50 protein-coding genes, 1 other RNA gene and 1 pseudogene are annotated in these 55,678 nt (G+C 70.5%); 26 read left to right on the forward strand and 26 right to left on the reverse strand.

From position 1 onward, the window contains the following. Nucleotides 1-189, forward strand: a 189-nt coding sequence (locus FV230_RS02285; RefSeq protein ID WP_187275352.1) for an FAD-dependent oxidoreductase, incomplete at its 5' end; no start/stop codon positions are given. Between the two features lie 95 nt (nucleotides 190-284). Further along, entirely contained in the window at nucleotides 285-902 is a 618-nt protein-coding gene (locus tag FV230_RS02290) for a cyclic nucleotide-binding domain-containing protein (protein ID WP_147727710.1), read from the forward strand. 46 nt (nucleotides 903-948) lie between these two features. On the opposite strand, the gene FV230_RS02295 is transcribed toward FV230_RS02290, so the two are convergent. Both FV230_RS02295 and FV230_RS02300 read right to left on the reverse strand, forming a co-directional pair. Further along, the gene (locus tag FV230_RS02295; protein ID WP_147841080.1) at nucleotides 949-2,025 is read right to left on the reverse strand and encodes a hypothetical protein; all 1,077 of its coding nucleotides are present in this window, start codon (nucleotides 2,023-2,025) and stop codon (nucleotides 949-951) included. Nucleotides 2,026-2,107: 82 nt separating this feature from the next. Next, nucleotides 2,108-3,109, reverse strand: coding sequence for a D-glycerate dehydrogenase (locus FV230_RS02300; RefSeq protein ID WP_147841081.1), 1,002 nt, complete (start codon nucleotides 3,107-3,109; stop codon nucleotides 2,108-2,110). A 240-nt stretch (nucleotides 3,110-3,349) separates the two neighbouring features. On the opposite strand from FV230_RS02300, the gene FV230_RS02305 reads away from it, so the two are divergent. Beyond that, nucleotides 3,350-3,925: an SH3 domain-containing protein gene (locus FV230_RS02305; RefSeq protein WP_147727712.1), complete on the forward strand. Its 576-nt coding sequence runs from the start codon at nucleotides 3,350-3,352 to the stop codon at nucleotides 3,923-3,925. Between the two features lie 59 nt (nucleotides 3,926-3,984). Here FV230_RS02305 and irr read toward each other — a convergent pair whose 3' ends face one another. Further along, nucleotides 3,985-4,497 (reverse strand): Fur family transcriptional regulator Irr, encoded by a 513-nt coding sequence (gene irr, locus FV230_RS02310; protein ID WP_147727713.1) that lies wholly within the window; start codon nucleotides 4,495-4,497, stop codon nucleotides 3,985-3,987. 264 nt (nucleotides 4,498-4,761) lie between these two features. On the opposite strand from irr, the gene fabA reads away from it, so the two are divergent. The 3 genes from fabA (at nucleotide 4,762) to fabI (ending at nucleotide 7,907) form a co-directional block, all read left to right on the forward strand. After that, nucleotides 4,762-5,289 (forward strand): 3-hydroxyacyl-[acyl-carrier-protein] dehydratase FabA, encoded by a 528-nt coding sequence (gene fabA, locus FV230_RS02315; RefSeq protein WP_147727714.1) that lies wholly within the window; start codon nucleotides 4,762-4,764, stop codon nucleotides 5,287-5,289. 140 nt (nucleotides 5,290-5,429) lie between these two features. After that, a complete protein-coding gene (gene fabB / locus FV230_RS02320) occupies nucleotides 5,430-6,656 on the forward strand; it encodes a beta-ketoacyl-ACP synthase I (RefSeq protein WP_147727715.1) in 1,227 nt (408 codons plus the stop codon). A gap of 420 nt (nucleotides 6,657-7,076) precedes the next feature. Beyond that, the gene (gene fabI, locus FV230_RS02325) at nucleotides 7,077-7,907 is read left to right on the forward strand and encodes an enoyl-ACP reductase FabI (RefSeq protein WP_147841082.1); all 831 of its coding nucleotides are present in this window, start codon (nucleotides 7,077-7,079) and stop codon (nucleotides 7,905-7,907) included. A gap of 96 nt (nucleotides 7,908-8,003) precedes the next feature. On the opposite strand, the gene FV230_RS02330 is transcribed toward fabI, so the two are convergent. Continuing rightward, nucleotides 8,004-8,252: a hypothetical protein gene (locus FV230_RS02330; RefSeq protein ID WP_147841083.1), complete on the reverse strand. Its 249-nt coding sequence runs from the start codon at nucleotides 8,250-8,252 to the stop codon at nucleotides 8,004-8,006. Between the two features lie 68 nt (nucleotides 8,253-8,320). On the opposite strand from FV230_RS02330, the gene FV230_RS02335 reads away from it, so the two are divergent. From FV230_RS02335 to FV230_RS02345, 3 genes are all read left to right on the forward strand, one after another. Then, the gene (locus FV230_RS02335) at nucleotides 8,321-8,548 is read left to right on the forward strand and encodes a hypothetical protein (protein ID WP_147841084.1); all 228 of its coding nucleotides are present in this window, start codon (nucleotides 8,321-8,323) and stop codon (nucleotides 8,546-8,548) included. A 77-nt stretch (nucleotides 8,549-8,625) separates the two neighbouring features. Beyond that, on the forward strand, nucleotides 8,626-8,865 hold the full coding sequence (locus FV230_RS02340; protein WP_147726267.1) for a DUF2188 domain-containing protein: 240 nt from the start codon (nucleotides 8,626-8,628) through the stop codon (nucleotides 8,863-8,865). A 24-nt stretch (nucleotides 8,866-8,889) separates the two neighbouring features. Further along, complete coding sequence (locus FV230_RS02345; protein WP_246694693.1) at nucleotides 8,890-10,425, forward strand: DUF6880 family protein; 1,536 nt, start codon at nucleotides 8,890-8,892, stop codon at nucleotides 10,423-10,425. A gap of 7 nt (nucleotides 10,426-10,432) precedes the next feature. On the opposite strand, the gene FV230_RS02350 is transcribed toward FV230_RS02345, so the two are convergent. Then, entirely contained in the window at nucleotides 10,433-10,792 is a 360-nt protein-coding gene (locus tag FV230_RS02350; protein ID WP_147841085.1) for a DUF427 domain-containing protein, read from the reverse strand. Beyond that, on the reverse strand, nucleotides 10,789-11,688 hold the full coding sequence (locus FV230_RS02355; protein ID WP_147841086.1) for a methyltransferase domain-containing protein: 900 nt from the start codon (nucleotides 11,686-11,688) through the stop codon (nucleotides 10,789-10,791). Before FV230_RS02355 ends, FV230_RS02350 begins: the two co-directional genes overlap by 4 nt. 166 nt (nucleotides 11,689-11,854) lie before the next feature. On the opposite strand from FV230_RS02355, the gene FV230_RS02360 reads away from it, so the two are divergent. Then, nucleotides 11,855-12,079, forward strand: coding sequence for a hypothetical protein (locus FV230_RS02360; protein ID WP_147841087.1), 225 nt, complete (start codon nucleotides 11,855-11,857; stop codon nucleotides 12,077-12,079). Nucleotides 12,080-12,190: 111 nt separating this feature from the next. Next, nucleotides 12,191-12,922: a ComF family protein gene (locus FV230_RS02365; RefSeq protein WP_147841111.1), complete on the forward strand. Its 732-nt coding sequence runs from the start codon at nucleotides 12,191-12,193 to the stop codon at nucleotides 12,920-12,922. Nucleotides 12,923-12,940: 18 nt separating this feature from the next. Here FV230_RS02365 and FV230_RS02370 read toward each other — a convergent pair whose 3' ends face one another. Then, complete coding sequence (locus FV230_RS02370; RefSeq protein ID WP_147841088.1) at nucleotides 12,941-13,531, reverse strand: GNAT family N-acetyltransferase; 591 nt, start codon at nucleotides 13,529-13,531, stop codon at nucleotides 12,941-12,943. A 286-nt stretch (nucleotides 13,532-13,817) separates the two neighbouring features. Here FV230_RS02370 and zapE point away from each other — a divergent pair, with 286 nt between their 5' ends. Together zapE and FV230_RS02380 are read left to right on the forward strand one after the other, a co-directional pair. Beyond that, complete coding sequence (gene zapE, locus FV230_RS02375; protein WP_147841089.1) at nucleotides 13,818-15,047, forward strand: cell division protein ZapE; 1,230 nt, start codon at nucleotides 13,818-13,820, stop codon at nucleotides 15,045-15,047. 189 nt (nucleotides 15,048-15,236) lie between these two features. Next, entirely contained in the window at nucleotides 15,237-18,173 is a 2,937-nt protein-coding gene (locus FV230_RS02380; RefSeq protein ID WP_246694694.1) for a response regulator, read from the forward strand. A 201-nt stretch (nucleotides 18,174-18,374) separates the two neighbouring features. Here the strand turns inward: FV230_RS02380 and FV230_RS02385 are convergent, their stop codons facing one another. The 7 genes from FV230_RS02385 to ileS all read right to left on the reverse strand — a co-directional run bounded on the left by FV230_RS02385 (nucleotide 18,375) and on the right by ileS (nucleotide 27,904). Beyond that, a complete protein-coding gene (locus FV230_RS02385; RefSeq protein WP_147726273.1) occupies nucleotides 18,375-19,148 on the reverse strand; it encodes a ferredoxin--NADP reductase in 774 nt (257 codons plus the stop codon). Between the two features lie 137 nt (nucleotides 19,149-19,285). Then, nucleotides 19,286-20,218 carry a ring-cleaving dioxygenase gene (locus FV230_RS02390; protein WP_147841113.1) on the reverse strand — a complete coding sequence of 311 codons (933 nt, stop codon included), beginning with the start codon at nucleotides 20,216-20,218 and terminating at the stop codon, nucleotides 19,286-19,288. Between the two features lie 104 nt (nucleotides 20,219-20,322). Beyond that, a complete protein-coding gene (locus tag FV230_RS02395; RefSeq protein WP_147726274.1) occupies nucleotides 20,323-21,621 on the reverse strand; it encodes a pitrilysin family protein in 1,299 nt (432 codons plus the stop codon). Between the two features lie 60 nt (nucleotides 21,622-21,681). Further along, nucleotides 21,682-23,082 (reverse strand): pitrilysin family protein, encoded by a 1,401-nt coding sequence (locus FV230_RS02400; RefSeq protein WP_147841090.1) that lies wholly within the window; start codon nucleotides 23,080-23,082, stop codon nucleotides 21,682-21,684. Between the two features lie 178 nt (nucleotides 23,083-23,260). Further along, nucleotides 23,261-23,932: a hypothetical protein gene (locus FV230_RS02405; RefSeq protein ID WP_313898923.1), complete on the reverse strand. Its 672-nt coding sequence runs from the start codon at nucleotides 23,930-23,932 to the stop codon at nucleotides 23,261-23,263. A gap of 158 nt (nucleotides 23,933-24,090) precedes the next feature. Further along, complete coding sequence (gene lspA, locus FV230_RS02410) at nucleotides 24,091-24,591, reverse strand: signal peptidase II (RefSeq protein WP_147841091.1); 501 nt, start codon at nucleotides 24,589-24,591, stop codon at nucleotides 24,091-24,093. Between the two features lie 223 nt (nucleotides 24,592-24,814). After that, nucleotides 24,815-27,904, reverse strand: a complete 3,090-nt coding sequence (ileS, locus tag FV230_RS02415; protein ID WP_147841092.1) for an isoleucine--tRNA ligase — start codon at nucleotides 27,902-27,904, stop codon at nucleotides 24,815-24,817. 400 nt (nucleotides 27,905-28,304) lie between these two features. Between ileS and FV230_RS02420 the strand changes: the two genes are divergently transcribed. After that, complete coding sequence (locus FV230_RS02420; protein WP_147841093.1) at nucleotides 28,305-28,577, forward strand: hypothetical protein; 273 nt, start codon at nucleotides 28,305-28,307, stop codon at nucleotides 28,575-28,577. Nucleotides 28,578-28,783: 206 nt separating this feature from the next. Beyond that, entirely contained in the window at nucleotides 28,784-29,056 is a 273-nt protein-coding gene (locus FV230_RS02425; RefSeq protein WP_147841094.1) for a hypothetical protein, read from the forward strand. 32 nt (nucleotides 29,057-29,088) lie between these two features. Here the strand turns inward: FV230_RS02425 and FV230_RS02430 are convergent, their stop codons facing one another. From FV230_RS02430 to FV230_RS02440, 3 genes are all read right to left on the reverse strand, one after another. Then, nucleotides 29,089-30,045 (reverse strand): DMT family transporter, encoded by a 957-nt coding sequence (locus FV230_RS02430; protein WP_246694697.1) that lies wholly within the window; start codon nucleotides 30,043-30,045, stop codon nucleotides 29,089-29,091. Between the two features lie 128 nt (nucleotides 30,046-30,173). After that, nucleotides 30,174-30,395, reverse strand: a complete 222-nt coding sequence (locus FV230_RS02435) for a hypothetical protein (RefSeq protein ID WP_147841096.1) — start codon at nucleotides 30,393-30,395, stop codon at nucleotides 30,174-30,176. Between the two features lie 234 nt (nucleotides 30,396-30,629). Then, nucleotides 30,630-31,937, reverse strand: coding sequence for a L,D-transpeptidase family protein (locus FV230_RS02440; protein WP_147729137.1), 1,308 nt, complete (start codon nucleotides 31,935-31,937; stop codon nucleotides 30,630-30,632). A 232-nt stretch (nucleotides 31,938-32,169) separates the two neighbouring features. Between FV230_RS02440 and FV230_RS02445 the strand changes: the two genes are divergently transcribed. The 4 genes and pseudogenes from FV230_RS02445 (at nucleotide 32,170) to FV230_RS02460 (ending at nucleotide 36,573) form a co-directional block, all read left to right on the forward strand. Next, entirely contained in the window at nucleotides 32,170-32,538 is a 369-nt protein-coding gene (locus tag FV230_RS02445) for a hypothetical protein (RefSeq protein ID WP_246694695.1), read from the forward strand. A 43-nt stretch (nucleotides 32,539-32,581) separates the two neighbouring features. Beyond that, nucleotides 32,582-33,550: pseudogene (locus tag FV230_RS02450) on the forward strand (DUF1775 domain-containing protein). 118 nt (nucleotides 33,551-33,668) lie between these two features. Further along, nucleotides 33,669-35,771, forward strand: coding sequence for a TonB-dependent receptor (locus FV230_RS02455; RefSeq protein ID WP_147841097.1), 2,103 nt, complete (start codon nucleotides 33,669-33,671; stop codon nucleotides 35,769-35,771). Nucleotides 35,772-36,042: 271 nt separating this feature from the next. Further along, nucleotides 36,043-36,573, forward strand: a complete 531-nt coding sequence (locus FV230_RS02460) for a DUF1465 family protein (protein ID WP_147728573.1) — start codon at nucleotides 36,043-36,045, stop codon at nucleotides 36,571-36,573. 96 nt (nucleotides 36,574-36,669) lie between these two features. Here the strand turns inward: FV230_RS02460 and rpmE are convergent, their stop codons facing one another. Then, the gene (gene rpmE, locus FV230_RS02465) at nucleotides 36,670-36,921 is read right to left on the reverse strand and encodes a 50S ribosomal protein L31 (protein WP_147728574.1); all 252 of its coding nucleotides are present in this window, start codon (nucleotides 36,919-36,921) and stop codon (nucleotides 36,670-36,672) included. 261 nt (nucleotides 36,922-37,182) lie between these two features. Here rpmE and FV230_RS02470 point away from each other — a divergent pair, with 261 nt between their 5' ends. Together FV230_RS02470 and FV230_RS02475 are read left to right on the forward strand one after the other, a co-directional pair. Continuing rightward, complete coding sequence (locus FV230_RS02470; RefSeq protein WP_147841098.1) at nucleotides 37,183-39,027, forward strand: ABC transporter transmembrane domain-containing protein; 1,845 nt, start codon at nucleotides 37,183-37,185, stop codon at nucleotides 39,025-39,027. Between the two features lie 65 nt (nucleotides 39,028-39,092). Then, on the forward strand, nucleotides 39,093-40,118 hold the full coding sequence (locus tag FV230_RS02475) for a D-cysteine desulfhydrase family protein (RefSeq protein ID WP_147841099.1): 1,026 nt from the start codon (nucleotides 39,093-39,095) through the stop codon (nucleotides 40,116-40,118). A gap of 107 nt (nucleotides 40,119-40,225) precedes the next feature. Here FV230_RS02475 and FV230_RS02480 read toward each other — a convergent pair whose 3' ends face one another. The 6 genes from FV230_RS02480 to FV230_RS02505 form a co-directional block, all read right to left on the reverse strand. Next, a complete protein-coding gene (locus FV230_RS02480) occupies nucleotides 40,226-41,239 on the reverse strand; it encodes a peptidoglycan -binding protein (protein WP_147729081.1) in 1,014 nt (337 codons plus the stop codon). Continuing rightward, on the reverse strand, nucleotides 41,239-42,147 hold the full coding sequence (locus tag FV230_RS02485) for a MotA/TolQ/ExbB proton channel family protein (RefSeq protein WP_243946301.1): 909 nt from the start codon (nucleotides 42,145-42,147) through the stop codon (nucleotides 41,239-41,241). Before FV230_RS02485 ends, FV230_RS02480 begins: the two co-directional genes overlap by 1 nt. A 268-nt stretch (nucleotides 42,148-42,415) precedes the next feature. Continuing rightward, nucleotides 42,416-43,234 (reverse strand): TIGR00282 family metallophosphoesterase, encoded by an 819-nt coding sequence (locus FV230_RS02490; protein WP_147841101.1) that lies wholly within the window; start codon nucleotides 43,232-43,234, stop codon nucleotides 42,416-42,418. A 2-nt stretch (nucleotides 43,235-43,236) separates the two neighbouring features. Further along, the gene (locus tag FV230_RS02495; protein ID WP_147841102.1) at nucleotides 43,237-43,824 is read right to left on the reverse strand and encodes a 5-formyltetrahydrofolate cyclo-ligase; all 588 of its coding nucleotides are present in this window, start codon (nucleotides 43,822-43,824) and stop codon (nucleotides 43,237-43,239) included. Further along, nucleotides 43,814-43,970: non-coding RNA, 6S RNA (gene ssrS, locus FV230_RS02500), on the reverse strand. The genes FV230_RS02495 and ssrS overlap by 11 nt, the downstream gene beginning before the upstream one ends. Before the next feature lie 63 nt (nucleotides 43,971-44,033). After that, the gene (locus FV230_RS02505; protein ID WP_348642119.1) at nucleotides 44,034-45,509 is read right to left on the reverse strand and encodes a formyl transferase; all 1,476 of its coding nucleotides are present in this window, start codon (nucleotides 45,507-45,509) and stop codon (nucleotides 44,034-44,036) included. Between the two features lie 353 nt (nucleotides 45,510-45,862). On the opposite strand from FV230_RS02505, the gene FV230_RS02510 reads away from it, so the two are divergent. After that, nucleotides 45,863-47,965 carry an exopolysaccharide transport family protein gene (locus FV230_RS02510; protein ID WP_147841104.1) on the forward strand — a complete coding sequence of 701 codons (2,103 nt, stop codon included), beginning with the start codon at nucleotides 45,863-45,865 and terminating at the stop codon, nucleotides 47,963-47,965. 10 nt (nucleotides 47,966-47,975) lie between these two features. Beyond that, on the forward strand, nucleotides 47,976-49,310 hold the full coding sequence (locus tag FV230_RS02515; RefSeq protein WP_246694696.1) for a VpsF family polysaccharide biosynthesis protein: 1,335 nt from the start codon (nucleotides 47,976-47,978) through the stop codon (nucleotides 49,308-49,310). Here the strand turns inward: FV230_RS02515 and FV230_RS02520 are convergent. Further along, nucleotides 49,264-50,517 carry a cellulase family glycosylhydrolase gene (locus FV230_RS02520; protein WP_147841105.1) on the reverse strand — a complete coding sequence of 418 codons (1,254 nt, stop codon included), beginning with the start codon at nucleotides 50,515-50,517 and terminating at the stop codon, nucleotides 49,264-49,266. The genes FV230_RS02515 and FV230_RS02520 overlap by 47 nt on opposite strands. A 2-nt stretch (nucleotides 50,518-50,519) precedes the next feature. Further along, the gene (locus FV230_RS02525) at nucleotides 50,520-51,743 is read right to left on the reverse strand and encodes a DUF1972 domain-containing protein (protein ID WP_147841106.1); all 1,224 of its coding nucleotides are present in this window, start codon (nucleotides 51,741-51,743) and stop codon (nucleotides 50,520-50,522) included. 214 nt (nucleotides 51,744-51,957) lie between these two features. Between FV230_RS02525 and FV230_RS02530 the strand changes: the two genes are divergently transcribed. The 3 genes from FV230_RS02530 to FV230_RS02540 all read left to right on the forward strand — a co-directional run bounded on the left by FV230_RS02530 (nucleotide 51,958) and on the right by FV230_RS02540 (nucleotide 55,635). Then, nucleotides 51,958-53,127, forward strand: coding sequence for a glycosyltransferase (locus FV230_RS02530; RefSeq protein WP_246694698.1), 1,170 nt, complete (start codon nucleotides 51,958-51,960; stop codon nucleotides 53,125-53,127). A gap of 388 nt (nucleotides 53,128-53,515) precedes the next feature. After that, the gene (locus FV230_RS02535; RefSeq protein ID WP_147841108.1) at nucleotides 53,516-54,511 is read left to right on the forward strand and encodes a sterol desaturase family protein; all 996 of its coding nucleotides are present in this window, start codon (nucleotides 53,516-53,518) and stop codon (nucleotides 54,509-54,511) included. Beyond that, nucleotides 54,508-55,635 (forward strand): GNAT family N-acetyltransferase, encoded by a 1,128-nt coding sequence (locus FV230_RS02540; RefSeq protein WP_147841109.1) that lies wholly within the window; start codon nucleotides 54,508-54,510, stop codon nucleotides 55,633-55,635. The genes FV230_RS02535 and FV230_RS02540 overlap by 4 nt, the downstream gene beginning before the upstream one ends. The last annotated feature ends 43 nt before the right edge of the window (nucleotides 55,636-55,678 follow it).

Consider the following 55,678-nt stretch of genomic DNA (forward strand, 5'->3'; position numbering starts at 1 on the left):
CCACTGCTCGCGCGACAGCGCCACGCCGGCGCGCGCCGAACGCTGCACGCGGCGGTCGGCGAGCGGATCTGGTTCGCCGGCGAGGCGCTGTCGCGCGAGCAGTGGGGCACGACCGGGGGCGCCTATGCCGAGGGTGTGCGGGCGGCCGACGCCGTGGCGGAGCGTATCCGGATGGGCACAGCCGCGTGACGGGATGAGGCGGCGGCGCCGGATCGTCTTGCGGTCGAGCCTGAAACGCGATGCATCAGGGGACGGATGATCGCGATGCGGGAAGAGGCCGTCTGATGAACTGGGTCGAGGGCATCGGCTATCTCGGGACGGCGCTGACCATCTCGGCCTCGGCGATGAGCACGATGATCCCGCTGCGGATCATCTCGCTCGTGGCGAGCGCCGCGGTCATCACCTACGGCCTGCTGATCGGCAGCATGCCGGTGGTGCTGACGGAGGCGATCCAGATCCCGTTCAACGCCTGGCGGCTCTGGCAGATGGTCCGACTGGTGCGCGACGTGGAGAAGGCCGCCGACGGCGACCTCTCCCTCGACTGGCTGAAGCCCTACGGCACCGAGCGGGCGTTCGCGGCCGGGGCATCGCTGTTCGCCAAGGGCGAGGCGGCGACGACGATGTACTACGTCGAGGCCGGCTGCTTCCGCATCCCGGAATACGGGATCGAGGTGCGGGCCGGCGGCATCGTCGGCGAGCTCGGCCTGCTCTCGCCGGGCAACCGGCGCACGGCCTCCCTGGTCTGTACCGAGGCCGGTCGGGCGCTGGAAGTGCCCTATTCCGCGGTCAAGCAGCTCTACTACCAGAACCCGGAATTCGGCTTCAGCTTCCTGAAGCTCACCAGCGAAAGGCTGTTCCAGAGCGCCGATGCGCGGGTCGCGGTGAGCGGCGACGTGGCCTGATCCGCGTCCGACCTGAGCGATCTTCGAGGATTCCGCGAAGCCGCCTCTAGGTGCGTCGTCCGAGAAGGCCGTGCAGGACCGCCCGCACGGCCGATCCCGCGGGCGGCGGGGCGGCCCAATCGGGGACCGGCCCCTCGTGAAGGTGCCAGTCGCGGGACTGGAACCGGTCGCCGGCTCCTCCGATCAGGCCGAGCCCGACGCACGGACGATGCTGCCCGGTGCCGATGCGGCCGGCGGCCCAGACGCGCTGCCACCGATCGCGGACCGTCAGGTCGGCATCGCACCAGCCGAGGCGCTCGCGGCCCATCACGGCGAAGATGCGCTCGGGCGACGCCCCCGCCGGGATCCGGACCCAGGCGGAGAAAACGTAGGGTGTTGCCGGATCGAAGCGAGCGGGGTCGAGCAGCTTGGTGAAGGCGCTCAGGCCCGGTTCCCGATGGAGGCCCTTGTGCCGCGTCGTCCCACGCGGAAGCCGCATCGCATCGGCGGAGGGCGCGGGCGCGAGCCAGGCCAGCGGTACGCCGGCATGCTCGGCATAGGCGGCATCGCACAGGGCGACCCAGGATTCGAGGTCGACGTCCCAGGCCTGCTCCCCGGGCGCGAACCGCCGGACGCCGCCTTCCAGCACTCTCGGCCCGGTGCGCCTGAAAGGCGGCACCACCCCGTCGTCATCCGCCTCGTGCACACGAAGCAGCGTCGACGGCCCATGGCGCCACACAGCTTCAGCCAGCCGTGCGAAGGCGGAATCGGGCTCGCCCGGCTCGACCTTCCTCACGAGGATCTTCGCGCCGGTCGCCAGGTCGGCGAGCATCTTGGCCTTCAGGTGCGCCACCCGGCCGTATTCGCGCTCGAGCAGCGCGTCGTGATCAGTACCTTCGACCTGTCGTTGAGTGTTCGACCAGATGTTGTAGGTCTGGCTCCGGCAATAATACACGCCGGTCTCGGTCGCCTCCAGGATCAGGTCTCCGGGGGCGCCGTACCTCGAAAAATCGGTCGTCAGTGCCTCGATGAGGTCGTCGAGGGGCGTGTACGCGAAGCGCAACAGGCCCGACGGCTCGGCGCCGCCGTAGCGCTGCACGAAGCCGAACTCGCAATTGCCGCCGAGGCTGCGGAACGCGTGCATCCGACCGGCCAAAGGCGGAACCGGGGTCCCGGTCGCTTCCGTCGAGGCGCTCACCATCCCCATGCCGTGTCCCGATCCCGGCTCAGAGCATGCTGGGCAGGATCCGATCCGGCGGGCGGTGGCCGTCCATGAAGGTCTTGATGTTGATGATGACCTTCTCGCCCATGTCGATCCGGCTCTCGAACGTGGCCGAGCCCATATGCGGCAGCAGCACGACCTTGCCGGACTTGGCAAGCTTGATCAGGCGCGGGCTCACCGCGGGCTCCTGCTCGAACACGTCGAGGCCGGCCGCCGAGATCTCGCCGGCCTCGATCAGGCGGGCGAGCGCGTTCTCGTCGATCACCTCGCCGCGGGCGGTGTTCACGACGATCGCCTCGGGCTTGAGCAGCTTGAGGCGGCGGGCCGAAAGCAGATGGTAGGTGGCGGGCGTGTGCGGGCAGTTCACCGACACGATGTCGACGCGCGCCAGCATCTGGTCGAGCGATTCCCAGTAGGTCGCCTCCAGCCCGGCCTCGATCGCGGCCGGGACCCGGCGGCGGTTGTGGTAGTGGATCTGCAGGCCGAACGCCTTGGCGCGGCGGGCGAGCGCCTGCCCGATCCGGCCCATGCCGACGATGCCGAGGCGCTTGCCGGTGATGCGGCGCCCGAGCATCCAGGTCGGCGACCAGCCCGTGGTCCAGTCGTCGTCCGGAATGATGCGCGCGCCCTCGGGTACCCGCCGCGCGACGGCGAGGATCAGCGCCATGGTCATGTCGGCGGTGTCCTCGGTCAGGACGCCGGGCGTGTTGGTGACGGTGATGCTGCGCTCCAGCGCCCCGCCCACGTCGATGTGGTCGACGCCGTTGCCGAAATTGGCGATCAATCGCAGGTTCGGCCCGGCCTGGGCGAGGAGGCCAGCGTCGATCTTGTCGGTAACGGTCGGGACCAGCACGTCCGCCTCGCGCATCGCGGCGGCGATCCGATCGGACGAGAGCGGGGCGTCGTCGTGGTTCAGCCGCGCATCGAACAGCTCGCGCATCCGCGTCTCGACCGCGTCCGGCAGGCGTCGCGTCACGACGACGAGCGGCTTGCGCTTCAACGACATCTTCTCTCCCATCACCGGTTCGGGCAGGCCCGACACGAACGCCTCGCGCGGCGTCGACGCATCGTGGACCGGTCCCGTTCCCGGTTTCAAGCTCCGTTAACCGAGCTCCGCCAGACAGGAGCGGACGGCTTCCGGCCTCTCTACCAGAGGCAGGCCGGAACACAATCCGAAGTGCCGCGGCGGCACCAGCCCGCGGCGCGGGCGTTCTGTCGCCGACGCGCGAAGATCAGGAGATGGACGATGCGGCTGGCTCGGCTCTTCTTCGTGGGCGCCGCCCTCCTGGCGTCGCCCACCCTCACCCTGCCGGCTTCGATCGGGACGGCATCGGCCGCAGCGAGCGGCGGTCCCGAATCCGGAATCGGGCCCGTCACCAAGTTGCCGCTGCCGCGCTATGCCAGCCTGAAGACCGATCGCGTCAACCTGCGCGAGGGGCCCTCGAAGGATCACCGCACCCTGTGGGTGTTCCAGCGCGCCGGCATGCCGGTCGAGATCGTCGCCGAGTTCGAGACCTGGCGCCGCATCCGCGATTCGGAGGGGACCGAGGGTTGGGTCCTGCACTCGCTGCTCTCCGGCCGCCGGACCGCGATCGTCACCGCGTCCAAGGGCGCCGACAAGGCCGCGATCCCGCTGCGCGCGCGTGCCGACGACGGCGCCGAGGACGAGGCCCGCCTGGAGGCGGGCGTGATCGGCAGCGTGAAGACCTGCACCGGATCGTGGTGCCGCCTCGTCGTCGCCCTGCCCTCGAAGCACGACGTGGACGGCTACATCCACCAGGACCGCCTCTGGGGCGTCTACCCGAACGAGAAGGTCGACTAGAAAAAAGGGCCCGGTTCGCACCGGGCCCTTTTCTTGAGTCTAGAAGGTTCGGCGGCTGCTCAGCTCTGGCGGCGCGTGCCGGGCCGGCGGCGCAGGCGGACGATCACCTCGACGCCGGCGATCTCCATGCCTTCGGGCGCATCGGGCAGCGATTCGACGGTGATGCCGCAATCGGGCATGTCTAGCACCTGCCCCTCGTCCTCGAGGAAGAAGTGGTGGTGCTCCGACGGGTTGGTGTCGAAGTAGGCCTTCGACCCGTCGAGGGCGAGCTGGCGCAGCAGGCCGGCCTCGGTGAACTGGTGAAGGGTGTTGTAGACCGTCGCCAGCGACACCGGCACCTTGGCGCGCATCGCCTCGTCGTAGAGCATTTCCGCCGTCAGATGGCGGTCGCCGCGCCCGAATAGCAGCCAACCGAGCGACAGGCGCTGGCGCGTCGGGCGCAGGCCGGCGCGCCGCAGGCGGTCGCGCAGGTCCGAGAGCGGACAGCCACGGCGGGCGGCACCCGATGCATCCCCCGAGAGGGCCGGGATCCGGGCGTTGAGCGCGGCCTGTAGGGACAGCAGTTCGGACATCGGAGGGACTGAACGCTCGCGAGGGATGAAGAATTTCGCTTTCGTGTATATGGGAACGGTCGCCGGCTCGCAACACGCCGCGGTCGGCCCTCCCCCGCTCCGCGTGACGGCCGCATCGTTCGCGCCAGCTTGGAACCGGCTCCGCGCCTATGCTAACGAGGCCGCCGAGTGCGCGGTTCGCCCCGTGTACGGCACGCGTGCCGGCGCCGAAGCCGGCCCGGGCCCGCCGACCGAAGCTCGCGACACGAGGACCGACCCGCCTTCATGACGTCCGACACCGAACAGACCGCCCCCCGCGCCTCGCAGTATTCCTACGAGGACCTGCTCGCCTGCGGGCGCGGCGAACTCTTTGGCGCGGGCAACGCCCAGCTGCCGCTGCCGCCGATGCTGATGTTTGACCGCATCACCGAGATCGGTGCCGAGGGCGGCGCCCACGGCAAGGGCCTGGTGCGCGCCGAGTTCGACATCCGGCCCGACCTCTGGTTCTTCTCCTGCCACTTTAAGGGCGACCCGGTGATGCCGGGCTGCCTCGGGCTCGACGCCCTCTGGCAGCTCGTCGGCTTCCATCTCGGCTGGCTCGGTTCGCCCGGCCGCGGCCGGGCGCTCGGCGTCGGCGAGGTCAAGTTCACGGACCAGGTCCTGCCGACGGTCAAGCAGGTGGTCTACGGCGTCGACCTGCGTCGGGTCCGGACCGGCAAGCTCGTCCTCGGCATCGCCGACGGATGGCTGGAAGCCGACGGCAAGCGGATCTACGAGGCCAAGGACCTGCGCGTCGCGTTGTTCCAGAGCTGAGCGGCGGACCTGATTCCGACGCGTCTCGCGCAACGAGGCGCGTCCTCGCCGGTTGGAAACAGGCCGGCGGCATCCTAGCTGACGAGGAAGCGTGACGCTCGCCCCATCCGGGGGGCGTCGCCGTGGAGACGAGTTCTTTCATGCGCCGTGTCGTCGTCACCGGGATGGGCATCGTCTCATCCATCGGAAACAACACCCAGGAAGTGCTCGCCTCGCTCCGCGAAGGGCGGTCCGGGATCACGCGCGATGGGTCCCACGCCGAGCACGGCTTCCGCAGCCAGGTCTCCGGCCGGCCCGACCTCGACCCTGAGGGCATCGTCGACCGCCGCGCCATGCGCTTCCACGGCGGCGGCAGCGCGTGGAACCACGTCGCGATGGATCAGGCGATCCGCGATTCGGGTCTCGAAGCCGGCGACGTCTCGAACGAGCGTACCGGCATCATCATGGGCTCGGGCGGCCCCTCGACCCGCGTGATCGTCGAATCGGCGGCGATCGCCCGCGAGAAGGGCCCCAAGCGGGTCGGCCCGTTCGCGGTGCCGAAGGCGATGTCCTCGACCGCGTCGGCGACGCTGGCGACCTGGTTCAAGATCAAGGGCGTCAACTACTCGATCGCCTCCGCCTGCGCGACGTCGAACCATTGCATCGGCAACGCCGCCGAGATCATCCAGGGCGGCCGCCAGGACATCATCTTCGCCGGCGGCTGCGAGGATCTCGACTGGACGCTCTCCGTCCTGTTCGACGCGATGGGCGCGATGTCCTCGAAGTTCAACGCGACGCCCGAGCGGGCCTCGCGCGCCTACGACGCGAACCGCGACGGCTTCGTCATCGCGGGCGGCGCCGGCGTGCTCGTGCTCGAGGAATACGAGCACGCCAAGGCGCGCGGCGCGCGGATCTACGGCGAGATCGCCGGCTACGGCGCGACCTCGGACGGGTACGACATGGTGGCGCCGTCCGGCGAGGGCGCGGTGCGCTGCATGCGCCAGGCGATGGAAGGCTTGAAGGGCGCACGGATCGACTACATCAACCCGCACGCCACCTCGACGCCGGTGGGCGACGAGAAGGAGATCGAGGCGATCCGCGAGGTTTTCGGCCGCGGCGAGGCCTGCCCGCCGATCGCGGCGACGAAGTCCCTCACCGGCCACTCGCTCGGCGCCACCGGCGTCCAGGAAGCGATCTACGCCCTGCTGATGATGAACAACGGATTCATCAGCGCGAGCGCGCACATCGACGAGCTCGATCCCGCCTTCGCCGACATGCCGATCCTGCGCGAGCGCCGGGACGGGGCCAAGCTCGGGCACGTGCTGTCGAACTCGTTCGGTTTCGGCGGCACCAACGCGACCCTGGTGCTGAAGAACGTCGACGCCTGACGCGTCGAGCAAGACCTGCGATCCTCCCCCGGCGGCGACCGACACGGCATTCGGGAACGATCCGCGGCGAAAGGGATCGTTAACCACCGGAACCCATGCTTCCGGTTCCGGTTTCGTCGGAAAGCCATGCCTGGGAGCGGCGCGCGCATGACCTTCGTCCTGATCGGATTCGTGCTGGCTGCGGTGATCGTCGGCTCGGCCGGCATCTACGCCAAGCAGGCGCTGATCGACGACGCCAAGGCCCAGACGCGCGGCTACTTCTAGCGCGAACGCCCTCTTCGGCCGTCATCGAGCCCCGCCGGATGGCGGGGCTTTCGTTTTTTCCTCGTTGCCGATTGGACAGCGTCGTCCCCCGCGCCTAAGCGTCGGTCCCTGTCTACTGCGCCCGGAGAGGCGCATCGCTCGGGAGTGACGGATCGGATGACGGGTTTGATGGCGGGCAAGCGCGGCCTGATCATGGGCGTGGCCAACGACCACTCGATCGGCTGGGGCATCGCCAGAACCCTGCATCAGCACGGTGCGAAGCTTGCCTTCACCTATCAGGGCGATGCCCTCGGCAAGCGCGTCACGCCGCTCGCCGCCCGGCTCGATTCCGATATCGTCCTGCCCTGCGACGTGGAAGACCTCGCCTCCGTGGACTCGACCTTCGCGGCCCTGGACGAGCGCTTCGACGGCACCCTCGATTTCGTCGTCCACGCCATCGGCTTTTCCGACAAGGCGCAGCTCAAGGGTCGCTACGTCGACGTGACCACCCGCGAGAACTTCTCGCGGACCATGACGATCTCGTGCTTCTCGTTCACCGAGATCGCGCAGCGGGCGGCCAAGCGCATGCGCGAGGGCGGCTCGCTCCTGACGCTGACCTACGGCGGCTCCACCCGCGTGATGCCGAATTACAACGTGATGGGCGTGGCCAAGGCCGCGCTCGAGGCGTCCGTGCGTTATCTCGCCACCGATCTCGGCCCGGACGGCATCCGGGTGAACGCCCTGTCGGCCGGGCCGATGCGGACGCTGGCCGGCGCCGGAATCGCGGACGCGCGGCTGATGTTCAACCACCAGAGGGCACATGCGCCGCTGCGGCGCACCGTGACGCTCGACGATGTCGGCGGCTCGGCGCTCTACCTGCTGTCCGACCTCTCCGGCGGCGTCACCGGCGAGATCCACTTCGTCGATTCCGGCTACAACATCATCTCGATGCCGCGGCCCGACGTGCTGCAGGCGCAGGACGAGGCCGGCGTCGTCGGCGACGCCTGAGACGCCTTCGTCAGCACGTCACGGCGATCAGGCCGATCACCAGGCTCGCCAGCAGCAGGATCAGGTGGATTCCGACGCCGTCGCCGAGCCACGCGCTCATTCCGGGATACGGCCCGGGGGCAGCAACCCGGGCTCGCGCACGGGGCGGCGGACCGCGCGGCGCTCGCGCCGCTCGATGACCGCCCGCGGCGGCGGGGCGGACGGGTAGTTCGACGCGAACGGATTCGACGGGACGCCCGATCCGGTGAGCCCCAGCGTGCTTCCGGCGTAGCCCGTGCCCTGCGCCAGGGCCGGAAGCGAACCGGCCGCGAGGATCGCGGCGGCGAGCGTTGTGCGGTAGGGCATCGATATCCTTCGTCCTGTGGCTCTCGTCAGATAGGGCTGCGGCGGCGCGGGCGGAAACGGAAAACATCATGGAACCGCATCGGATCGAGCGCGACGGCACGACCTACGACGTCACCTTCGAGCGTGCGCCCGAAGGCTGGGTCGCCCGCATCCGCCGGACGAGCGACGGCGCGGTGCACGTCGTCGCCTTCGCCGACGGCGTGGGCTACGCGGCGGACGATCCACGCGGCTCGCTGATCGCCGGTTGCAAGGCGGCGATCGAACGGCTGCCGTGGGGCGTCCCGACCAGGCACTGATCGCCCGGCCGGCGGAACCTGCGCGTCGCCCCCGTGTTCGCGCTGGACAGATCCTCTTCTCAAGACCGGAGTTTTCGATGTCCGAAGTCACCTATCACGTCGTCGAGCACGATGGCGGATACGCCTACAAGGTCGGCGACGTCTTCTCGGAGACCTTTCCGAGCCGCGACGAGGCCCTCCAGGCGGCACAGGCCGCCGCGGCCGAGCAGCAGGTGCCGGGCTCGACCGAGGGCATCCGCTATCAGGACGGTGCCGGCGCGTGGCACGACGAGACCGCGCGCGGCGACGACCGCCCGACCGCGAAGGTCGCGGACTGATCGAGACCCGTCCCGCGTCGAACGATGGCACGCAAGGCGGCCTCGGTGCCGCGGAAGCCGAAGACCGAACCGGAACCGGACGTCGTGCCGGTTCTGGCGAAGCTGCCGAAGGGTGCACGCCGCACGACGCCGTCTCGTGAGACGCTCGCCGCCCTCGCCCCCGATCGGCTCATCGGCCTGATCCTCGCCGAGACTGCCCGCAACGCCGCGTTCAAGAAGCTCGTGAGCGCGGCGCTCGCCTCCCTGCAGGGGCCGGAAGCGGTCGCGGCGATCGTCGACCGGCGGCTGACCGCCCTGGAGGGCGCCCGCGGCTTCATCGACTGGCAGAAGCGCCGGGCGTTCACCACGGATCTCGGCGCGATGGTCACGGTGATCCTCACCGAGCTCGCGCCGCTCGATCGCATGGCGGCTCTCGAACGCCTGGTGCGCTTCCTCGGCGGCGCCGACGCGGTGCTTAACCGCGTGGACGACGGTTCGGGCGCGATCCAGGCGATCTACGAGCGCGCTTCGGATGCCGTGGTCGAGATTGCCGCAGAGCTCGAGCCGGACGAGGCCGGGCGGTTCGCGCTGACGCTGATCCCGCGCTTCGTCGCCGACCCCTACGGGCCGTTCGGCGTGCTGATCCGCGATCTGGTCCCGCGCCTCCCCGCTGCCGCCCTCGCCTCGCTCGATGCGAAGCTCGCCGAGGCGGCGGACACGAAGCATCGGGCCGCGGATGCACCGAACGGGCCCGCGGCCTCGCGAGCCGATCTCCGCCACGGGAACATCCTGCGCGTCCGTCAGGACATCGCCGACCGGCGCGGCGACGTCGCGGCCTACATCGCGCTCGAGCAAGCGATCATGCCCGGCCGTCCCGACGGGACCGAGATCGCAGGGCGCCTGCTCGCGGCCGGGCGGGCCGCCGAGGCGCTGGATTGGATCCGCCGCCCGAAATCATCGCGGAGCGGCGTGATCACCCGCGCGATGCTCGCGACCGGAGATGCGGCGCTCGACGGCCCGGACCGCGAGCGGATCGGGCTGGAGATCCGCATCCTCGATGCGCTCGACCGACGCGAGGAGGCTCAGGCTCTGCGCTGGCAGGGGTTCGAAGCGACGCTCGACGCCGACATGCTCCGCGCGCTCATCGCCAAGCTTCCAGATTTCGAGGACGAGGAGGTGCTGGAGCGCGCCCTCGACCACGTCGCCCGGCACGACGATGCCCATCGCGCGCTGGCCTTCCTGGTGGCGTGGCCGAGCCTCGACCGCGCGGCGCGCCTCGTCTTCGATCGCCGCGCGGAGTGGCGGAGCGAGGCCTATCGCCTTCTCGGTCTGGCGGCGGAGGCGCTGGAGCCCGATCATCCGGCCGCGGCGACGCTGCTGCTGCGCCGGATGATCGACGACATCCTCCGGGATGGACGCAGCAGCGCCTACCCCTATGCCGCCCGCCACCTCGCGGCCCTCGACGGGATGGCGCCGCGCCTGACGCCGGGATCGATCGATCCGTCGCCCGAGGCCTACCGCACCGGCCTGCGGACGGCGCATGGACGCAAGCACGGGTTCTGGTCGCTCGTGCCGGCGTGAGGCCGAATCACACCGTCTCGATCGCGTCGACGCGGTCCGGGTAGAAGGCGAGATGCCCGGCGATCTCGGCGACCGCCGGAAACGGCGCCTCGTAGCTCCAGACCGCGTCGGGGCGCGATGCGTCGCCGACCGCGAGGCTGAAGTAGCTCGCATCGCCCTTGTACGGGCAGTGGCTGGTCCGCGCCGACTTCTTGAAACGCGAGAGGTCGGCATCGCTGCGCGGAATGTAGAGCACCGGAGGGTACGACGCTTCCTTGAGGGAAAGTACCCGCTCGCTCTCGGCGACGGCGACGCCGTCGAGCATCACCCGGACGCGGCCCGGATGCGGCGTGATGGTGATCGGATGGTCGGGGCCAGGTTGCTTCATCGCGGAATCCTCTCGGTCGGGTTCAACTCGATGGTGCCGAGGGCGTCGGCGAGCCGTGCCTTCGCGCTGCCGGGCTTCAGCGGGACCTGCTGGCTCGCATGCGGCGCCCAGCCGGTGAGCCACAGGATCTCGAAGCTGGCGCGAAGCCGCCCGTCCGCGTCAGCGAAGCGCGACGCGTAGATGTCCGCCATCCGCATCAGCGTCGCCCGCCGCAGGGGCGTGCGGCGGCGCTCGACCAGCGCGTTGGTCAGGCCCATGGCGCGCAGGTCCCGCATCAGGGAAAACGGGTCTGCGTAGCGCACCGTCACGGTCTCGGTGTCGGCGACCGGCAGGGCGAAGCCGGCGCGCTGCAACAGGGCGCCGGCCTCGCGCACCTCGGCGAACGGCGCGACCCGCGGGCTGACGCCGCCCTCGACCTCGCTTTCGGCCTGGGCGAAGCTCGCCCGCAGCTCGTTCAGGGTGGCGCCGCCGAGCAGGCAGCCGAGGAACAGCCCGTCGGGGCGAAGCGAACGGCGGAGCTGCACCAGCGTTCCGGGAAGATCGTTGACGCCCTGGAGCGCCAGCAGCGACACGGCGAGGTCGAAACCCTCGGGCGCGGCCGGCAGCGCCTCGGGGTCGGCGACCGCTTGCCGGACGCCGGGCACGGCCCGGTCCAGGATCGGCGCGAGGCGTAGGACCGTCGCGTCGGGGTAACGCGCCGACAGGACGCGCGCGGCCGCCGCGGTCGGCGTCGCGAGATCGAGGCTTCGGGTGAAGTCGCGCAGCACCGCGCCGAGGCGATCGTCGAGATCCTCCGCGACACGGGCGATCAGGAAATCGGCAAAGCCCGCACGCTGCGCCCGCGCCAAGCGTCGGCGGGCGAGGACGGTGTCGAACAGGGGCGAAGGCGCTGTCATCTGCCCCATCACATGGCGCTCGGATCGCTGTCTTGCCAGCGGCGCGACCGACGGGTGGCGAGGGCCGGACGACGATCACACTTCTGAGAGGGTGGAACGGGAACGGGGCGTCGCCGTTCCTGGTCAGTTCCATCGGCCGCTCGGCCGCGTACCGGAGTCCCATCCCATGATCCGCTTCCTGTCCGGGGGCGCGCTGGCCCTCTCGATCGTCGCTTTCGGCTCGGCCGCCGATGCCAAGGGTTGCATCAAGGGCGCCATAGTCGGCGGGATCGCCGGGCACTATGCCGGCCATCATGGGCTCGTCGGCGCCGCGGCCGGCTGCGCCATCGGCCGCCATCGCGCGAATGCCGAGGCCCGCCGCAACGACCAGACCGCGCCGACGACGCGCTGAGGCACGCTCCCGATCGCGTCGGTGCGGCGGACGGATCGGGCCGTGCATGCGCCTGAGACGTCGAGCATCGAGATCGGCCGTGCGACGCAGGGCGCGCGGCCTTTCGCCGTCCTGGGTCGCGCTACCCGCGCCCTGGTCGGTCTCGTCTACCCGCCGTCCTGCGCCGGCTGCGGCGCGGCCACCGCCGATCCTGGCGCGCTCTGCCCGTCCTGCTGGGCCGGCCTGCGCTTCATCGAGGAGCCGTGCTGCGCGCGGTACGGCACCCCGTTCGCTGTCGATCTCGGAATCTGTCCCCTGCTGTCGCCGCGGGCGATCAGCGAGCCGCCGGTCTTCGCGCGGGCCCGCGCCGTGGCGCTCTACGACGACACCGCCCGCGGCCTCGTCCATCGCCTGAAGTACCAGGACCGCCTCGACCTCGCCAAGGCGATGGCCGCGATGATGGCGGCGTCCGGCGCGGCGCTGATCGCGGAGGCCGACTGCGTCGTGCCGGTGCCGCTGCATCGCTGGCGCCTGTGGCGGCGGCGGTTCAACCAGGCGGCGCTGCTGGCGCGGCCGGTCGCCCGGGCCGGCAGCCTGCCGTTCCTGCCGCGGGCCCTGGCGCGGGTGAAGGCGACGCGCTCGCAGTTCGGGCTGACCCGCGCCGGGCGTGCCGAGAACCTTCAGGGCGCCTTTCGGGTGCCGGGGGCGCATCGGGCCGGCATCCAGGGACGGCGCGTCCTCCTAGTCGACGACGTCACCACCACCGGCGCGACCGCCAACGCCGCCGCCCGCGCCCTGCTGCGCGGCGGGGCCGCCTCGGTCGACCTGCTCACCTTCGCCCTGGTGGCCGACCCGATCGGTTGAGCGGGGGCGCGATCGTTCTCACGCGGGCGGCGGGTTTCGCGACTGAAGCGCCGCGATCGTCAGGTCGAACGCCTCGGCGATGCTCTCGTGCCAGAGCGAGAACGGGGTGGGCCGTTCGAGGTGCACGGCGGCCTCGGCCTCCGTCCCGCTGGCCTGCAAGTCGGCGCCGTGCCGGATCGCGAGGCGGCGCATCGGTCCGTTCATGGCCAAGCACCGCACGTGCAAATCGCCGACGCCACGATTGCGCGCCGCTTCCGTGATCCGCGCGAACAGCGCCCCGCCGATGCCGCGACGCCGGTAGGCGCGCTCCACCGCGAAGGCCGCCTCGGCCTGCCTGCCGAGGTCGAGCGGCGTCGCACCCGGGCCGGACGGTCGCAGCTCCGCGACCCCGCGCAGGGTGCCGGACACGAAGGCACCGAAGATCAATCCGTCGGCCGTGACGGCGCGCTCGGCATAGGCACGGATCCCGGCCTCGCCGACGCTTCCCATGAACCGGTTCGCGCGGGTTTCGGGGTCCAGGCGCAGGAAGTAGGCGAGGATCTGCGCGCGGTCGCTCGCGCGCAGGCGTCGGATCGTGTGTCCCGCCGGTTTCGGCTCGGGCAATGCCATGTGCAGGTCTCTGGTATCGGCGCGCTGGGTGCGCGCATCCGGGCGTGCCCTCCCTCGAGGCAGGCAGGGTCTCGCACCGCCAAGCCGATTGTGCAATGCAACAATTCGTCGTCGCATCGCGTCGCCAGGGCTGACATGCATGCAGGGGATGGAACCACTTCTGTTGCATCGCGGTGCGACGCGGGGTTGATCGACCCGCCCGCGCGCGGCAGACGGTTGGGACGGGTCGCGCGTTGCAGCATCGCGCGGATGCCGAGCAGGATCCCGTGGTCGTGAGCCGGAAGCCGTGAGCCCAACCTCGCCGAGCCATGCGCCCTCCGCCGATGCGCGCAGCGGTGCGCTTTCTCCCGGCCCCGTCCACGATCGCTACGAGGCGCTGATCGCCTCCGGCGCGATCGAGCGCGACCCGGCCCAGGCGCGGCTGGTGCGCGCCCTCGACCGCCTAGTCCTCGACCTCGAGCGGAGGCGTCGCGCCAAGAAGGGCAGCGCGCTCGGCTGGCTGTTCTCGCGGAAGGACAGCGTCGGGCCGCCGAAGGGCCTCTACATCTGGGGCTCGGTCGGGCGCGGCAAGACCATGCTCATGGACCTGTTCCACGAGGCCGCCCCCGGGCCGAAGCGCCGCGTCCACTTCCACGGCTTCCTCGCCGACGCGCACGAGCGCATCCACGCCTACCGCCAAGCGCTGAAGCGCGGCGAGGTGAAGGGCGACGACCCGATCGGCCCCGTCGCCGACGCGCTCGCCGACGAGGCGACGCTGCTGTGCTTCGACGAGTTCACGGTCACCGACATCGCCGACGCGATGATCCTCGGCCGGCTGTTCGGCGCGCTGTTCAGGCGCGGCGTGACGGTGGTCGCGACCTCGAACGTCGAGCCGGACCGCCTCTACGAGGGCGGCCTCAACCGCGCGCTGTTCCTGCCCTTCGTCGAGGAGCTGAAGGAGCGGGTCGAGGTGCTGCGCCTGGATTCGCGCACGGATTTCCGCCTGGAGAAGCTCGGCGGCGCACCGGTCTACCATGTGCCCGCGGACGCGGGGGCCCGAGCCGCGATCGATGCCGCGTTCAAGGGGCTGACCGGGAAGGCCAAGGGCCGGTCGGCGACGATCACCGTGCACGGCCGCGCCGTGCCGGTGCCGCAGGAGGCGGCCGGCGTCGCCCGGTTCTCCTTCGCCGACCTCTGCGCCCAGCCGCTCGGCGCCTCCGACTACATGGCGGTCGCGCGGGCCTTCCACACGGTGATCGTCGAGGACATCCCGGTGATGGGCGAGCAGAACCGCAACGAGTGCAAGCGCTTCATCACCCTGATCGACACCCTGTACGACCGCCACGTGAAGCTCGTCGCCTCGGCCGCGGCGGAAGCGCAGGACCTCTACACGGTCCGCGAGGGCCGCGAGGCCTTCGAGTTCGACCGCACCGTGTCCCGCCTGATCGAGATGCGATCGACCGAATACCTCGCCCTGCCGCATGGATGGGCGGATTCGGAAGCCTCCGGCGCCACGACCGGCCTCGTCGAGACCTGATGCGGCTTCGCGGCCGCCCGAGCTTCGACGGGTAAGGCTTCGACAACCGCCCCGTCCCGTCTATGTCTGCGCAGGTCGCCTCGGCACGTCGCCGGGCCGATCCGAGGCACCCGAGATGATCACCGATACGAAACACCCGCGCGCCGCGGGTGGTGCTGCGATGCGGGGCGGGTTCGGGATGGTCGTCGCGTGGTGAGCCCCCGATCGATCTCGTTCCTGCGTCGGTCGAACTGGCGCAGCGCACGGCCCTTCGCCGGGCTGCTCGGCTCGCCGGTCGCCTTCGGCCTCCTGATCGTCGCCCTGGTGGCGGGTGGCTGGAACTACGTCGGCGGCGAGGCGAGCCGCGCGGCGGTCGCGGCCGGAAATACCCGGATCTCGGGGCTCGAGCGGCTGCTCTCGGCGGTGAAGGACCTCGAGACCGGCGAGCGCGGCTACGTCCTCGTCGGCGGCGACGTCTACCTCGAGCCCTACCAGAAGGCGCTCGGCGCGATCGACACCGGTCTCGCCGGGCTCGGCAGCCTCGCCCAGGTGCCGCTGCGCCAGGGCGGGACGTCCCTTGCCGCTCTCATCGCGGACAAGCGCGACTTCGCGGCCCGGGTCGTCGCCGCGCGGCGGGACGTGAGCTTCGATGCGGCGACCGAGATCGTCCGCACCGGCGTCGGCAAGCAGCAGATGGACGCGATCCGCGCCGAGACCGCAGGATTGCAGGCCTCGATCGCCCGGCGAATGGAGGCCGATCGCAGCCGCGACGCCGCGCGTTCCTTGCTGCTGTCGATCCTCACGGCAGTCTGCGCGGTCGTGGCGATCGTGCTCCTCGCCCGCCTCGCCCTCGTCCGCCGCCGGGAGGCGATGCGGATGTCGGGCCTGCTCGACGGGGTGCTCGCCAATGCCCCCGTCGGCCTCGGCTTCCTCGACCGCGATCTCAAGATCCGCCACATGAACCGGGCGCTGGCGGTGATGAGCGAGCGCGGCTTCGGCGCCGACCTCGGCGCCCCGATCTGGGCGATGCTGCCGACCCTCGCCGACGCCCTTGGTCCGAAGCTCGCCGCGGCCCTCCACGAAGGGCTGGTGACGCCCGACGTACCGGTCGCCGTCCCGACGCCCTCGGCACCCGGCGGCGTGCGCCGCTTCTCGATGAGCTTCTATCCCCTCCGCGGCACCTCCTCTGAGGTCGAGCCGGCGATCGAGGGCGTCGGCATCGTCGTCCTCGACGAGACCCTGCGCTGGATGGTCGAGGAGCGCATGCGCCGCAGCGAGGAGCGCTTCCGCTCGCTGATCGAGGCGAGCGCGTCGATCGTCTGGACCGCGACGGCCGAGGGCACCCTGCACCCGCGGCAGGCCTCCTGGACGCGCTTCACCGGCCAGGACGACGCGGCCTATGGCGGCGAGGGCTTCCTCGACGCGATCCACGCGGACGACCGGGCGCATACGGCCGAAGCCTGGACCGTGGCGGTCTCGACGCTGCAGCCCTACGAGACCGAGCACCGGCTGCGCCGGGCCGACGGCGAGTACCGCCACATGGCGGTGCGCGCCGTGCCGATCCTCGCCGAGGACGGGCGCCTGCGGGAATGGGTCGGCACGCATACCGACATCACCGAGCGCAAGGCGGCCGAGGCCGCCGTCGAGGCGGCTCGTCAGGCGGCGGAGGACGCCAACCGCGCCAAGAGCCAGTTCCTGGCCAACATGAGCCACGAGCTGCGCACGCCGCTCTCTGCGGTGATCGGCTATTCCGAGATGCTGCAGGAGGAGCTGGAAGACCTCGGCGAGCCCTCGCTGATCGCCGACATGAAGAAGATCGAGTCGAACGCCCGCCACCTTCTCGGGCTGATCAACGACGTCCTCGACCTGTCGAAGATCGAGGCCGAGCGCGTGGAGATCTACGCCGAGGACTTCTCCGTCGCCGAGGTCGTGGCCGAGGTCGCCGCGACGGTCGAGGGTCTGATCGCCAAGAAGGAGAACGCTCTCGACCTGACGATCGCCGAGGACGTCGGCACGGCGCATACCGACGTGACCAAGCTGCGCCAGTGCCTGATCAACCTCCTGAGCAACGCGGCGAAGTTCACCGAGAACGGCCGCATCGGCCTCGCCGTGACGCGCGATGCGGAGGCCAGGCTCTGCTTCGCGGTCAGCGATACCGGGATCGGCATGACCGACGAGCAGGTCGGGCGGCTGTTCGAGCGCTTCACCCAGGCCGACGCCTCCACGACCCGGCGCTTCGGCGGCACCGGGCTCGGCCTCTCGATCACCCGCGCCTTCGCCGAGCTGCTGGGCGGCACCGTCGAGGTCGCGAGCCGCGAGGGCGCAGGCAGCACCTTCACGCTGATCCTGCCGGCGCAGTTCTCCGGCCCCGACGCCGGAGCGGCACACGGGGAGGATACGGCGGTGGGAAACCGCATCCTCGTCATCGACGATGATGCGGCGACGCGCGACCTGCTCGCGCGCTTCCTCGAGAAGGAGGGCTTCGTGGTCTCCACGGCGGAGGACGGACGCCAGGGCCTGGAACGGGCCAGGGCCCTGCGTCCCCGCGCGATCCTCCTCGACGTGACCATGCCGCGGATGGACGGCTGGTCGGTGCTGCGCGCGCTCCGGGCCGACCCCGAGCTCGGCGCGACGCCGATCATCATGGTGACGGTGCTCGACGAGCAGAACCTCGCCTTCTCACTCGGCGCCACCGACTACCTGCACAAGCCGATCGAGTGGGGGCACCTCAAGGCCGTCACCGACCGGTTCCGCCCCGGCAATGCCGAGGGACCGATCCTCGTCGTCGAGGACGATCCCGACGCCCGCGAGCGCGTGACGACCTTCCTGGAACGCGAGGGCTTTCCGGTGCGCTCGGCCGAGCACGGCAAAATCGCGCTGGAGGAGGTGGCGCGGGAGAAGCCCGCCCTCGTTCTCCTCGACCTGATGATGCCGGAGATGGACGGCTTCGGCTTCCTGCGCGCCCTGCGGACGCGGGCGGAGTGGCGCGACATCCCCGTGGTGGTGCTCACCGCCAAGGACATCACGGCCGAGGACCGACGCCGGCTCGCCGGGCAGGCGGACCGGGTGATCAGCAAGGGCTCGGTCAGCCTGTCGGATCTGGCTCAGGAGGTGCGGGGTCTGGTGGGGATTCCGGCGCGGGATTGAGAAGGGCGCAGCTGCCCGAAACGATCGCGCGAGCGATCACGGTGGCCATGCCCTCCCCGTCATCCCGGGGCGCCGAAGGCGAACCCGCGCTCCGGAACCGCAGGTCGTGCTCCAGCTTGCGCCTTCGACGGTTCTGGATCCCGGGCCCCGCTGCGCCGACCCGGGACGACGACGGTGGTTCTCGGCGGGTCCCGGAAGACCCTACTTCTCGACGAAGGCCTTCTCGATCACGTAGTGACCGGCCTCGCCGTGGTTGCCCTCCTCGTAGCCGCCGTTGGTCAGCAGCTCGCGGGTGTCGCGGATCATGTCGGGGCTGCCGCAGAGCATGAAGCGGTCGTTCTCGACCGACATGTTCGGCAGGCCGATATCCTCGAACAGCTTGCCCGAGGTCATCAGGTCGGTGATGCGGCCGCGGTTGCGGAACGGCTCGCGGGTCACGGTCGGGTAGTAGATCAGCTGCGCGCTGATCATCTCGCCGAGGAACTCGTGCTTCGGCAGGCTCTCGGTGATGGTCTCGCCGTAGGCGAGCTCCTGCACCTGCCGGCAGCCGTGGACGAGCACGACCTTCTCGAAGCGCTCGTAGGTCTCCGGGTCCTTGATGATCGACATGAAGGGCGCGAGCCCGGTGCCGGTGCCGAGGAGGTAGAGGTTCTTGCCCGGAAGCAGGTTGTCGAGCACCAGCGTGCCGGTGGGCTTCTTGCCGACGATGATCGGGTCGCCGACCTTGAGGTGCTGCAGCTTCGAGGTGAGCGGGCCGGCCTCGACCTTGATCGAGAAGAATTCCAGCTCCTCCTCGTAGTTAGCCGAGACGACGCTGTAGGCGCGCAGCAGCGGCCGGCCTTCGACCTCGATGCCGATCATCGTGAACTCGCCGTTCCGGAAGCGGAAGGCCGGATCGCGGGTCGTGCGGAAGGAGAAGAGCGTGTCGGTCCAGTGGTGGACCGACAGAACGCGCTCCTCGTAGAACTTGCTCATCGACTGAGGTGTCCCGAATCCCGATGGGTTTGGCGGTCTTTTCGCAGGTGCGGAACGCAGGTCAAGACGCGCCGACGACACACAGCCATGCAACCGCAACTGATTGGAATCGCTCTTAATACCCGCGGCGATCCGACCTAGAGCGGCTTCAGCCCGGCCTCGATCTCGGCGCGCCGCGGCTCGAGGAACGGCGGCAGGGCGAGGCCCTGACCGAGCCGGTCGAGCGGCTCGTCGGCGGTGAAGCCGGGGCCGTCGGTGGCGATCTCGAACAGGATGCCGTTCGGCTCGCGGAAATACAGGCTGCGGAAGTAGTAGCGGTCGACCGGACCGCTCGACGGCATCCGCCGCACCTTGAGCCGGTCGGCCCAAGCTGCGTAATCCACATCGGGGATGCGGAAGGCGACGTGGTGCACCGCGCCGGCGCCCTGGCGGGCGGGGGCGGAGGCGTCGCCGACGAGCTGCACCTCGGCGGCCGACCCGCCCTCCCCCATGGCGAAGACGTGGACCGTTCCCTCAGGCGCCTCGAAGCTGCGGTCATGCCGCATCCCGAGGACGTCCACGAGCACCGAGCCGGTCCGCTCCGGCTGAGCGACGGCGAGGCGGATCGGGCCGAGCCCCCGGATCTGATGCTCGGGCATCACCGGGCTGCCGGCCCAGGGGTGCGCATCGCCCGCGCCGCCGTCGTCGACGAGGCTCAGGCGCTGGCCTTCCGGATCCTCGAAATCCAGGGTCAGGCGTCCGTCGCGCTCGACCGGCTCGGAGTGGGCCACGCCCTCCCGCGCGAGCCGCTCGCGCCAGGCGTCGATCGCCGCCGGGCCGGCGACGCGCAGGTGCGTGCGGGTGATGCTGTTCGTCCCGCGTCGCTCGGGCGGCGTCGGCCAGTCGAAGAAGGTCACGTCGGTGCCGGGCGAGGCCAGCCCGTCGGCGTAGAACAGGTGGTAGGCCGAGACGTCGTCCTGGTTCACCGTCTTCTTGACGAGCCGCAGGCCGAGCACGCGGGTGTAGAACGCGTGGTTCTCCGCGGCCCGCGCGGTGATGGCGGTGAGATGGTGGATCCCGGTGAGCTGCATCGGCGAGAGCATCTTCCGTCGAAGCGGTCGCCGGTCCGGCGAAAGAACGTGCGGCACCGCGAAGAGATGGAACAGTCCCCACGACCGGGGTCATCGAGCCTGTGTCAGAGGCCGACCGGCCGCCCGGCGGCGACGACCAGCATCCGGCCGTCGGCGAAGGTCCGCGCGCCGGCGCGGCGGATGTCGTCCTGCGTGACCGAGGACACCAGGGCGTTGCGGCGCTCGATGTAGTCCATCCCGAGGCCTTCGAACGCGATCTGCACCAGCTGGTGGGCGATCTTGGTCGAGGTGTCGAAGCCGAGCGCGTAGGAGCCGGTCAGGTAGTCCTTGGCCTTCTGCAGCTCCTCGTCGTCCGGGCCGTCGGCGATCAGGCGGTTGATCTCGTCGCCGATGACCGACAGCGCCTCGCCGACGCGCTCGTTCTTGGTCGCGGTGTAGCCCCAGGTCATCGCCGCCGAGCGGTGGCTGACCAGCGAGGTCCCGACCGAGTAGGCGAGGCCGCGCTTCTCGCGGACCTCTTGGAACAGCCGTGAGGTGAAGGCGCCGCCGCCGAGGATGTGGTTGAGCACGTAGGCGGGAATGAAGTCGGGGTCGCGCCAGGCAACGCCGGCCATGCCGAAGCGGATCACCGATTGCGGCACGTCGAGATCGACGACGACGCGCTTGCCGAGGTCGCCCACCGTGGTCCGCTCGATCGCGCGCAGGCCGCCGGCCTCGGGCAGCGCACCGAAGGCGCGGTCGAGGCTCGCGGCGAGCTGCTCGGCGCCGATCGCGCCGACGGCGGCAACCTTCACCGCGCCGCGACCGAGCAGCCGGGCATGCATCGCCACGAGGTCGTCGCGGGTGATCGCCGAGACCGCCTCGATCGTGCCCGAGGACGGGCGGCCGTAGGCGTGCCCGGCGAACGCTTCGGCGAAGAAGCGGCGCGAGGCCATCACGCCCGGATCGTTCTGCTGGTAGCGCAGGCCGGCGATCACCTGGCCGCGGACCCGCTCGATCGCGTCGGCGTCGAAGCGCGGCTTTGCGAGCGCCAGGGCCAGCAGCTCGATTGCTTCGTCGGCGTGCTTGACCAGCATCTTCAGCGAGCCGCCGATCGCGTCGGGGCCGGCATGGAACGACAGCTCGATGGCGCGCGCCGCGAGCCGCTCCTGGAAGGCGTCGGAGCCGAGATCGCCCGCGCCCTCGTCGAGGAGGCGTGCCAGCATCTGGGCGCAGCCCGACTTGCCCTCGGGGTCCTGCGCCGCGCCGCCCTCGAAGGTGAAGGCCAGGGCGATCATCGGCACCACCGGCGATTCGACGTGCCACGCCTCGATGCCGGCGGCGGTCTGGATCGGCAGCGCCTTGGCCGGACTCGCCTTGGAGCGGACCGGGGTCTCGGCCAGGTCGGTGTCGGCGAAGTTCATGGACGACCTCGTTGTTCTTGATGTCTGGGTGCGGCGCCGGGCGCCGCAGGCCGAACGTCCCTACTCGGCGGCGATGGCCATCGGTGCGTCCGGGTCGCTGGACTTGACGAGGTAGCCGGTGACCGAGCGCGACGGCGTCAGCCAGCGCTCGCTCGCCTCGGCCAGGCGCTCCCGGGTGACGCCCTCGATGTCGGACGGCCAGCGCCGCACTTCCTCGATGGTCTCGCCGATGGCGAGCGCGGAACCGTAGATGCGGGCGAGCGAGGACTGGCTGTCGGAGGAATACACCGTCTCGGCCACGAGGCGGGTCTTCGCCCGCTCGATCGCCTCGGCGTTCAGCGCATCCGACGGCACGCGCCGCAGCACGCGGTCGACCTCGGCCTCCAGCTTCTCCAGGCTGACGCCCTCGGCGGGCACCGCGTAGACGGAGAAGCGGGTGTCGTCGATCGCCGAGCCCATGTACCAGGCGCCCGCGTTGACCGCGAGGCCGCTCTCCATCACCAGCTTGCGGTAGAGATAGGAGGTCGAGCCGCCGCCGAGCACCTCGGCGAGCAGCTCGAGATCGTGGCAGCCGCCGTCGCGGGCGGTGATGCAGGACGGGGTGAGATAGAGCCGCTGCAGCGTCGGCTGCTCGACCTTCGGATCGGCCACCGCGAGGCGGCGCAGCGCCTTCGGCTCCGGCTCGCGGGCTCGGACGCGGATCGGGCGGGCGCCCTGCGGCGCGACGCGCCCGTAGGTCGCCTCGGCCAGGCGCCGAACCTCGTCGGGCGTCACGTCGCCGGCGACCACCAGGATCGCGTTCTCGGGGGTGTAGAAGCGCTTGTAGTAGTCGAGGGCGTGGCCGCGGTTCAGCTCCTCGATCTCGTGCATCCAGCCGATGATCGGGATGCCGTAGGGATGGTGCACGAAGAGCGAGGCGGCCATCGCCTCCGAGAGCTGGGCCGACGGGTCGGTCTCGACCCGCATGCGGCGCTCCTCGAGCACCACGTCGCGCTCCGGCGCCACCACCGCGTCGTCGAGGACGAGGCCTGTCATGCGGTCGGCCTCGAACGCCATCATCGTGTCGAGGTTGTCGCGGGCGACGCGCTGGAAATAGGCGGTGTAGTCGTAGGAGGTGAAGGCGTTCTCCTGGCCGCCGAGGCCGGAGACGGCCTTGGAGAAGGCGCCGACCGGGTGCTTCTCGGTGCCCTTGAACATCAGGTGCTCGAGGAAGTGGGCGATGCCCGACTGGCCGAGCGGATCGTCGGCCGAGCCGTTGCGATACCAGATCATGTGGGTGACGACGGGCGCGCGGTGATCGGGCACCACCACCACGTCGAGGCCGTTGTCGAGGGTGAAGGCCGACACCTCCGGCCCGCCGGCTTCCGAGCGCCCGAACGGCGCCGCCTCGGCGCGTCCCGCATTCGCGAAACGGCCGCCGGCCGGGAACAGGGTGGGCGTCGCCTTCCTGAGCAGATGCATTCCGTCTTCCCTCGTGCGGCCCCGAGGGACCGTCCGTTTCTGGTTCGATGCGGGGCTCCGAGCGCGCCGGCATCGTCTAAAATGGCACGTCCCGTATCTAAATTGGCAAGTCCCGTACCGGATTTGCCAGTCCCGGTCCCGTGCGGAACCGAGACGCGCCGTGTGTCACATCCGCACCTCAGCGCGCCCGCTGCTCACGCAGATAGACACCCGGATCGGCTTCGTCGCGCTCGCGGGTCGGGTTGTTGATCGGGTCGGTGGTGTTGCGGACGATCTTCCGCGGCGGCTGGCGATAGCCCTTGGGCGGGTCGGTGAGCACGTCGCGCGACGGCTCGGCCGCCGCCGGCTCCGTCTTCTCGTTGCCGATCCCCCGGATCAGGTCGAGCGGGTTGACCCAAGAATCCTCGCGGCTGTTCTCGCCGGGCTTGCGCTCGATCTCGCGGGTCAGGTTGGCGTCGGCGCGCCGGCCGGACCGCATCTCGTCGATCGAGAGCGTCGCGTTGTTGTCCTCGTAGCGACCCTGCGCCTGGCTGCCCTTGGGCAGACGGCGCTCGGCGGCGGCGCGCTCGCGCTCGACCACCTCGGGTTCCTTGGGCCATTGCGCCGAGGCGGCGCCGGCGCGGGGCGCCGGAAGGGACTTCCCGTCGAGCTTGGGCGGCATCACCAGCGGCGCGCGCTCGCGATACTCGATCGGCGCCTGCGGCTTCTCGAGAAGGCCGATGCCGCTCAAGGTGTTGCGCAGCAATTCGCCCGTTTCCTGGGCCTGGACCGTCGACGGCAGGGCGATCGCCGCCGCCGCCATGAGAATGAGCTCCCGATACCCGATCATGATGCCCCGCAGCTTGCCCACCGATGCCCGATCCCCGTTCCGGGGTTCTCGAAGCGGCCGCACGGATGACGGCCTGATCCGGCGCTTCGGGTCTGGGACCGGTTTCCGGCGATCGTATGGCGCCTTGACCGCTCCCGGCCAGCCGCCGGCGACAGGTGGCTGTGGATGTGGTCTCCCGGTCACGCCGGCGGCGGCTCGCCCGGCAGGCCGGGGCGCCGCTCCGGCAGCACGCTGTCGAGGATCAGCCCTACGACGCCCGCCACGATCGCCGCGTCGGCGATGTTGAACACGTACCAGGACCAGGCCCCGGCATGCAGGTGGACGAAGTCGAACACCGCGCCGTAGGCCGCCCGGTCGATCGCGTTGCCGAGCGCGCCCCCGGCGATCAGCCCGAGCGCGGTCGCGAGCAGGCGCAAACCGGTGCGGGTCATCCACACGCTGAGGCCGAGGGCCGCCGCGAGCGACAGCGCCACCAGCAGCCAGCGGCCGATGCCGCCCTCTTGCTGGAACAGGCCGTAGGACACGCCCCTGTTCCAGACCACGACGAACTCGGCGTAGGGGCCGAAGCGCCAGGGCTGGGTCAGCACCAGGTCGGTACCGAAATAGAGCCCCAGCTTCGAGGCCTGATCGAGGATCAGCGTCGTGAGCAGGGCGAGGAGTCCGAGGCGCACGGGCGTCATCGGGTAGCCCCATCTTCCGTCGCGACGGCGACGGAACGCGGACGGGTCGCGAACGGGGTTTCCCACCCCTCCCCGTCATCCCGGGGCGCTGTTGCGCAGATCCGGGAAGACCGGATCGGATCCGCGGCGGTGCGCGCCGCGCCGGCCACGCGCTCCCCTGTCCCGACCCGCTTCGCGGGCCACCCTCCCCCGCGGAGGGGGGAGTGAGACGGTTCCGATCCGCTCACGCCGCGCTCGCGGCCGCGTGCGCCGCGTCCCACTCCCGCAGGGCGCGGGCGTCGCGGGGCGTGACGTCGGGATAGTCCGGATCGCTGCCGACCTCCGGCGTGACGCGCCAGGAGCGAGCGCATTTCCGGCCCTCGGCGCGCGCCGGCACCACGGCGACGCCCTTGACCTCGTCGATGCGGAACGCGTCGGCCGGTCCCTCCCCGGCCTCGACCCGGATCGCGGAGGTGATGCAGACGTCGGCGAAGTCGACGCCGTCGAGGGCGGCCAGAAGCTCGGGATCGGCGATGGAGACCACGGGGGCCGCCTCCAGGCTCGCGCCGATGCGCTTGGCGGCCCGCTCGATCTCCAGCGCGCCGGTCACGACCCGGCGGACGCGGCGGATCTTCTGCCAGCGCGCGGCCAGCCCGTCGTCGCGCCAGGCCTCGGGCGTCTCCGGCAGGGTCTGCAGGTGGACCGACCCGGTCTCCGACGGGAACCGGTCGAGCCAGGCCTCCTCGGCGGTGAAGGCGAGGACCGGGCTCAGCCAGATCACGACGCGGCGGAAGGCCTCGTCGATCACCTGAAGCGCGGCCCGGCGGGCGACCGACGAGGCCGGGTCGCAGTACAGGGCGTCCTTGCGCACGTCGAAGTAGAACGACGACAGGTCGCCGGTCAGGAAGTTGTTCAGCAGCGCGACCACCCGCTTGGTGTCGAAGGTGCGGTAGGCCTCGCGGATCTCGCCGTCGAGCTCGAGCAGCCGATGCAGCACGAAGCGCTCGAGTTCCGGCATCTCCGCCACCGGCACGTCGTCGCCCGCCACGCGGTGGGCGAGCGAGCCGAGCATCCAGCGCAGGCTGTTGCGCAGTTTCCGGTAGGTCTCGGCGAAGGTCTTGATGATTTCCGGGCCGATGCGCAGGTCGTCGGTGTAGTCCGACGCCGCGACCCACAGGCGCAGGATGTCGGCGCCGGAATCCTTGATGATGCTCTGCGGCGCGACGACGTTGCCCTTCGACTTCGACATCTTCAGCCCCTTGGCGTCGAGGACGAAGCCGTGGGTCAGCACCGTGTCGTAGGGCGCGCGGCCGCGCGTGCCGGCCGATTCGAGCAGCGAGGACTGGAACCAGCCGCGGTGCTGGTCCGACCCCTCCAGGTACATCACCGTGTCCTGCCCGCCGTCGCGCCGGCGCACGACGTTGGCGAGACCCGGGAACGCCTCCGGGTCGTCGAGGACGAAGGCGTGGGTCGAGCCGGAGTCGAACCACACGTCGAGGACGTCGGTGACCTTCTCGTACGCCGCCGGGTCGTGGTCGGGAGCGAGGAAGCGGGCACCGTCGGCATCGGTGAACCACGCGTCCGCGCCTTCCGCCGCGAAGGCGGCGACGATGCGGGAGTTCACGCCCGCGTCGCGCAGCACCTCGCCGGTGCCCTTTCTCACGAACACGGTGATCGGCACGCCCCAGGCGCGCTGGCGGGAAACCACCCAGTCCGGCCGGTTGCCGACCATGCCGTTGATCCGGTTCTTGCCCTGCGGCGGCACCCACTGGGTGTCCTCGATCGCCTGCAGGGCCACCTCGCGCAGCGTCCGGTCGCCGAGCGACTCCACCGCCTTGTCCATGGCGATGAACCATTGCGGCGTGTTGCGGAAGATCACCGGCTTCTTCGAGCGCCAGGAATGCGGGTAGCTGTGTTTGAGCCGGCCCGACGCCACCAGCGTCCCCGCTTCCTGAAGCGCGGCCATCACGGCCCTGTTGGCGTCGCCCTTCTCGCCCTTGTCGGTGAGGACGCGCTTCCCCTCGAAACCCGGCGCATCCTTGGTCAGCGCGCCGTCGGCATCGACCGTGTAGGGGATTGATCTATCAATGTTTAGAGCGCCAAGCATCCGGCTGTTAGCCATCCAGACATCAAAATCCTCGCGGCCGTGGCTTGGTGCAGTATGGACAAATCCAGTGCCGGTTTCTTCTGTGACATGGTCGCCCAATAGCATTGGTACCGGGAAATTATAATTATTCACAAATCCGCGCAAGGGATGGTAGCACATGATTTGGAATAATACTTGGCTATCGATCTCGCTTATAAGTTCATAACTGTCCACTCGTGCTGATTTAAAAACGTTCTCAGCCAGATTTTTGGCGAGCAAAAACTCCTCACCGGCCTTAACCCAGTTATCAGCGGGTGCAGAAGTTACCCTATAATGACCATAATCAATTCGAGCAGAAAACGAAATTGCCCGATTTGCAGGTATAGTCCAGGGGGTTGTCGTCCATATTACAACTTTTGCATTTAAAAGTGCTCGATTTCTTAATTCTTCCGCGATTATAAATTGCCCGATATCACTTGGAATAGTATCGCCATCCGAATCAAACGCTTCCCAATCACCCAATCCATTTTTTCTGATATTGGTTGTTCCCACGTTCGCAATAGGAAAAGCTACGAAGATCGTGTCGCTGACGTGGTCCTCGTACTCGACCTCGGCCTCGGCGAGCGCGGTCTTCTCGACCACCGACCACATCACCGGCTTCGAGCCGCGGTAGAGCTGCCCGCTCATCGAGAACTTGATCAGCTCGGCGGCGATCGCCGCTTCCGCCGGATAGGCCATGGTGGCGTAGGGATGGTCCCAGTCGCCGGTGACGCCGAGGCGCTTGAACTCCGCGCGCTGCACGTCGAGCCAGTGGCCGGCGAAGGTCCGGCATTCCTGGCGGAACTCGATGACCGGCACGTCGTCCTTGTTGCGGCCCTTGGCGCGGTACTGCTCCTCGATCTTCCACTCGATCGGCAGGCCGTGGCAGTCCCAGCCCGGCACGTAGTTCGCGTCGAAGCCGAGGCCGCCCATGGAGCGGACGATCACGTCCTTGAGGATCTTGTTCAGCGCCGTGCCGATGTGGATGTTGCCGTTGGCGTAGGGCGGCCCGTCGTGCAGCACGAATTTCGGCCGTCCGGCGGCCTGCGCGCGAAGCTGGCCGTAGAGGTCGGTCGTGCTCCAGCGCTCCAGCAGCCGCGGCTCGCGGGTCGGCAGGCCCGCCCGCATCGGAAATTCGGTCTGCGGCAGGTAGAGGGTCTTCGAATAGTCGCGGCCGGCCGGGGCTTCGGCTTGGGTCTCGTCGGTCATGGGGTCGGGCGTCCTGGATACGGGCGGCGCGCGTGCGGGCTCTGCGGAGGCCCGCGCCTGTCACGGCGCTAGGGGCGAAGGAAGCGGTGGCTCCCGTGACGATCCCGGCCTCCGCGCAGCCGCGCGGGCGCGGCGCTCACGCGGCGGCCGGGCCCATAATTCGAAGACGGAGACAGGCGTCGGCGCTGCGCATGGGCGGCGTTCTAGCAGCGGGCGCGAGCGGAGGCCAGCGGATGCGCGCGTGCCGCGAAGCGATGCCGATTCACCACATCGCCACGCCGCATCCCGAGCCGCTGCCACCAAATCGCGGCGCGTTCGTTGCCATCCCACGCGATCCGCCGCGCCGGCCTGCCCGGCGCGGGTCCGAGACGCGACGGACCATCAAGACAGGGTGCACGCCATGAGACATCTCCTGATCGCCGCGACGCTCGCCGTTTCCGCCTTCGCCATCGCCGGCCCCGCGCAGGCGCAGGGCCTCGTCGGCGGCGTGCAGCGCGGCTCGGCCGAGGGCAACCGCGTCGGCGGGCCGGTGGGCGGCGTGGTCGGCGGAGCGGTCGGCGGTGCTGTCGGAACGGTCAACGGCGCGCTCGGGATCGATCCCGGCCGGCGCGCCTACCGCACCGACCTGCGCTCGCGCCGCGCCGTCCGGCATCATCGCCGCCACCGCCGCTGAGACGTCGGGGTCCGGCCCGGACTGAAAGCGTCCGGCCCGGACTGAAAGCGTCCGGCCCGGATTGAAAGCCGTTTCCGCCTCGATCCGGAGCCGGATCTAGGAAAATTGCGACCTTTCGCGGTTTCGCCCGTTGACCCGTCACGGACCCGGAGCCAGCCGATCGCGCGGCCGGGACATTCTCGAAACTCGATCAAGGATCCGACACCATGAAGACATTGCTGATCGCCACGACCCTCGTGCTCTCGCCGCTGGCCCTCTCCGCCACGGCGCAGGCCCAGGGCACCGTCCGCGGCGCCGAGCGCGGCGTCGAGGACGGCAACCGCGCGGCCGGCCCGATCGGCGGCGTGGTCGGCGGCGCCGTCGGTGCGGCCACCGGCACCGTGGGCGGCGTCCTCGGCGTCGATCCGGAGGCGGATCGCCGCGATCGCGAGGACCGCCGCGAGGAGCGGATGGAGCGTCGCGAGCGCATGGGCCGCTAAGCCCGACGCAGCGTCGTCTCGGAACGGGCCGGTCACCCTCGGGTGGCCGGCCCTTTTCGTTGCGCCATCGCGTCGTGGGCGAGCAGGTAGAGGCCCGAGCCGACGATGACCGCCGCGCCGAGCACGGTCCAGCGGTTCGGAACGTCGCCGAACAGCAGGTAGCCGAGCGTCAGCGACCAGAGCAGCTGCGTGTACAGGAACGGCGCGAGCACGTTGGCCGGCGCCCGCGCATGCGCCAGAATCAGCAGCCAGTGCCCCATCGTCCCGAACAGGCCGATGCCGACCAGCAGCGCCCACACCGTGAGGGAGGCCGGGCTGGTCCAGATCCACGGCAGCAGCGGCGTCATCAGCCCGAGGCCGGCCAAGCCGGAATAGATCATCGTCGTCGCGGTCGAATCATGCGCAGCGAGCTTGCGCGTCGCGAGGATGTAGAGCGCATAGCAGAGCATGTTGCCGAGGCTGAGCAGGACCGCCGGGTGAACCTGGCCGAGGCCGGGCCGCACGATCACCAGCACGCCGAGGAAGCCGACCGCAATCGCCGCCATGCGCCTGGGCGACGACCATTCGCCGAGCAGCGGGCCAGCGAGCAGCGCGACGGTGAGCGGTGCCGCGAACTGGATCGACAGGGTCTCGGCGAGCTGCAGGTGGCGGAGCGCGAAGAAGTTCAGCGCCGTCGATCCGAACAGCAACAGCGAGCGCACCACCTGCAGGCCGAGGCGGCGGCTGCGCATGACGGCCGGGGTCGTCACCGGGTTGAGGAACACCGAGATCAGCGCCACGCTCACGCCGTAGCGCATGAAGGTGGTGAGCAGCGGGTCGACGCCGGACCGAGCCAGCACCTTCGCCGATGCGTCGAGGCAGGCGAAGAACGCCAGCGTCCCGCACATCAGCGCGATGCCGACGAGGCGCCGCCTGTCGGGCCGCGTCCCGCGTTCGCCGGCGGGGCCGGCCGCCGCCTCGCGCGACGCGCAGACCGCGTCGGCTCGTATCGCCTTGCTGGAGGAAATCGCCTTGGACCTTCGGGCCGCCGAGTTCGGTGGACCTTAGCCGGTCGTCGCGTCGGCGGGCACCCGTCCGTCCGCACCCGCGCCGTGTCGCCGACGCGGGGCCGCCGGCGTCACCTGTCTTGCGCGCGCTGCCGGCGCGGGGTCGGCTCGGGGCGATTCTGCTCGCGTGAGAACGGCAGGATCGTCGCGCTCGCGACCTGAGGTCCGGTGGGCTCGGCGGCCGAGCGGTTGCCCTTGGGCTTGCGATCGAGCCACAGGCGGACCCAGACCCGGTTTCTCCGGCCCCAGCCGCGACGGGCGACCCAGGCCGGAATCGATGCCGTATGCTGCATTCGACGTCTTCTCACTCATCATGCGGACGTAGCGCCTGATGAAAGTCCTAGAGTGAGCGTGGGCCTGCCCGCGATGGCTGTGCGTCCCGAATTTTTGTCTCTGCGTCCAGGCTCTCAGAATCATCGACCCACGTGGCAAACGAGAACGGCCCGCATCCGGTGGGATACGGGCCGCGCGTCGATCGTGTTCGCGGGTTTCGTTCGCGGGTCTTGCCGGCGCCCGAGGCGTCGGGGCTAGTTCTCCTCGTCGCCCGGCTCGAAGCTCTGCGGAGCGGTGGATTCGGCGCTGGCGACCGGCGTCGGCGCGCCGATCGTCGAGGGCACGTTCACGCCGTCGCGCTTGTAGATGTCGTCGCGGAACTGCACGAGACCGTCCGGCGTCGCCCAGGCGGTGATGTAGGTCCAGTAGACCGGCACCGGCGAGGATAGCGTGGCGTCGACGCGCTTGCCGCTCTCGATCGCCTGCTCGACCTGCTCGCGACCCCAGCCGGGCGTGTCCTTCAGGAGCCAGGTGATGTACTCGCGCACGTTCTGAACGCGGACGCAGCCCGAGGAGATGAAGCGGAAGTCGTCGCCGAACACGCCCTTGGTGTTCGTGTCGTGCATGAACACGCCGTACGGGTTCGGGATGTTGATGCGCACGATGCCCATCGAGTTGAAGTCGGCGCCCGAATCCTGGCGGTAGCGGTAGCGCGTGCCCTCGTCCGAGTTCCAGTTGACCTGGCTCGGCTGGATCTCGGCCTCGCCGGAGAAGATGCGGATCTTGTTGTCGGTGAGGTAGTTCGGATCCTTCTGCATCTTGGGGATGAGGTCCTTCTTCACGATGGAAGCCGGGACCGTCCAGAAGGGGTTGAAGTTGATCTGCGTCGCCTTGGTGTTCATGATCGGCGACTGGCGGTCGATCTTGCCGACGCCGGCGGCGTGCAGCGTCACGACCTGACCGTTCTCGACCGTCTGAACCAGGGCGGCCGGGATGTTGGTTATGACGAAGCGCTGCCCGAGGTTGCCCGAGTAGGAGCGCAGGCGCACCGCGTTGATCTCGAGCTGGCGCAGGCGGATGTCGGCCGGCACGTTCATGGCCTGCTGCGTCGCCATGCTCATCGTGCCGGTCTGGCTCAGGCCGTGGCGGGCCTGGAAGCGCTTCACGCCGGCGGCGACGTAGGAATCGTACACGCCGGAATTGCCGGCCACCGGGTCGATGTCGCCAGTCACGATCAGGCGCTGACGCACGGCCCCCACCACCGCGCCGCGGGCGCCGATGCGCAGGCGGTCGGCACCGGAGACCGGCTTCCAGCCGCCGCGGGAGACGATCTCCTTGTAGCGCTCGACCATCTGCTCGGTGGCCGCCACCGTCTGCGGCGACAGGATCGGCGTCGACGAGCGCTGGACCTGCATCGCGGCGGGCGAGGCGTAGTCCTGCGCCCACTCGGCCTGGGCATAGCCGGCGCCGGCCTGCTCGCGCGCCGAAGCCGGGGCGACGAGGGCGACGGTTCCGAGGAGCGCGAGGCTCAGGGTCGCGCGGGTGGTAGCCTGAATGAGCATCGTGGTGGCTCTGGTCCATGGATGGGCGAAGTGGAGCGGGCGCTGTGCCGCCGTTTCCCTTGGGCCCAAGGTGTCCGGGTACGGTTAAGACTCCATGGCGACCGGGCTTTATTGTGGCGTGCCGGTGCGTGCCCGCACATCACGGGTGCGTGCGTCCTCCGTGCCACAGCGGAATCGGCCCAGCCGTGCCAAGGAATCGGAAGACGCGACGCGGTCGCCGGACAGGGTCGGCATGACGCCCGGGAGCCACAGGACGAGACCTCTGCGCGCGATCACCGCCGTGATCGCGCTCTACGCGTTCGTCCTGCAGGGCTTCCTCGGCGGCCTGATGCCGGCTCCGATGGCCGGAGACGTCCATGCCCTGTGCCTGTCGGGCGCTGCCGCCGCCGGCGATCCCTCGCCGGACACGCCTCACGTCCACGCCGATTGCTGCACCGCCGCCTACCATGTGGCCGACGCGTTGGCGCCTCGCGACACCGCCGCGACGATCATCTGGCCGCAAGGCCGCGTCGCCACCACCGCGTTCTGGCGGGCCGCCGCGAACGGCCCGCGCGCGCCGCCCCGCGCCATCGCCCATCCGCGAGGTCCGCCCGTCGCCTGAACCGATCGCCGCCCGATCCCTTCAGCCAGACGGTAGCTTTGCCATGTCCCGTATCACGCGTGCCGGCCTCTGCGTCGCGCTCGGCTTCGTCCTGCCCGGCCCGGGCGCCTTCGCCCACGCCACCCTCGACCGCAAGGAGGCCAGCCCCAACGCGGCCTATCGCGGCGTCGTGTAGATCAACCACGGCTGCGACGGCCGGCCCACCATAAGGGTCAGGGTCACCATCCCGGAGGGCATGGTCGGCGCCAAGCCGATGCCGAAGCCCGGCTGGCAGGTGACGACGACGCGAGGCGCCTACGCCAGGCCCTACCAGTCCTTCCACGGAATGGTGTCCGAGGGCGTCACGGCGATCACCTGGACCGGCGGCGCCCTGCCGGACGACCAGATAGACGAGTTCACCTTCTTCGCCCGGGTCTCCGACACCTTCGCGCCGGGCGCGACCGCGTACTTTCCGGTCGAGCAGGATTGCGATGGCGGCGGCTACCGCTGGAGCGAGATCCCCGGTCCCGGCCAGACCGCCCGGGACCTGAAGTCGCCGGCGCCGTCGGTGCGGATCGTCGCGGCGGCCCAGCCCGACGCGGCGCCGGCCGCGATCAAGGCCGGCGACCTCACCATCGCCACGCCCTGGCTGCGCGCGACGCCCGCCGGCGCCACCGTCGCCGGCGGCTACGTCAGCATCACCAACGCCGGCACCGTGCCCGACACCCTGACGGCGGCCGCGATCCCGCTCGCGCGGCGCGGCACGATCCACAGCATGTCGATGGACGGCGGCGTGATGCGCATGGCGCCGGTCGAAGGCGGCCTGACGATCAGGCCCGGCGAGACCGTGACGCTGGCCCCCGGCGGCCTGCACCTGATGTTCGAAGATCTGACCGCGAGCCCGAAGGCCGGCGAGACGGTCGCCGGCACGTTGACCTTCGCGCGCGCCGGCACCGTGCCGGTGACGTTCACGGTCGCGCCGATCGGCGCCCAGGCGCCCGCTGCACCGCCGGCGGGTCACGCCCACCACTGATCCGCGCCGACGCCGCGCGCATCCGCTCGGGATCCGCGTCGGCGTCGCCCTCTCCATCCAGTCCGGACGTGCCTGCCCGCGCCGACGCGCGCCCGGCGGCCGTCGGAAGGTGTCTCGCATGTCCCGTCCCGTCGAAACGGGCGCCCTGGCGCTCGCCGTCCTGCTGTCCGCCGCCCTGCCCTCCCGGGGGCAGGAGCCGTCGGATGCCGTCGTGCTGCCCGAGCTTTCGGTCAGCGGTGCCGCGGCGGGTTCGGTCACCGTCCCGAGCGTCGCCGAGCAGCGCGCGGCTCTGAACGCGACGGTCGGGTCGGTGGCCTTCGTCGACGCGGCGAGCTTCCAGGACCGCTATGCCAACACCCTGCGCGACGTGCTCAAGGACACGCCCGGCGTCGCGGTCCAGGAGCGCTACGGGCAGGAACTTCGTCTGTCGGTGCGCGGGTCGGGCATCGCGCGCGGGTTCCACCTGCGCGGCATCGAGCTTCTGCAGGACGGCATCCCGTTCAACCTCGCCGACGGAAGCGGCGACTTCTACCAGATCGATCCGTTGGCGCTGCGTTCGGTCGAGGTCTACAAGGGCGGAAACGCCCTCACCTTCGGCGCGACGACGCTGGGCGGCGCGATCAACGCCGTGACGCCGACCGCCTACACCGCATTCGCGCCCAACATCGTCCGGATCGACGGCGGCAGCTTCGGCACGATCCGCGAGAACTTCCAGGCCTCGCGGATCTCGGGCCCGGTCGATGTGCTGGTGAACGGCACCATCACCAATGCCGACGGCTTCCGCGACCACGAGACCCAGCGGACGCAGAACTTCAACGCCAACCTCGGCTACCAACTGGCGCCGGGCGTCGAGACGCGGTTCTTCGCGGGCATCTACCTGACCGACCAGAAGCTGCCCGGCACGCTGAGCCTGTCCGACGCGCTGAACAATCCGACGCTGGCCAACGCCGCCGCGATCGCCGGAAACCAGTCGCGCAAGGTCGAGACCGAGCGCATCGCCAACCGCACCAGCTTCGTCCTCGACGTGGGAAAGCTCGACGTCGACACCTGGGCGATCCACAAATCGCTCTACCATCCGATCTTCCAGGCGATCGACCAGGACGGCTGGACCTACGGCATCAGCCCGCACTGGGCCGGCACGTTCGACCTCGGCGGCTTCCGCAACGACACGATCCTGGGCCTGCGTGCCTTCGCCGGGCAGAACTCGGCGCTGCAATTCGTCAACGTCCAGGGCCAGCGCGGCGCGCAGACCCTCAACGCCCTGCAGAGCGCCTCGAACCTCGAGGCCTATGGCGAGAACCGGTTCTGGTTCCTGGCGGACGTGGCCCTGATGACCGGCGCCAAGGCGTTCTCGTCCAACCGCACCTACAGCAACAAGGGCGGCCTCGCGGCGAGCCCGAACGTGCAGTTCGCCGACGAGACCTACGAGGGGGTGAACCCGAAGCTCGGCCTGCTGTGGCAGCCGTTGCCCGAGATCCAGGTGTTCGGCGACGTTACGCGCTCGCGCGACGTGCCGGATTTCGGCGACCTCGTGCAGACCAACATCTTGCGCACCACCTTCGTCCCCCTCCAGGCCCAGCGCGCCTGGACCTACGAGGCCGGCTCTCGCGGACGGATCGACCGCCTGACCTGGGACGTGACCCTGTACCGTGCCGACATCCGGGACGAGCTGATCAACTTCAACACCGCGCTCGGCGCGGCGATCAACCTGCCGGCGGCGACCTTCAACGCGCCGCGCACCCGGCACCAGGGCGTCGAGGCCGCCTTCGGCCTCGACCTCGCCCGCGACCTGTCGGGCGTCGGCGACCGGCTGAGCCTGTCCCAGATCTGGACGCACAACGACTTCCGCTTCGTCGGCGATCCCGTCTACGGCAACAACCGCATCGCCGGCCTGCCCCAGGACGTGCTGCGCACGGTGGTGAGCTACGTCCACCCGAGCGGCTTCCACATCGCCCCGTCGGTCGACTGGGTGCCTCAGGGCGCGTTCGCCGACCACGCCAACACCTTGAAGGTGCCGGGATACGCCCTGCTCAACGTGCAGGCCGGGATCGACTTCGCGAACGGCGTCTCGCTGTTCGTCGACGCCCGCAACCTGCTCGATGCCCGCTACGTCTCCGACATCACCGTGGTCGCGAACGCCGGTGCCGTGGCCGGCGGCCCGGTGGCGTTCTATCCGGGGGCCGGGCGGTCGGTGTTCGGCGGCGTGCGCGCGGCGTTCTGACGAGCCGGCATAATGCGGCACGTCGACTTACAGCCTCAATGTTGTCCCATGTCGTATCCGCCATTCGTCATCGCGCATCGATGGCGCGGTACTGCCTCGCCGCCCGATCTCGACATTCCGGTGGAACGTGCGCGGACGCGATTAAGGTTACCTTTCGGTTGTCGCGGCGGGACCTCCGTTCGGCGCTAGGATTGCGGCAAGGGTCGCGGACAGGCCGGGAGCGTTCCAAGACGGAACGACGACGGGCCCCGGCAGCGACGCAGGAGGCAGGATGAACGGGTACGACGTCACGTTCCGGGACGAACGGGATTGGGTCGATTTCGGACGGACCTACGTCACGTCCGACGCCTTCCGGACGCTCTTCCACGACGGCATGGCGCTGGTGGAGGAGACCGCGGCGTATCTCGACGGCGAGGGCCGCGACGAGTCGCGCCTGATCTCGCGGGACGCAACCCTGTCCTACGCCTCGGAGAGCATGCGGCTCACCACCCTGCTGATGCAGATCGCGTCCTGGCTGCTGGTGCAGCGCGCTGTGTCCGAGGGCGAGCTCACCGCGAGCCAGGCCTTGCAGGAGAAGAACCGGGTGCGGCTCGCCGCGACCGAGGCGCCGAAGGCCGAGAGCTTCACGCTCCTGCCGGTCCGGCTGCAGAACCTGATCCTGCGCGCCCGCCGGCTGCACGCTCGCATCCTGCACCTCGACGGCCTGATCTCCGACGACCGCCCGACGCCGGCCGCCGTCGAGAGCCCGGTCGCCGTCCAGCAGAACCGCCTGCGCTCGGCCTTTCCCGGTCTGCAGGCCTGAGCGGAACACCCAGAACGCAAGAAGGGCGGCACCGCGGTGCCGCCCTTCTTGCGTTGATCCGGCCCCGGCAGCACGCCGAGGCCGGGATCGAAACCCTTACTTGCGGCCGACGAGGTTGCCGAAGCGCGAGGTGAAGCGCGAGACGCGGCCGCCGCGATCGAGCATCTTCTGCTCGCCGCCGGTCCAGGCCGGGTGCGTCAGCGGATCGATGTCAAGGTTCAGGGTGTCGCCTTCGCTGCCGTAGGTCGAGCGCGTCCGGTACTCGGTGCCGTCGGTCATCACGACCTTGATGAAGTGGTATTCGGGGTGCTCGGTCCCCTTGGCCTTGTCGGCCGCGCTCTTTGCCATGACGTCTCGTCCTCGACGGTGCACGAACTCCGGGAGCGCGGAGGGCGCGGCCCGTAAGATCCGTGGGTTGAAACTCTGTGATCGGACCGTTGCCACGAACCTCACGTTCGTGCGAACCGCTCATGCGAAGCCGACGGCCCGTCTTGGCGGCCCGCGGCCATTGCACACGCGCAATCGGAAGAAGGCGCGCGTATACCGCAGGCTCCGGCCGCTCACAAGCATGCTTGTCGCGCGGACGAGGGATGAAACACCAGAGGCGTGATGGCCCGCAAGAAGAACCCGCCCGCCGAAGGTCGCGACAAGGCCCCGCTGAGCTCGCTGCGGCCGCTGATCCCCTTCGCGGCGGCCTATCGCGGGCGGATCGTCGCCGCCTTCCTGTCGCTGCTGGCGGCCTCGGCCGCGACGCTGACGGTGCCGATCGCCATGCGCCGGGTGATCGATCACGGCTTCTCGCCCGAGGGCGAGAGCATGATCAACGCCTACTTCCTGGCGCTGCTCGGGGTCGTCGCGGTGCTCGCCCTGTCGAGCGCCGCCCGGTACTACACGGTGGTGACGCTGGGCGAGCGCGTGGTGGCCAATCTCCGCAGCGCCGTCTTCCGGCAGCTGACGCTGCTCGATCCCGCCTTCTTCGACAAGACGCAATCGGGCGAGATCGTCTCGCGGCTGACCGCCGACGCGACCCAGGTCAAGGCGGTGTTCGGCGTCTCGATCTCGATCCTGCTGCGCAACCTGTTCCTGTTCGTCGGCGCCGTCGCGATGATGGTGATCACCAGCCCGAGGCTGTCGGTGCTGGTGCTGGTCGCGATCCCGCTGATCGTGTTCCCGCTGATCGTTTCCGGCCGCGGCGTCCGACGCCGCTCGCGCGCGGCGCAGGACCGCCTCGCCGACGCCTCCGCTTACGCGGCGGAAGCGGTCGGCGCGGTCCGCACGATGCAGGCCTTCGGCATGGGCCGGGCCACCGCCGACCGCTTCGCGCAGGCCTCCGAGAACGCCTATTCGGCCGCCGGCGAATCGATCCGCGCCCGCGCGCTGCTCACCGGCGTGGCGATCTTCCTGATCTCGGCCTCCGTCGTCGGGGTGATGTGGTACGGCGCGCAAGGGGTGCTCGCCCACACCATGAGCGCCGGGCAGCTGTCGCAGTTCGTGCTCTACGCCGTCTTCGGCGCGAGCGCGCTCGGGCAGCTCTCGGAGGTCTACGGCGAGCTCGCACAGGCCGCGGGCGCGGCCGAGCGCCTCGGCGAGATCCTGGCCGCCGTGCCCGCGATCAAGCCGCCGGCCGATTCGGTGCCGATGCCGGTGCCGGCCCGCGGCGCCGTCGCGTTCGAGGCGGTGCGCTTCGCCTACCCGACCCGCGACATGACGGCCGCCCTCGACGGCATCGCCTTCACCGCGGCGCCCGGCGAGCGCATCGCCATCGTCGGCCCCTCGGGCGCCGGCAAGAGCACGGTGCTGCAGCTGCTGCTGCGCTTCTACGATCCGCAATCGGGCCGGGTGCTCGTCGACGGGGTCGACGTCGCGCGCGTCGACCCGGAGGCCCTGCGCGCCCGCATGTCGCTGGTGCCGCAGGACCCGACGGTGTTCTCGGGCTCGGTCGCCGAGAACATCCGCTACGGCCGGCCGCAGGCGAGCGACGCGGAGGTGCAGCGCGCGGCCGAGCTGGCCCATGCCGACGGCTTCATCCGCGCCCTGCCCCAGGGCTACGCCACGCCGGTGGGCGAGCGCGGCGTCACCCTGTCCGGCGGCCAGCGCCAGCGCGTCGCCATCGCCCGCGCGATCCTGAAGGACGCGCCGATCCTGCTCCTCGATGAGGCGACCTCGGCGCTCGATGCCGAGAGCGAGCGCGCAGTGCAGTCGGCGCTCGACGGGCTGATGCGCGGGCGCACGACCCTGGTCATCGCCCATCGCCTCGCCACCATCCGCGCCGCCGACCGCATCCTCGTCCTCGACGACGGCCGCATCGTCGAGGACGGCACCCACGAGAGCCTGCTGGCACAGGGCGCGCTCTACGCGCAGCTCGCCGCCCTGCAGTTCACCGATGCCCTCGACGAGACCGCGCGGGGCAAGGAGCCGCGCCTGCGCGGGGTAAGCGTCTCCGCCGCGGAGTAGCGTCGCGGTCGCGCAATCGGAGGTTGCCGGTTCAACCCGGCCGCGCGACGCGGTAGACCCGTGGCATGAGCCGTCTCGACCTTGCCCGCTTCCCCCGTCTCGCGCTCCTCGAGCGTCCGACGCCGATCCAGCCGCTCGACCGGCTCTCGGCTGCCCTGGGCCCGGCGCTTAACGGGGTCCGCCTGTTCGTGAAGCGCGACGACCTCGCGCCGATCGGCGGGGGCGGCAACAAGCTCAGGAAACTCGAGTTCCTGCTCGGGGCGGCCCGCGCCGAGAACGCCGATACCGTGATCACGGTCGGCGCGCTGCAATCGAACCATGCGCGCCTCACCGCCGCTGCCGCCGCGCGCGAGAACTTCGCTTGCGAACTCTTCCTGAGCCGGAGCGTGCCGCGCACCGACCCGGACTATGTCGGCAACGGCAACCGCTTCCTCGACGACCTGTTCGGCGCCCGCGTCCACGAATTGCCGGCCGACGCCGACTCGCTCGCCGCCGCCGAAGCCCGCGCGAACGCGCTGCGGGCCGAGGGGCGGCGGGTCTACGTGTTCCCGTCCGGCGGTTCGAGCGCGGTGGGCAGCCTCGGCTACGCCGCCTGCGCCGAGGAGATCGCCGGGCAGGCCGAGGCGATGGGCGTGACCTTCGCCCACATCCTCACCGCCAACGGCAGCGCCGGCACCCATGCCGGCCTCGCCGCCGGGCTATTCGCGATGGGTCGCGATCCGAGGCTCGCGAAGTCCTACGCGGTGCTCGCGGCGCAAGACCATGCCGAGGCCGAGACGCTGGCCAAGGCCAACGCGACCCTGGGGCTGCTGAAGCCTGGCGCGGCGCTGTCCGCTTCCGACATCGTGATCGACGGAAATCATCGCGGCCCGGGCTACGGCATCCCGACCGATGCGATGCGCGAGGCCGTGCGCCTGATGGCCCGCAGCGAAGGCGTGCTGCTCGATCCGGTCTACAGCGGCAAGGCCTTCGCCGGCCTGCTGCACGACGTCCGCGCCGGCCGCTACCGGCCGGGCGAGGCGGTGCTGTTCCTGATGACCGGCGGGGTGCCGGGGCTGTTCGCGTATCGAAGCGCGTTCGCCGAAGCGTAAGCCCCTGGAGCATTTCCCCTGATCCCCGGGTCACGGAAAATGCTCTATCGTGTCGTGGGATCACATTGTCTTCCCGCGAGCCGGGATCCACCTCGCTCGACAATGCTCTAGCGCTCGGTCAGCTTCAGCTCGATCCGGCGGTTCTTCGCGTAGGCCTCGTCGGTGGTGCCGGCGTCGAGCGGCTGAAACTCGCCGAAGGCGCCGGCGAGCAGCCGCTGCGGCGGCAGGCCCTTGCTCGCGAGGTACTGCACGACGGCGATGGCGCGCGCCGCCGAGAGCGACCAGTTCGACGGGAACTGCGCGCTGGCGATCGGGCGCGAATCGGTATGGCCGTCGACCCGCAGCACCCAGGGCAGGTCCGCCGGGATCTGCTTGGCGAGGTCGAGGATCGCCCCCGCGATCCGGTCGAGCTCCGGGCCGGCCTCGGCCTTCAGCGAGGCGGAGCCTGCCGGGAACAGCACCTCGGACTGCAGCACGAAACGGTCGCCGACGACGCGGATGTCGGTGCGATTGCCGAGGATCTGCCGCAACCGGCCGAAGAAGTCGGAGCGGTATCGGGCAAGCTCCTGCACCTTCTGCGCAAGTGCGACGTTGAGGCGGCTGCCAAGGTCGGCGATGCGGGCCTGGCTCTCGCGGTCGCGGCTCTCGGAAGCCGCGAGCGCATCCTCGAGCGCCGCGAGCTGGCGCCGCATCGCGCCGATCTGGTCGTTGAGCATGTCGATCTGCGACTGCGCCCGGCCGGCCGCGCCGCGCTCGGCCTGGAGCTGCCTGTCGAGGTCGCTTGCCTGGCCCTTGCTCGAGGCCGTCGCCGCGGCCTCGGCGCGGGCCCGGTCGCGCTCGGCCTCGGTCGCGAGCAGGGTGTTACGGAGCGCTTGCGCCGTCTCCTCCTGCCCGCGCCGGTTCGAGCGCTCGAGCGCCAGCAGGTCGGTGAGGTCGACGATCTGGCGGTTGAGCTTGGCCAGCACCGTGTCGCGCCCGGTCAGCTCCTGCGACAGGAAGAACTGGCCGACGACGAAGATCGTCAGCAGGAACACCACCGACAGGAGCAGCGTCGCCAGCGCATCGACGTAGCCCGGCCAGACGTTGACGCCGCGGTCGCGGCGGACGAGGCGGGAGGCCATCAGACCCGCTCGCGGCCGAGCCGGTCGAGCACCTGCTTCATCTCGCGCTCGCGGCCGGCTTGGGCCTCGACCCAGTCGCGGATCATCTGCTGCTCGGCGCGCATGTGCTGGACGAGCCCCTGGATGCCCTCGGCGAGGTTGGTCATCGCCAGCGTCGCCGCCCGCCCGTTGGCGCCTTCCGACACGACGGTGGTCAGGCGGTCGACGGCTTCCTGCAGCGCCTCGACCGCGACCGGCTCCTGCCGCGCCTGAACCGGCGCGGGCGCGGCCGCCTCCTCGCCCGAGACCAACCAGTCCTCCAGCTCGTTGTGGAAGCGGGCATGGGCCTGGCTCGCCTGCAGGTCGAGGAAGCCGGTGATGAGCGAGCTCGCCAAGCCGAACAGCGACGCCGAGAACGCCAGGCCGATGCCGCCGAGCGGCACGGCCAGCCCGTTCTTCAGCTCGTCGAACATCACGCTGGCCTCGCCGCCGCCACGCATCGACTTGATCACCGAGCCGACCGCCGAGAGCGTGTCGATGAGGCCCCAGAACGTGCCGAGCAGGCCGAGCAGGATCAGGATGCCGGCGATGTAGCGCAGGGTGTCGCGGCCCTCGTCGAGGCGCGCGGCGACGGTGTCGAGGAAGGCCCGCACCCCCGGTAGCGTCGCGCCGTCGCGCCGGGCCTGGATCGCCGGCACCAGCGGGACGACGAGGCGCGGCGGGCGCTTGGCCGCCTCCCCCGAGGCGACCGCGTTGACGTAGGACGCCTCGCGGTAGAGCCGGATCACCTGCCCGAAGGCCAGCAGCACCGCGATGAGGAGCACGCCGAGGATCAGGCCGTTGAGCCCCGGATTGGCCTGGAAGGCGGGCGTGATCTGGCGAAACAGGATGAAGGCGAGGAACCCGACCAGGATCAGGAAGACCAGCATCCGGACGAGGTAGATGCCCGGCTTCGCGATCGGTCTCCTGGCCGCCGGAATCGTGCCCGCCGGACTCTTGCCGATCGGCCTGTCCGCACTCGGCTGTGCGGGAAACGCGGTGTCGGAACGGGCGGCCATCGGTCGCGACTCTTCGGAAGGTGGCGCGAGGTCGTCTCCCGAAGATGATCGGCGGCCTCGATCGAGCAGGCCGGCACTGTGGCGTCAGCCTCCGATGCGATCAAGCCGCACGGCGCGCCTTCAGATCGTTCAGTGCGGACTAATCCCAATCCCGCGGCCAGGTCTCCTCGAGATGAGGCCCGAGGCGAACCGCCGAGACCGCGACGGCGAGGCCGGCCGCATTGGTCTCGACGGCGATGCCGCACAGGGTGCCCTCCCCTTGCGCCGCTTCGAGGCGGGCGCCCGGCGTCTTCTGCAGGAAGCGCCGCAGCGGCTCCTCCTTCTGCATGCCGAGCACCGAGTCGTAATCGCCGCACATCCCGGCATCCGTCAGGTAGGCCGTGCCTCCGGGCAGGATGCGGTGGTCGCCGGTCGGGACGTGGGTGTGGGTGCCGACGACGAGGCTGGCGCGGCCGTCGAGGAACACGCCGAAGGCCTGCTTCTCGCTGGTCGCCTCGGCATGGACGTCGACGATGACCGCATCGGCGGCCTCGCCCAGCGGGCAGGCGGACAGCTCGCGCTCGACCGCGGCGAAGGGGTCGTCCAGCGCGTCGATGAACAGCCGGCCCATCACGTTGACGACGAGGACGCGGGCGCCGGCCCGGGTCTCGACGATGGTCGCGCCCCGGCCCGGCGTGCCGGGCGGGTAGTTCGCCGGCCGGACCAGCTTCGGCTGGCGGGCGATGAAGACCAGCGCCTCGCGCTGATCGAAGGAGTGGTTGCCGAGCGTCACCGCGTCGGCGCCGGCTCCGAGGATCTCGTCGCAGATCGACTCGGTGATGCCGAACCCGCCGGCCGCGTTCTCGCCGTTCACGACCACGCAATCGAGCCGCCAGCGCTCGCGCAAGGCGGGAAGCCGGTCGGTGACGGCCTTTCGGCCGGGACGCCCGACCACGTCGCCGAGAAAGAGAAGCCGCATCGTCAGAGGTCTTTGGTGAGGGGAACGAACCCGGCCTCGGTCACGAGGTGGTCGAGGGGGCGATCGTGCGGCTCGGCCGGGACCCGCTGGATCTCCTGGACCGAGAAGGCGATGCCGATGGTCAGCACCGGGCCGCTGCGCGACAGTCGGCTGATCGCCTGGTCGTAGTAGCCGCGGCCGTAGCCGATGCGCTGGCCGCGCCGGTCGAAGGCGGCGAGCGGCACGATCAGGGCGGTCGGGTCGAGGGCCGGCAGGTCGTCGCGCGGCTCGCTGAGGCCGAAGCGGCCGGCGACCAGCGTCTCGCCCGCGCGCCACTCGCGGAACACCAGGCCGTCCGGCGTGACCTTCGGCAGCGCGACGCGCTGGCTGCGGGCGAACAGGCGCTCGATCAGCGGGCGCGGGTCGGCCTCGCTGCGGATCGGCCAGAACGCGCCGACGAGGGCGGCCTCGGCGAGGCCCGCGACCGTGAGGGCATGCTCGGCGATCGCGAGCGATCCGGCGCGCCGGGTCTCCGGGTCGAGGGCGTCGCGCCGTGCGAGCGCGTCGCTTCGCAGGGCGGCCTTGTCGGAGGAGGTCGAGTGCGGAGCCACGTGAGCCGTTGGAGGATCGATCCCGGGAAACCTACAGTGTAGGTGGGCGCCGTGTTGGCCAAGTCCAGGGACGAGGCCAGGGACAGCTCCCGGGGGAGTCGATAAGGCCCCGGGGAAAGTGCTCCTGACGGACTCTGCAGCCCCGCCCGACACATGTAGCGGTGCGCCCCCGTCCGCGCCAGGGGGCGCGAGCGCCGAGCGTCGCGAAATCAGCGGCCGAGCAGGGTGCGCAGGCGGGGCGAGCGCGCCGACCCGTCAATGCATTCGAGCGTCGCCGACCGGTTGAGGGTGTGGAGGCGGGTGCCGGGCCAGGACGGGCCGGCGGTCAGCCTCGTCTCGACGGTCTGCGCGTAGCCCTCCGCGTCGAGGCGGTCGATCCGGGCGAGCGCCAGCGCTCGGCCGTAGCCCTCGGTGCAATCCTGGATCGGGCGGATCAGGGCTCCGTTGCGCGCGACGATGCGTCCGGCCGGCCGCGCCGAGGCGACGTCGACCAGCACCGGGTTGTGGGCATGCGGCGTCCAGGGCCCGCGGAAATCCGGTGCCGACCAGAGATGGAGCGCATCCGAGTACGAGCCGCTGCCGAGCGCCGCGCCGAGCGGCGCATCGCGGACGGTCGCGAACATCCACCACAGGCCGCCATGCTCGACCAGGGTCGCGTCGCTGGCGACGACGCCGGAGACCAGCGTCGCCTCCTTCACCCAGCCGCCCGGAAAGGCGGTGGCGCGGTAGAGGTCGATCGTGCCGGCGCTGCCGGTCTCGGGCACCATCCAGGCCTCGCCCGCGCGCTCGAACACGAACGGATAGGAGAGGTGATGGGCCTCCTCCAGCACCGGAACCGGCACGCCGATCGGGCCGTCGGCCGAGAACCGTACCGCCGAGACGATGCCCTTGGCCGTCGCGTGGACGAAATCCTCGACGAACAGCCAGGTCTCGCCGCGATGATCGAGGGGGAACGGGTCGGCGTAGAAGCGCCGGCCGTCGTCGGGCAGGGTGGTCCAGCCGGTGTCGGGGTGCCGGCGAAGGTCGATCACGTCCGGCCCGTCGAGCCGGCGCCAGCCGACCCGCCAGTGCGGGGCATGGTAGCACAGGTGGTAGAGCCGCTGCGCGACGGCGTGGGCGAGGATGCGCCCGGTGCGTGACAGGATCTGGGGGGCCGTGAGCTCGGCCGGTGGTGCCGCGATCCCGGGGCGTCCCGTCGCGGGGCCGCCCTCGTGGCGCCCGGCGAGCGCTGCCGCCAGCAGGGACACCGTGCGGATCAGCGCGTCGTCGAAGGAGGTCAGCATCACCCCGCGGCGTTCGGTGCCCGCGCGACCCGATGCGACGAGCCGGCTCCCGTCGGCGAGCGCCATCATCGGGGCCCGCCCGGCCAGGAGGCTCGCGAGCAGACCGGCCTCGCCCGGCCGGCCGTCGTAGGACAACCGCCAGATCGAGCCGGCCTCCGCGGCGGCGACGTCGCCGCAGAGGTCGACGATCAGATCCGGCCGCGCATGCCCGGTCGCCCGCCACGCGGACAGGTCGCGATCCTGCGCCGGCGACGAGGCGCCCGATCGCGGCAGGCGGTGGATCAGCGTCTCGAGCGAGAACAGCAGGTCGGCGTTGGCCGGCCACGCGTCCGGCCCGGGGCGCGCATCGATCTCGATCGCGTCGACGCCCGGCAGGACGGCGATCCGACGGAGCAGGTGCACGTGCCAAAGGCGCGGCCTCCGACCGTCGAGACGCAACCTGAGACGCATGCCGCCGACCGATCCCTCTCGAACGTTCCGGCGAACGCCGCGTCCCCGCCCGTCGCGTTCGGCGCCAGGAACCGGGATACCCGGTGCAATCCGTCGTTGCGATCTATCACCAATTTCGTGACTGAGAAGATAACCTTGAAGACAGAGGCCGCCGACCGATCGACATTAACCCTTACCCGAAGAAGCGAGGTCCGAACCCGGGGTGCTACGCAGTCTTGAGGGATTTTCATTCAGTTGCGCGCACCTTGCAGTATCCGGTCAGGCGTCCGTAAAACTGACCCAATTTGACACGACGGTGGCCCACGGTGGCACAGCTGAACAGAAACCTTGCCGTTTCGGCCTGGATCGAGCCGGTCGCGCCCGAGCGCGTGGTGACATCCAAGCCCGAGACCACGGCCGAGCTCGGCGACCTGTGGCGCATCCTGTTCCGGCGCTGGAAGCTGATCCTCGGCACGGCAAGCGTGCTGGGCTTGGCGGCCCTGGCCTACGCCGTCCTCACGCCGTCCCTCTACACGGCGACCGCGCAACTCCTGATCGATCCGCGCGACCGCGTCGTCGTGAACAACGACGTCAATCCCGGAGCGCTGTCGCCCGACGGCGGCGTGACGCAGGTCGAGAGCCAGGTCCGCGTGATCGAATCGGACACCGTGCTGTCGCGCGCCATCGCCGAGACCGGGCTGGACAAGGATCCCGAGTTCGGTGCGGCGTGCACTGGCATCGTCGGGCGCGCCGTGCGCTCCGTCCGCGAGATGATCGCCGGGCCGCAGCCGGACAAGGTCGTCGACGCCCGCGGGCAGTCCCTCGACCGGCTTCGGCGCAAGCTCGCGGTGAAGCGTGCCGACAAGGTCTTCGTCGTCGACGTGATCGTCACCACCACCGATCCGGACAAGTCGGCGCGGATCGTCAACGCCATCGCCAAATCCTACCTGTCGGACCAGACCGAGGCCCGGGCCGAGGGCGCCAAGCGCGCATCGGGCGAGCTGCGCGCCCGCCTCGACGACCTGCGCAACGCCGTGAACCAGGCCGACCTGCGGCTGGAGGACTACAAGGCGAAGAACGGCCTGATCGCGTCCAGCGGGCGCCTCGTCGGCGAGCAGCAGCTCACCGACAGCAACGCCCGCGTGGTCGCGGCCCGAACCCGCACGGCCGAGGCGCGCGCCCGCCTCCAGGGCGTCAAGGACGCGCGCGGCCGGCCCTTCGCCGCCGGCGCGACGCCCGAGGCGATCCAATCCTCGGTGATCGACCGCCTGCGCGGCCAGTACGCCGAGCTGGCGAGCAAGGAGGCGGACCTGCGCACCAATCTCGGCGAGCGGCACCCGTTCATCGCGGCGACGCGGGCGCAGATGCAGGACGTGAAGCAGCTGATCGACGGCGAGCTCGGCCGCATCGCCCAGGCCGCGGAGTCGGAGTATCAGCGGGCGCAGGCCAACGAGCGCACGCTCACCGCCGACCTCGAGAAGCTCCAGAAGCAATCCGCGGTCAGCGCCCAGTCGAGCATCCGCCTGCGCGAGCTGGAGCGCGACGTCGACGCGAGCCGCACCGTCTACAACAACTTTCTCGTGCGCTCGCGCGAGCTGAAGGAGCAGACCGGGATCGACAGCACGAACGCCCGCGTCATCACCTGGGCGCGCCCGCCGGCGGACGCCTCCTGGCCGCCGCGGCTGTTCCTGGTGCTTGCGGCCTCGCTCGCCGGCCTCGGCCTCGGCACCGGCTTCGCCCTGGTTCGGGAATATGCCGAGCCGACGGTGCTGTCGCAGCGCCAGCTCGAGCGCCTGTCGAACGCGCCGGTCGTCGCGACCCTGCCGCGCCTGCGCCGCCGGAGCGACGGCGCCAGCGCGTCGGCCGCGGGCTTCACCCTCGACCACCTCCACGAATCGACCGATGGCGGCCGCTCGATCAGCATCCTCGTCACCTCCGGCGAGGCGGACGACGCCGACCGCAAGGCGGTGATCGACCTGCTCGCCTCCGTCGCGGTGGCGCGCGGCGAGCGGGTGCTGATCGTCGACGCCGACATGCGGATCGACGATTCGAGCGTCGGCGGCCTCCTCGACGTGCTCCGCGGCGAGCAGAGCCTGAACGCCGTCACCCGCCTCGACCCCGCGACGGGCGCGCGTCGGATGGGCATGGGCGACGCGCAGAAGCCGGTGCGCGACGCGTTCCTGCGCACCAACGTCGAGCGCTTCCTCGCCGGGGTGAAGGGGCGCTACGAGCTGGTCATCCTCGACGGCGGCGTCTTGTCCGAGAACCTGCGGATCGGGCCGGTCGCGGCGGCCGCCGACCGCCTGCTGCTGATCGTGCGCAACGGCGCCACCCGCCAGCGCGACCTCCTCAGCCTCGTCGGCACCTCGGAGGCCCTGGGCCGGCCGGTCTCCGGCTCGCTGCTGCTCGACGCGCGCGCGGCGAGCTGAGGAACCGATCGTGACGCAGGCGTACCGCCCGACGACGCCGGCGCACGCGGCCCGGCGGCAGCCGCAGGCGTTCCCGCTGCCCTCCCTCTCGCGGTTCGAGTCCTGGGCCCTGGTCGTGCTCGCCCTGATCACCTGCGGCCTGTCGGGCGGCATGCTCTGGGCCGTGGGCATCAACTACGACGGCATCACCGGCTCGGCGGCGCAGAAGGTCCATCCCGCGACCTACCTCGCGGTGTTCCTGTTCGGCTGGACGATGCTGCGGGCCGGCAACCCGGTGATCCCGATGGCGGCGGCGGCCGAGCGGCGTCCCGCGAGCGTGCTGCTCTGCCTCGTCGGCTTCGGGCTGCTCGCCTTCATCGCCTCGCGGAACGGGACCGGGCTTGCCGGCTCGCTCGACACCTACGTGCTCACCGGCCTCGTCGTGATCCTGATGGCCGACCGGGACGCGATCACCATGCGGCACGTGGAGATCGTGGTGCACGCGGTCATGGTCGCCAACGCCGCGCTCGGCCTCGTCGAGTTCGTGAGCGGCCAGCGCTTCTTCCCGTTCCGCATGGACGGGCAGGCCTTCGACACCGACACGCGCTCGGCGGCGCTGCAGGGCCATCCGCTGGCCAACGCGACGTTGACCGCCTGCTACATCCTCGCCCTGTTCAACGGCGGCGGCCAGCTCCGTCCGATCACCCGCGCCGGCTTCATCACCCTGCAGCTGGTGGCGCTGATCACCTTCGGCGGACGCTCGGCGACGGTGGTGACGCTGTGCTTCGGCAGCGTCTTCGCGGTGGTCGCCCTCAACCGGGCGCTCCGCACCGGGCGCGTGCCGCTGCTCGGGGCGGCGATCGCCGTGTTGATGCTGACGATGGTGCCGATCGTCGTCGGCGGGCTCGCCGTCGGCGGCTTCTTCGACGCGCTGCTCGAGCGCTTCGTCTCGGACGGCGGCAGCGCCAATGCCCGCGTCGAGATGCTGGCGATCTTCGATGCGATCCCGTTCCGCGATCTCCTGGTCGGGCCCGATCCGTCGATCGTCGACACCCTGCGTCGGATGTACGGCCTCGAATGGGGCATCGAGAACCCGATCGTGCGCAGCCTCCTCTACAACGGCGTCGCGATGACGGTGCTGCTGATCGTCGCGATCGCGCTGTTCCTCTACGAGGTGGCGCGGCAGTGCCGGCACGGCGTGTTCCTGCCGATCCTCGCCTTCGTCGTGCTGATCAACACCTTCGAGAGCATCGGCGGGAAGACGACCCTCCTCGCCAAGTTCGCGCTGATGCTGCTGGTGCTGTACCCGCGCCGCCCGCTCAGCGCCTCGCCGTCCCCGGCATCGTCAGGCCCAGCGCGGCGATGATCGCGGGATCGATGCGGTGGGCGTCGTCCATCAGGCCGAGCCCGTCGAACAGGTTCCAGAACGCCCAGGCGAAGCCCGCGGCCTCCGCCGCCTCGCGGACGTCGCGGATGTAGCGGGCGCGATCGGGGGCGCGCGACGCGACGTAGCGCGCATCGCTCCTCAGGGCGCCGAACTCCCCCATCAGGATCCGTCGCGGCGCGACGCCGTAGAGGTCGGCCCAGGTTCGGATGTCGGCGAGATTGCGATCGAGGTAGCCGCGGTCCGGGTCGGCGGCGAAGTACTCCTTCATCTTCGTCTCGGTGACGGCGTAGGCCGCCGCCTTGTCCGCGTCGGAGGTCGCGGTGTCGGCGCGCATGCGGGCGCGGACCGCCGCCAGCGTCGCGTCGAGCGTACCCGCGCGCGCCGGCCACGGCACGTCGTTGAGCGCCCGATAGATCGGCTCGTCCTTCATCCAGGGCGCGCCCTGGTGCGAGAACAGATAGGGCTCGTAGAAGTGGAAGGTGAAGAGCACCGGAGCGAGGGCGGCGAAGGAGGCGGGATCGAGGGTGGTGAGGCCCGAGCCCAGGCCGCCGCAGGCGCCGGTCGCGACCAGCGTCATGGCGGGCGCCGCCTTCCGCGCCGCGCCGAGGAGCGCCGCCTGCACCCGGTTCCAGGCCACCGCCCCGCAGGCCTGCGGCGGCTCGTTGACCGGTTCCAGGGCGATGCGGCCGGGCGCCCGCCCGCCGAAGCGCCGGGCGAGCTCGACGACGACGTCGCGGTAGGCGGGAAGCAGCGGCGCCGTCGCCGTCCCGTAGAACCGATCGGGGTTGTAGTGGTGGGTCGCGGCGTTGGCCTGGACGTTCAGCACCAACGACAGCCGGCTCGCGAGGATCAGGTCGACCGCCTCCGACAGCATCGCGAACAGCCGCTCCCGCTGCGCGCCGGCGAAGGCGGCGAACGGGCCGGGATCGATCGGCAGGCGCACGAAATCGAATCCGGCCTCCGCCAGCTGCCGCAGGTCGCCGGCATTCGGCACCGGGCGGTCGGGCTGGAACGGCGGCCAGGCGTAGTCGGTGCGCGGCGCGGGGTATTCCCGGGTCAGCGAGAACCACGGCCACAGGCTGATGCCACGGCGCAGCACCACCGGCTCGGGCGTCGCGGCTGCGACCGGCCCGGCGAGCGTCATGGCGAGCGCGCCGCCGATCACCGTACGGCGGTCCGTCGCCATCGTCAGGCGACCGGATCCGCCGCGGCGCCGGCCGTCCGGCGGAGCGGCAGGCCGCCCGCACCCGGGCGCATCGCCGGCACATCGTCCGTGATCGGCTCGGACATCGGCGGGTATCCGCCGAGCCGGCGCGCCTCGCGCTCGTAGGCGGCCAGGATGTCGTTCCACGAAAAGGCGGCGGACCTCCGCCGGGCCGCTGCACGGGCGGCCGCGACGGCCGCGTCGTCGCCGAGAACGGTCTCGATCGCCCGCTCGCATCCGTCCACGTCGGAGAAGTAGAACTGGCCGTCGCCCGCAGTGCCGCGATTGAAGGCGTTGTCGTGCGCGATCACCGCATTGCCGGCCCACAGGGCCTCGACCAGCGAAGGGTTGGTGCCGCCGACCGTGTGCCCGTGTAGGTAGGCGCGGGCATGGTGGCGCAGCGCCTGGACCGTCTCGGCCTCGTAGATCGCGCCTGGGAACACCACGCCCTCCCCTGCCGCTCGCCGCAACGCCCGGTGGTAGGCGTTGCTCGGGTCGAACGTGCCGAGCACCACCAGCTTGGCAGAGCGCGGCTTCCTTGAGAACGCCTCGACGAAGGCCAGCACGTTGTTGTCGGGCTCGATCCGCGCGATCGAGACGAGGAATCGATCGGGTTCGAGCCCGAGCGTCCGGATCGGCGCTTCCTTCGGCGCGCGGATCGGGTCGCCGCCGTAGGGGATCGTCGCGATCGACCGGCGCGGACGGCGGGTCGCGAGATGGTCGGCGATCGCCGGGTGGTCGGCGATCAGCCGGTGCGAGCTCCAGGCCGCGATCCACTCGCTCACCCAGAAGAACGCCCGCACCGCCAAGGACCATTTCGGGCGCCGCCACTCGATGCCGTCCATGTTGGTCAGGATCGTGGCGCCGCGCAGCCTGAGATACGGCAGGAAGATCGCCCCGTTGTAGCCGAGCACGAGGCAGACGCCGCCGCGCGTCACCGCGTCGTGCGCGCAGAACGCGTCGAAGGCCAACGTCGCCGCCGGGCCGGTCGCGGCGACCTCCACGGTGATCAGCTCGATCCCCCGCCACATCGTGGTGGAGACGCGCCGCCCGACCCGCTCGACATCCCGCTCGCAGTAGACGCCGACGCGCCAGCCGCGCGCGGCGAGATGCAGCGCGAGCCGTTCCGCGAACGTCTCGAACCCGCCATGCGACGCAGGGATGCCGCGCGTCCCAAGAATTAGGAGCGCCGGCGCAAGATCCCGCATACGCGAACCCCTTCCGATTTCAGTCAACTTCCGGTATGCGAGAAGACTTACTAACGAAGCGTCTCCGGAATACAACCATTAGTTGTTGTATCAGTGGTTAATTCAACTTATGCGTGCTGATCCAATACTTCGGACCGGGTATTCTTTCACGGACGGGAATGTTCGGGCGCCGGGCGGGTTCCTCGCCGCGCGGGACGGACGCGCCGTCCGCCGCATCACCTGCGTGCATCAGGGCTACGAGCTCTACGGATCGGATCGCAGCTTCTGCGAGACGGTGCGGACGATCCGCGAGGCCTATCCGCAGGCCTGGATCGACGTGGTGCTGCCCAAGGCTGGCCCGATCGTCGCGATGCTGGAGGACGCCGCGTCGCGGATCGTGATCGAGCCGATCTGGGTGCTGCGCCGGCGCAACCTGCTGCGGCTGGCGACGCTCGGCATGGCAGCCCTGCCCTTCGCCGTCGCCCGCGCGCTCCGGCGCATCCGGGCCAGCGATCTCGTCTACGTGAACACCACCGTCGTGGCGGACTACCTGCTGGCCGCGCGGCTCCTGCCCGGCCGAACCGTCGTCCATGTCCATGAGATTCCGGAGGGGGCGACCCTGACGGTGCTGCGCAACCTGATCCGCTGGAGCCGGGCGAACATCATCTTCAACTCGCGGGCGACGCAGGCCGCCTTCGCGATGCCGAGGGATGCGACCGTGCGCGTGGTCTACAACGGCATCGCCGGCCCGGCCCTGCCCAACACCGCGCGCTACGACGGCAGCCGTCCGCTGCGCCTGCTGATGCTCGGCCGGATCAGCCGCATCAAGGGCCAGGAGGTCTTGGTCGAGGCGATCCGGCGGCTGCCGGAGGCGATCCGGTCGCGCATCGAGCTGAAGATCGTCGGCAGCGCCTTCGAGGACGACGCCCGCGAGGCGGCGCTGGCCGCACAGGTCGCCGAGGCCGGACTGTCGGGGCAGGTCACCTGCTCGCCGTTCGTCGCCGACCCCGCTTCGCTCTACCGCTGGGCGGACGTGGTCACGGTGCCGTCGCAGCTGCCGGAGTCGCTCGGACGCGTCGCGATCGAGGCGCTGGCCTACGGCATCCCGCCGTTGGTCTCCGGCATCGGCGGCCTCACCGAGATCGTCGAGGATCGCGCGACCGGATGGGTCGTGCCCCCCGGCAACGTCGAGGCCTTGTCGCGGGCGCTCGCCGAGATCGTCACCCGCCCGGACCTGTGGACGGGGTATCCGGCGGCGGCGCGCGCCCGCTACGAGCGCATCTTCGACGAGAAGCTCGCGGCCGAGGGAATCGCGGCGATGCTGCGCCTGACCTTCCAGGGCGAGCCCGCCCGTGTGCCCGGCACCCGCACGCCGGCGAACGCCCCGTCGAACTCCGCCGGCTGACGGGGGCGGTCCGCCCGACCGCCGGACCTGCGAAGCCCGCCGGCATCGGCCCTCTTGTGCGTGCTCTGCGCAACGCTCCGTTAGCCAAGACCGAAGCCGGTCGCCGGCATGCTCGACCCGGCCCGGAACCGGTTTCGAAACGAAGTCTTGACGATACGGTCGAGCTTACAGCCTCCGGTGATCGCTTCGTAAGTATTCTCCTGCGATCGTTTCGGCGGACGTTGTTCCATCGTTCGACCGCACGCGGTATTGCTGTTCCTCATCCACTGCACATCGCGCCTGCGGTTGCGACACTCACACGATCTCGCCGGATCGCGTTCGCGCTCCGGTTTTCCGTGCTTCGACCCGCTTTCGGCCCCATGGCCGGCACGGGCATGAGAGATGGGATATGATCAGCACCTTCATCGAGCAGATCCTCGATCGCATCTCGGCCGCCAACCTCCTCGCCGCCGGCCTCCTGCTCGCGACCGCCCTCGGTTGCGCCGTGATCGCCTATTGGCGGACCGTCGAGGAGAAGTCCTTCGCAGAGTTCTTCGAGTTTTTGCTGCCGCACGAGGTGATCACCCACCCGTCCGCGCGCGCCGACCTGCTGTTCTACATCACCCGCAAGGCGATCATGCCGTTCCTGCTGATTCCGGCGGGCGTGACCTTCGTCGTCGCGGTCGGCTACGCGACCAACAAGATCGTCGGCACGATGTTCGGCATCGATGCGCCGCTGATGGGCGGGTCGCCGGGCCCGATCACGGTGATCGTCTTCACCGTGACCATGCTGCTCGCCTACGACATCTCCTATTACCTGTATCACACCGCTCAGCACCGGTTCCCGTTCCTGTGGGAGCTGCACAAGGTCCACCATTCGGCCGAGGTGATGGTCGGCATCACCAAGGATCGCGTCCACCCGCTCGACGAGCTGATGAACCGCGCCTGGGACGGCGTCATCCCCGGCATCTGCTTCGGGTTGTGGACCTTGATCGCACTCAACCCGGTGGAAGTCACGGTGTTCGGCGTCAACGTCTACATCATGCGCAACATCCTGATGATGGACTTCGTCCGGCACACGCATTTCAAGATCTCGTTCGGCAAGCTCAACAACCTGATCCTGTGCCCGCACTGGCACCAGCTGCACCACAGCACCAACCCGCGCCACTACGACAAGAACTTCGGGCTGCTGTTCTCGTTCTGGGATCGGGTCTTCGGAACCCTGTGCGTTCCCGAGCCGAACGAGAGCTTCAAGTTCGGCCTCGTCGACCGCGACGTGCGCGACTACCAGTCGCTGAACGGCCTCTACATCCTGCCGCTTAAGAAGATGTGGCGGGTCGTCAAGCGCCGCTTGAAGCCGCGTCGCGCCGCCCCGATCCAGGCCCGGGAAGGGTCGCAGCCGTGAGCGCGGAGCGTTTCGAGATCGTCCGCACGGGCGAGCGGCTCGCCGAGGTCGGCCCGGCCTGGACCGCCCTGTGGCGTGAATCCGGTGCGCTGGTGTTCCAGAGCCAGGCCTGGATCGCCGCATGGTGGGCGACGGTGCCGGATCGGGAGCGGCGCGCCTTGCAGATCGTGCTGGCCTGGCGCGGCGACGCCCTGGTCGCGGTGCTGCCGATGGCGACCTGCCGGCGGAAGGGGCTGCGCCTGCTCGAATGGGCGGCCAAGGACCACACCGATTACGGCGACGCCCTCCTGGCCGGCGACGATCCCGGTCTCCTGCGGCGGATGTGGGGGCATCTCTCGGCCGCCGGCGGGTTCGACCTGGTCTACCTGAACCGCCTGCTTCCGGGTGCGAAGGCACGGGCGCTGCTCGATCCGAGCCAGGCGGCCGGCGTGCGCCTGCGACCGAACCATCGCAGCGAGGTCAGCTTCCGCGTCGCCGGCGATTGGCCGACGGGCGAGGCCTGGGTCGCGGCGCAATCGAAGAAGACCCGCCAGAATTATCGTCGCGGCCAGAAGTTCATCGGCGAATCCGGTCCGTTGCGCTTCCGCGTGCTGCCGCCCGACGCGCCGATGGAGCCGGTGCTGCTGCGGCTCGCCGACCTGAAGCGCAAGTGGCTCGCCGGCAACCAGCTCGAATCGAACCTCTACGACGAGGGGTCGCCGGCGCTCTCCGCCCTGGTGCGGGTGCTGGCCGAGACCGGCCTGCTGCGCGCCTTCGTGCTCGAATGCGATGGCGTCATCGTCGCGGTGTCGATCAACTTCGTCCAGGCCGGCACGATGATGGCCTTCGTCACCACCTACGATCCGGCGTTCGAGCGCGGCTCGCCCGGCATGGTGCTGATGATGGACTACATCCAGTGGTCGATCGACCAGGGGCTGCACACCGTCGACTTCCTGTGCGGGGCCGAGGCGTTCAAGAGCCGTTTCGCCACCACCAGCGTCACGCTCGACGCCTTCATGGGCCGCAGGACGCTGCCGGGCGCCGCCGCGATGATGCTCGATTCCTGGAACCTCGTGGTCCGCGAGATGCGCCGCCGCAGCGGCACGCCGCCGCCGCAGGTTGCAGCGGCGAGCGAAGCCGCCTGAACCCGGAACGCCGGCGTCCGTTCACGCGGCGGCCGCCGGTGCC

This window comes from Methylobacterium sp. WL6 (assembly GCF_008040095.1).
In the GTDB taxonomy this organism is placed as follows: Bacteria; Pseudomonadota; Alphaproteobacteria; order Rhizobiales; family Beijerinckiaceae; genus Methylobacterium.

Coding starts and splice junctions, on each gene's coding strand:
- FV230_RS02420 (WP_147841093.1), top strand. CDS start 28,305: ATGAGACATCTCCTGATCGCCGCGACGCTCGCCGTTTCCGCCTTCGCC.
- FV230_RS02440 (WP_147729137.1), bottom strand. CDS start 31,937: ATGCTCATTCAGGCTACCACCCGCGCGACCCTGAGCCTCGCGCTCCTC.
- ileS (WP_147841092.1), bottom strand. CDS start 27,904: ATGACCGACGAGACCCAAGCCGAAGCCCCGGCCGGCCGCGACTATTCG.
- FV230_RS02425 (WP_147841094.1), top strand. CDS start 28,784: ATGAAGACATTGCTGATCGCCACGACCCTCGTGCTCTCGCCGCTGGCC.
- FV230_RS02520 (WP_147841105.1), bottom strand. CDS start 50,517: ATGGCGACGGACCGCCGTACGGTGATCGGCGGCGCGCTCGCCATGACG.
- FV230_RS02475 (WP_147841099.1), top strand. CDS start 39,093: ATGAGCCGTCTCGACCTTGCCCGCTTCCCCCGTCTCGCGCTCCTCGAG.
- FV230_RS02525 (WP_147841106.1), bottom strand. CDS start 51,743: ATGCGGGATCTTGCGCCGGCGCTCCTAATTCTTGGGACGCGCGGCATC.
- FV230_RS02385 (WP_147726273.1), bottom strand. CDS start 19,148: ATGAGCAAGTTCTACGAGGAGCGCGTTCTGTCGGTCCACCACTGGACC.
- FV230_RS02305 (WP_147727712.1), top strand. CDS start 3,350: ATGCGGCTGGCTCGGCTCTTCTTCGTGGGCGCCGCCCTCCTGGCGTCG.
- FV230_RS02350 (WP_147841085.1), bottom strand. CDS start 10,792: ATGAAGCAACCTGGCCCCGACCATCCGATCACCATCACGCCGCATCCG.
- FV230_RS02290 (WP_147727710.1), top strand. CDS start 285: ATGAACTGGGTCGAGGGCATCGGCTATCTCGGGACGGCGCTGACCATC.
- fabI (WP_147841082.1), top strand. CDS start 7,077: ATGACGGGTTTGATGGCGGGCAAGCGCGGCCTGATCATGGGCGTGGCC.
- FV230_RS02490 (WP_147841101.1), bottom strand. CDS start 43,234: ATGCGGCTTCTCTTTCTCGGCGACGTGGTCGGGCGTCCCGGCCGAAAG.
- FV230_RS02455 (WP_147841097.1), top strand. CDS start 33,669: ATGTCCCGTCCCGTCGAAACGGGCGCCCTGGCGCTCGCCGTCCTGCTG.
- fabA (WP_147727714.1), top strand. CDS start 4,762: ATGACGTCCGACACCGAACAGACCGCCCCCCGCGCCTCGCAGTATTCC.
- FV230_RS02535 (WP_147841108.1), top strand. CDS start 53,516: ATGATCAGCACCTTCATCGAGCAGATCCTCGATCGCATCTCGGCCGCC.
- FV230_RS02330 (WP_147841083.1), bottom strand. CDS start 8,252: ATGCCCTACCGCACAACGCTCGCCGCCGCGATCCTCGCGGCCGGTTCG.
- FV230_RS02335 (WP_147841084.1), top strand. CDS start 8,321: ATGGAACCGCATCGGATCGAGCGCGACGGCACGACCTACGACGTCACC.
- FV230_RS02480 (WP_147729081.1), bottom strand. CDS start 41,239: ATGGCCTCCCGCCTCGTCCGCCGCGACCGCGGCGTCAACGTCTGGCCG.
- FV230_RS02445 (WP_246694695.1), top strand. CDS start 32,170: ATGACGCCCGGGAGCCACAGGACGAGACCTCTGCGCGCGATCACCGCC.
- FV230_RS02435 (WP_147841096.1), bottom strand. CDS start 30,395: ATGCAGCATACGGCATCGATTCCGGCCTGGGTCGCCCGTCGCGGCTGG.
- FV230_RS02345 (WP_246694693.1), top strand. CDS start 8,890: ATGGCACGCAAGGCGGCCTCGGTGCCGCGGAAGCCGAAGACCGAACCG.
- FV230_RS02395 (WP_147726274.1), bottom strand. CDS start 21,621: ATGAACTTCGCCGACACCGACCTGGCCGAGACCCCGGTCCGCTCCAAG.
- FV230_RS02470 (WP_147841098.1), top strand. CDS start 37,183: ATGGCCCGCAAGAAGAACCCGCCCGCCGAAGGTCGCGACAAGGCCCCG.
- FV230_RS02355 (WP_147841086.1), bottom strand. CDS start 11,688: ATGACAGCGCCTTCGCCCCTGTTCGACACCGTCCTCGCCCGCCGACGC.
- lspA (WP_147841091.1), bottom strand. CDS start 24,591: ATGACGCCCGTGCGCCTCGGACTCCTCGCCCTGCTCACGACGCTGATC.
- irr (WP_147727713.1), bottom strand. CDS start 4,497: ATGTCCGAACTGCTGTCCCTACAGGCCGCGCTCAACGCCCGGATCCCG.
- FV230_RS02360 (WP_147841087.1), top strand. CDS start 11,855: ATGATCCGCTTCCTGTCCGGGGGCGCGCTGGCCCTCTCGATCGTCGCT.
- rpmE (WP_147728574.1), bottom strand. CDS start 36,921: ATGGCAAAGAGCGCGGCCGACAAGGCCAAGGGGACCGAGCACCCCGAA.
- FV230_RS02300 (WP_147841081.1), bottom strand. CDS start 3,109: ATGTCGTTGAAGCGCAAGCCGCTCGTCGTCGTGACGCGACGCCTGCCG.
- FV230_RS02340 (WP_147726267.1), top strand. CDS start 8,626: ATGTCCGAAGTCACCTATCACGTCGTCGAGCACGATGGCGGATACGCC.
- fabB (WP_147727715.1), top strand. CDS start 5,430: ATGCGCCGTGTCGTCGTCACCGGGATGGGCATCGTCTCATCCATCGGA.
- FV230_RS02370 (WP_147841088.1), bottom strand. CDS start 13,531: ATGGCATTGCCCGAGCCGAAACCGGCGGGACACACGATCCGACGCCTG.
- FV230_RS02295 (WP_147841080.1), bottom strand. CDS start 2,025: ATGCACGCGTTCCGCAGCCTCGGCGGCAATTGCGAGTTCGGCTTCGTG.
- FV230_RS02485 (WP_243946301.1), bottom strand. CDS start 42,147: ATGCTGGTCTTCCTGATCCTGGTCGGGTTCCTCGCCTTCATCCTGTTT.
- FV230_RS02400 (WP_147841090.1), bottom strand. CDS start 23,082: ATGCATCTGCTCAGGAAGGCGACGCCCACCCTGTTCCCGGCCGGCGGC.
- FV230_RS02460 (WP_147728573.1), top strand. CDS start 36,043: ATGAACGGGTACGACGTCACGTTCCGGGACGAACGGGATTGGGTCGAT.
- FV230_RS02390 (WP_147841113.1), bottom strand. CDS start 20,218: ATGCAGCTCACCGGGATCCACCATCTCACCGCCATCACCGCGCGGGCC.